This window comes from Oceanobacillus sp. AG (assembly GCF_009746545.1).
GTDB lineage: Bacteria > Bacillota > Bacilli > Bacillales > Amphibacillaceae > Oceanobacillus > Oceanobacillus indicireducens.
Genome location: NZ_WOWT01000012.1, coordinates 1 through 57,671 on the forward strand (window position 1 = coordinate 1; position 57,671 = coordinate 57,671).

Annotated in this window: 58 protein-coding genes, 3 pseudogenes and 3 riboswitches; of the genes and pseudogenes, 33 read left to right on the plus strand and 28 right to left on the minus strand. The window is 40.2% G+C overall.

The features are described 5' to 3' along the window. Positions 1-228 precede the first annotated feature (228 nt). The 9 genes and pseudogenes from GN217_RS07835 to GN217_RS07885 all read right to left on the minus strand — a co-directional run bounded on the left by GN217_RS07835 (position 229) and on the right by GN217_RS07885 (position 10,346). Complete coding sequence (locus GN217_RS07835) at positions 229-552, minus strand: PTS cellobiose transporter subunit IIB (RefSeq protein WP_156856129.1); 324 nt, start codon at positions 550-552, stop codon at positions 229-231. 92 nt (positions 553-644) lie between these two features. After that, entirely contained in the window at positions 645-2,084 is a 1,440-nt protein-coding gene (locus GN217_RS07840; RefSeq protein WP_156856130.1) for a glycoside hydrolase family 1 protein, read from the minus strand. An 80-nt stretch (positions 2,085-2,164) separates the two neighbouring features. Continuing rightward, the gene (locus GN217_RS07845) at positions 2,165-3,499 is read right to left on the minus strand and encodes a 6-phospho-beta-glucosidase (RefSeq protein ID WP_156856131.1); all 1,335 of its coding nucleotides are present in this window, start codon (positions 3,497-3,499) and stop codon (positions 2,165-2,167) included. Between the two features lie 17 nt (positions 3,500-3,516). After that, positions 3,517-3,822, minus strand: coding sequence for a PTS lactose/cellobiose transporter subunit IIA (locus GN217_RS07850; RefSeq protein ID WP_156856132.1), 306 nt, complete (start codon positions 3,820-3,822; stop codon positions 3,517-3,519). A 195-nt stretch (positions 3,823-4,017) separates the two neighbouring features. Continuing rightward, the gene (locus GN217_RS07855) at positions 4,018-6,195 is read right to left on the minus strand and encodes a BglG family transcription antiterminator (protein ID WP_156856133.1); all 2,178 of its coding nucleotides are present in this window, start codon (positions 6,193-6,195) and stop codon (positions 4,018-4,020) included. Positions 6,196-6,274: 79 nt separating this feature from the next. Next, positions 6,275-7,993, minus strand: coding sequence for a phosphoenolpyruvate--protein phosphotransferase (gene ptsP / locus GN217_RS07860; protein WP_156856134.1), 1,719 nt, complete (start codon positions 7,991-7,993; stop codon positions 6,275-6,277). Further along, positions 7,990-8,256: a phosphocarrier protein HPr gene (locus GN217_RS07865; RefSeq protein ID WP_156856135.1), complete on the minus strand. Its 267-nt coding sequence runs from the start codon at positions 8,254-8,256 to the stop codon at positions 7,990-7,992. The genes ptsP and GN217_RS07865 overlap by 4 nt, the downstream gene beginning before the upstream one ends. A 37-nt stretch (positions 8,257-8,293) precedes the next feature. Beyond that, a pseudogene (locus GN217_RS07880) lies at positions 8,294-9,095 on the minus strand (family 1 glycosylhydrolase); the annotation flags it as partial. Positions 9,096-9,641: 546 nt separating this feature from the next. After that, positions 9,642-10,346 (minus strand): phosphatase PAP2 family protein, encoded by a 705-nt coding sequence (locus GN217_RS07885; protein ID WP_156856139.1) that lies wholly within the window; start codon positions 10,344-10,346, stop codon positions 9,642-9,644. A 164-nt stretch (positions 10,347-10,510) separates the two neighbouring features. Between GN217_RS07885 and GN217_RS07890 the strand changes: the two genes are divergently transcribed. Then, positions 10,511-11,098, plus strand: a complete 588-nt coding sequence (locus GN217_RS07890; protein ID WP_198042613.1) for a MerR family transcriptional regulator — start codon at positions 10,511-10,513, stop codon at positions 11,096-11,098. A 54-nt stretch (positions 11,099-11,152) separates the two neighbouring features. On the opposite strand, the gene GN217_RS07895 is transcribed toward GN217_RS07890, so the two are convergent. From GN217_RS07895 to GN217_RS07910, 4 genes are all read right to left on the minus strand, one after another. Then, positions 11,153-12,154, minus strand: a complete 1,002-nt coding sequence (locus tag GN217_RS07895; RefSeq protein ID WP_156856141.1) for a LolA family protein — start codon at positions 12,152-12,154, stop codon at positions 11,153-11,155. A gap of 74 nt (positions 12,155-12,228) precedes the next feature. Next, on the minus strand, positions 12,229-13,692 hold the full coding sequence (locus tag GN217_RS07900; RefSeq protein WP_156856142.1) for a HAMP domain-containing sensor histidine kinase: 1,464 nt from the start codon (positions 13,690-13,692) through the stop codon (positions 12,229-12,231). Beyond that, positions 13,689-14,399 (minus strand): response regulator transcription factor, encoded by a 711-nt coding sequence (locus tag GN217_RS07905; protein ID WP_156856143.1) that lies wholly within the window; start codon positions 14,397-14,399, stop codon positions 13,689-13,691. Before GN217_RS07905 ends, GN217_RS07900 begins: the two co-directional genes overlap by 4 nt. Positions 14,400-14,660: 261 nt before the next feature. Then, on the minus strand, positions 14,661-15,260 hold the full coding sequence (locus GN217_RS07910) for an SAM-dependent methyltransferase (RefSeq protein ID WP_232334368.1): 600 nt from the start codon (positions 15,258-15,260) through the stop codon (positions 14,661-14,663). 409 nt (positions 15,261-15,669) lie between these two features. On the opposite strand from GN217_RS07910, the gene GN217_RS07915 reads away from it, so the two are divergent. Both GN217_RS07915 and GN217_RS07920 read left to right on the plus strand, forming a co-directional pair. Then, positions 15,670-16,857 carry a murein hydrolase activator EnvC family protein gene (locus GN217_RS07915; protein ID WP_198042614.1) on the plus strand — a complete coding sequence of 396 codons (1,188 nt, stop codon included), beginning with the start codon at positions 15,670-15,672 and terminating at the stop codon, positions 16,855-16,857. A 224-nt stretch (positions 16,858-17,081) separates the two neighbouring features. After that, positions 17,082-18,173, plus strand: coding sequence for a glycerol dehydrogenase (locus GN217_RS07920; protein WP_156856145.1), 1,092 nt, complete (start codon positions 17,082-17,084; stop codon positions 18,171-18,173). 69 nt (positions 18,174-18,242) lie between these two features. Here the strand turns inward: GN217_RS07920 and GN217_RS07925 are convergent, their stop codons facing one another. Continuing rightward, complete coding sequence (locus GN217_RS07925) at positions 18,243-19,406, minus strand: dicarboxylate/amino acid:cation symporter (protein ID WP_156856146.1); 1,164 nt, start codon at positions 19,404-19,406, stop codon at positions 18,243-18,245. Between the two features lie 373 nt (positions 19,407-19,779). Here GN217_RS07925 and GN217_RS07930 point away from each other — a divergent pair, with 373 nt between their 5' ends. After that, positions 19,780-21,009: a hemolysin family protein gene (locus tag GN217_RS07930; RefSeq protein ID WP_232334369.1), complete on the plus strand. Its 1,230-nt coding sequence runs from the start codon at positions 19,780-19,782 to the stop codon at positions 21,007-21,009. Positions 21,010-21,098: 89 nt separating this feature from the next. Next, a riboswitch (TPP riboswitch) is annotated at positions 21,099-21,208 on the plus strand. 170 nt (positions 21,209-21,378) lie between these two features. Further along, on the plus strand, positions 21,379-22,053 hold the full coding sequence (gene tenA / locus GN217_RS07935; protein WP_156856148.1) for a thiaminase II: 675 nt from the start codon (positions 21,379-21,381) through the stop codon (positions 22,051-22,053). 50 nt (positions 22,054-22,103) lie between these two features. Here tenA and GN217_RS07940 read toward each other — a convergent pair whose 3' ends face one another. Next, positions 22,104-22,298: a hypothetical protein gene (locus GN217_RS07940; protein ID WP_156856149.1), complete on the minus strand. Its 195-nt coding sequence runs from the start codon at positions 22,296-22,298 to the stop codon at positions 22,104-22,106. A 186-nt stretch (positions 22,299-22,484) separates the two neighbouring features. Continuing rightward, a riboswitch (cobalamin riboswitch) is annotated at positions 22,485-22,661 on the plus strand. Positions 22,662-22,845: 184 nt separating this feature from the next. On the opposite strand from GN217_RS07940, the gene GN217_RS07945 reads away from it, so the two are divergent. Then, the gene (locus GN217_RS07945) at positions 22,846-23,328 is read left to right on the plus strand and encodes an acyl-CoA thioesterase (RefSeq protein ID WP_156856150.1); all 483 of its coding nucleotides are present in this window, start codon (positions 22,846-22,848) and stop codon (positions 23,326-23,328) included. A 407-nt stretch (positions 23,329-23,735) separates the two neighbouring features. Here GN217_RS07945 and GN217_RS07950 read toward each other — a convergent pair whose 3' ends face one another. Beyond that, entirely contained in the window at positions 23,736-23,993 is a 258-nt protein-coding gene (locus GN217_RS07950) for a hypothetical protein (protein WP_156856151.1), read from the minus strand. 246 nt (positions 23,994-24,239) lie between these two features. Here GN217_RS07950 and GN217_RS07955 point away from each other — a divergent pair, with 246 nt between their 5' ends. Then, positions 24,240-25,406, plus strand: coding sequence for a DUF4367 domain-containing protein (locus GN217_RS07955; RefSeq protein ID WP_156856152.1), 1,167 nt, complete (start codon positions 24,240-24,242; stop codon positions 25,404-25,406). 79 nt (positions 25,407-25,485) lie between these two features. On the opposite strand, the pseudogene GN217_RS07960 reads toward GN217_RS07955, so the two are convergent. The 3 genes and pseudogenes from GN217_RS07960 to GN217_RS18930 all read right to left on the minus strand — a co-directional run. After that, a pseudogene (locus GN217_RS07960) lies at positions 25,486-25,578 on the minus strand (SDR family oxidoreductase); the annotation flags it as partial. A 22-nt stretch (positions 25,579-25,600) separates the two neighbouring features. After that, positions 25,601-25,882: an HXXEE domain-containing protein gene (locus tag GN217_RS18925; RefSeq protein WP_370459749.1), complete on the minus strand. Its 282-nt coding sequence runs from the start codon at positions 25,880-25,882 to the stop codon at positions 25,601-25,603. Then, positions 25,870-26,106, minus strand: coding sequence for an HXXEE domain-containing protein (locus tag GN217_RS18930; protein WP_232334370.1), 237 nt, complete (start codon positions 26,104-26,106; stop codon positions 25,870-25,872). Before GN217_RS18930 ends, GN217_RS18925 begins: the two co-directional genes overlap by 13 nt. A 232-nt stretch (positions 26,107-26,338) precedes the next feature. On the opposite strand from GN217_RS18930, the gene GN217_RS07970 reads away from it, so the two are divergent. The 8 genes from GN217_RS07970 to GN217_RS08005 all read left to right on the plus strand — a co-directional run bounded on the left by GN217_RS07970 (position 26,339) and on the right by GN217_RS08005 (position 30,553). Beyond that, the gene (locus GN217_RS07970; protein WP_156856153.1) at positions 26,339-26,521 is read left to right on the plus strand and encodes a hypothetical protein; all 183 of its coding nucleotides are present in this window, start codon (positions 26,339-26,341) and stop codon (positions 26,519-26,521) included. Positions 26,522-26,656: 135 nt separating this feature from the next. Beyond that, positions 26,657-26,866 carry a hypothetical protein gene (locus GN217_RS07975; RefSeq protein WP_156856154.1) on the plus strand — a complete coding sequence of 70 codons (210 nt, stop codon included), beginning with the start codon at positions 26,657-26,659 and terminating at the stop codon, positions 26,864-26,866. 111 nt (positions 26,867-26,977) lie between these two features. After that, a complete protein-coding gene (locus tag GN217_RS07980; protein WP_156856155.1) occupies positions 26,978-27,616 on the plus strand; it encodes a hypothetical protein in 639 nt (212 codons plus the stop codon). A 304-nt stretch (positions 27,617-27,920) separates the two neighbouring features. Further along, positions 27,921-28,229: a hypothetical protein gene (locus GN217_RS07985; RefSeq protein WP_156856156.1), complete on the plus strand. Its 309-nt coding sequence runs from the start codon at positions 27,921-27,923 to the stop codon at positions 28,227-28,229. Between the two features lie 84 nt (positions 28,230-28,313). Next, positions 28,314-28,415: riboswitch (TPP riboswitch) on the plus strand. Positions 28,416-28,522: 107 nt separating this feature from the next. Then, positions 28,523-29,302 (plus strand): hydroxyethylthiazole kinase, encoded by a 780-nt coding sequence (gene thiM / locus GN217_RS07990; protein WP_156856157.1) that lies wholly within the window; start codon positions 28,523-28,525, stop codon positions 29,300-29,302. A gap of 1 nt (position 29,303) precedes the next feature. Continuing rightward, positions 29,304-29,918: a cysteine hydrolase family protein gene (locus GN217_RS07995; RefSeq protein ID WP_156856158.1), complete on the plus strand. Its 615-nt coding sequence runs from the start codon at positions 29,304-29,306 to the stop codon at positions 29,916-29,918. Further along, a complete protein-coding gene (locus GN217_RS08000; RefSeq protein WP_156856159.1) occupies positions 29,919-30,278 on the plus strand; it encodes a Lin0512 family protein in 360 nt (119 codons plus the stop codon). It begins immediately after the preceding gene. Between the two features lie 38 nt (positions 30,279-30,316). After that, entirely contained in the window at positions 30,317-30,553 is a 237-nt protein-coding gene (locus tag GN217_RS08005) for a DMT family transporter (RefSeq protein ID WP_156856160.1), read from the plus strand. 11 nt (positions 30,554-30,564) lie between these two features. Here the strand turns inward: GN217_RS08005 and GN217_RS08010 are convergent, their stop codons facing one another. The 3 genes from GN217_RS08010 to GN217_RS08020 form a co-directional block, all read right to left on the minus strand. Continuing rightward, positions 30,565-30,891: a nucleoside triphosphate pyrophosphohydrolase gene (locus tag GN217_RS08010; protein ID WP_156856161.1), complete on the minus strand. Its 327-nt coding sequence runs from the start codon at positions 30,889-30,891 to the stop codon at positions 30,565-30,567. A 104-nt stretch (positions 30,892-30,995) separates the two neighbouring features. Then, positions 30,996-32,102, minus strand: coding sequence for an o-succinylbenzoate synthase (gene menC, locus GN217_RS08015; protein WP_156856162.1), 1,107 nt, complete (start codon positions 32,100-32,102; stop codon positions 30,996-30,998). Between the two features lie 49 nt (positions 32,103-32,151). Next, complete coding sequence (locus tag GN217_RS08020; protein WP_156856163.1) at positions 32,152-33,141, minus strand: aromatic acid exporter family protein; 990 nt, start codon at positions 33,139-33,141, stop codon at positions 32,152-32,154. Between the two features lie 149 nt (positions 33,142-33,290). On the opposite strand from GN217_RS08020, the gene GN217_RS08025 reads away from it, so the two are divergent. Both GN217_RS08025 and GN217_RS08030 read left to right on the plus strand, forming a co-directional pair. Continuing rightward, positions 33,291-34,133 (plus strand): aldo/keto reductase, encoded by an 843-nt coding sequence (locus tag GN217_RS08025; protein WP_156856164.1) that lies wholly within the window; start codon positions 33,291-33,293, stop codon positions 34,131-34,133. 27 nt (positions 34,134-34,160) lie between these two features. After that, positions 34,161-34,658: an LURP-one-related/scramblase family protein gene (locus tag GN217_RS08030; RefSeq protein WP_156856165.1), complete on the plus strand. Its 498-nt coding sequence runs from the start codon at positions 34,161-34,163 to the stop codon at positions 34,656-34,658. Positions 34,659-35,174: 516 nt separating this feature from the next. Here the strand turns inward: GN217_RS08030 and GN217_RS08035 are convergent. Next, positions 35,175-36,371 (minus strand): coenzyme F420-0:L-glutamate ligase, encoded by a 1,197-nt coding sequence (locus GN217_RS08035; RefSeq protein WP_156856166.1) that lies wholly within the window; start codon positions 36,369-36,371, stop codon positions 35,175-35,177. A 136-nt stretch (positions 36,372-36,507) separates the two neighbouring features. Between GN217_RS08035 and GN217_RS08040 the strand changes: the two genes are divergently transcribed. After that, positions 36,508-37,395: a LysR family transcriptional regulator gene (locus tag GN217_RS08040; RefSeq protein WP_156856167.1), complete on the plus strand. Its 888-nt coding sequence runs from the start codon at positions 36,508-36,510 to the stop codon at positions 37,393-37,395. A gap of 36 nt (positions 37,396-37,431) precedes the next feature. Here GN217_RS08040 and GN217_RS08045 read toward each other — a convergent pair whose 3' ends face one another. Together GN217_RS08045 and GN217_RS08050 are read right to left on the minus strand one after the other, a co-directional pair. Then, positions 37,432-38,010 (minus strand): hypothetical protein, encoded by a 579-nt coding sequence (locus tag GN217_RS08045; protein WP_156856168.1) that lies wholly within the window; start codon positions 38,008-38,010, stop codon positions 37,432-37,434. 8 nt (positions 38,011-38,018) lie between these two features. Then, positions 38,019-38,909, minus strand: a complete 891-nt coding sequence (locus GN217_RS08050) for a TetR/AcrR family transcriptional regulator (protein ID WP_188855900.1) — start codon at positions 38,907-38,909, stop codon at positions 38,019-38,021. 517 nt (positions 38,910-39,426) lie between these two features. On the opposite strand from GN217_RS08050, the pseudogene GN217_RS08055 reads away from it, so the two are divergent. Together GN217_RS08055 and nagE are read left to right on the plus strand one after the other, a co-directional pair. Then, a pseudogene (locus tag GN217_RS08055) lies at positions 39,427-39,732 on the plus strand (hypothetical protein); the annotation flags it as partial. Positions 39,733-39,934: 202 nt separating this feature from the next. Further along, the gene (gene nagE, locus GN217_RS08060; RefSeq protein WP_156856171.1) at positions 39,935-41,389 is read left to right on the plus strand and encodes an N-acetylglucosamine-specific PTS transporter subunit IIBC; all 1,455 of its coding nucleotides are present in this window, start codon (positions 39,935-39,937) and stop codon (positions 41,387-41,389) included. Between the two features lie 25 nt (positions 41,390-41,414). Here nagE and GN217_RS08065 read toward each other — a convergent pair whose 3' ends face one another. Continuing rightward, positions 41,415-42,149, minus strand: coding sequence for a GntR family transcriptional regulator (locus GN217_RS08065; RefSeq protein WP_156856172.1), 735 nt, complete (start codon positions 42,147-42,149; stop codon positions 41,415-41,417). Positions 42,150-42,280: 131 nt separating this feature from the next. Between GN217_RS08065 and nagA the strand changes: the two genes are divergently transcribed. From nagA to GN217_RS08105, 8 genes are all read left to right on the plus strand, one after another. Continuing rightward, a complete protein-coding gene (gene nagA / locus GN217_RS08070) occupies positions 42,281-43,444 on the plus strand; it encodes an N-acetylglucosamine-6-phosphate deacetylase (RefSeq protein ID WP_156856173.1) in 1,164 nt (387 codons plus the stop codon). Positions 43,445-43,575: 131 nt separating this feature from the next. After that, entirely contained in the window at positions 43,576-44,571 is a 996-nt protein-coding gene (dhaK, locus tag GN217_RS08075; protein ID WP_156856174.1) for a dihydroxyacetone kinase subunit DhaK, read from the plus strand. Positions 44,572-44,586: 15 nt separating this feature from the next. Further along, entirely contained in the window at positions 44,587-45,207 is a 621-nt protein-coding gene (gene dhaL, locus GN217_RS08080) for a dihydroxyacetone kinase subunit DhaL (protein ID WP_156856175.1), read from the plus strand. A 6-nt stretch (positions 45,208-45,213) separates the two neighbouring features. Beyond that, positions 45,214-45,591: a dihydroxyacetone kinase phosphoryl donor subunit DhaM gene (gene dhaM / locus GN217_RS08085; protein ID WP_156856176.1), complete on the plus strand. Its 378-nt coding sequence runs from the start codon at positions 45,214-45,216 to the stop codon at positions 45,589-45,591. 56 nt (positions 45,592-45,647) lie between these two features. Continuing rightward, entirely contained in the window at positions 45,648-46,193 is a 546-nt protein-coding gene (locus tag GN217_RS08090) for a glycerol-3-phosphate responsive antiterminator (RefSeq protein WP_156856177.1), read from the plus strand. A 261-nt stretch (positions 46,194-46,454) separates the two neighbouring features. Beyond that, positions 46,455-47,282 (plus strand): MIP/aquaporin family protein, encoded by an 828-nt coding sequence (locus GN217_RS08095; RefSeq protein WP_156856178.1) that lies wholly within the window; start codon positions 46,455-46,457, stop codon positions 47,280-47,282. A gap of 22 nt (positions 47,283-47,304) precedes the next feature. Beyond that, complete coding sequence (gene glpK / locus GN217_RS08100; RefSeq protein WP_156856179.1) at positions 47,305-48,798, plus strand: glycerol kinase GlpK; 1,494 nt, start codon at positions 47,305-47,307, stop codon at positions 48,796-48,798. Between the two features lie 312 nt (positions 48,799-49,110). Further along, positions 49,111-50,772 carry a glycerol-3-phosphate dehydrogenase/oxidase gene (locus GN217_RS08105; RefSeq protein WP_156856180.1) on the plus strand — a complete coding sequence of 554 codons (1,662 nt, stop codon included), beginning with the start codon at positions 49,111-49,113 and terminating at the stop codon, positions 50,770-50,772. 147 nt (positions 50,773-50,919) lie between these two features. Here the strand turns inward: GN217_RS08105 and GN217_RS08110 are convergent, their stop codons facing one another. Next, entirely contained in the window at positions 50,920-52,266 is a 1,347-nt protein-coding gene (locus tag GN217_RS08110) for a cyclic 2,3-diphosphoglycerate synthase (RefSeq protein ID WP_156856181.1), read from the minus strand. Positions 52,267-52,405: 139 nt separating this feature from the next. Beyond that, positions 52,406-53,179 (minus strand): ABC transporter substrate-binding protein, encoded by a 774-nt coding sequence (locus GN217_RS08115; protein ID WP_229782532.1) that lies wholly within the window; start codon positions 53,177-53,179, stop codon positions 52,406-52,408. 278 nt (positions 53,180-53,457) lie between these two features. Here GN217_RS08115 and GN217_RS08120 point away from each other — a divergent pair, with 278 nt between their 5' ends. From GN217_RS08120 to GN217_RS08140, 5 genes are all read left to right on the plus strand, one after another. Further along, complete coding sequence (locus tag GN217_RS08120) at positions 53,458-54,618, plus strand: betaine/proline/choline family ABC transporter ATP-binding protein (RefSeq protein WP_156856183.1); 1,161 nt, start codon at positions 53,458-53,460, stop codon at positions 54,616-54,618. A 16-nt stretch (positions 54,619-54,634) separates the two neighbouring features. Continuing rightward, positions 54,635-55,282, plus strand: a complete 648-nt coding sequence (locus tag GN217_RS08125) for an ABC transporter permease (protein WP_156856184.1) — start codon at positions 54,635-54,637, stop codon at positions 55,280-55,282. 41 nt (positions 55,283-55,323) lie between these two features. Continuing rightward, positions 55,324-56,214, plus strand: a complete 891-nt coding sequence (locus GN217_RS08130; protein WP_156856237.1) for an osmoprotectant ABC transporter substrate-binding protein — start codon at positions 55,324-55,326, stop codon at positions 56,212-56,214. Position 56,215: 1 nt separating this feature from the next. Beyond that, positions 56,216-56,878, plus strand: coding sequence for an ABC transporter permease (locus GN217_RS08135; protein ID WP_156856185.1), 663 nt, complete (start codon positions 56,216-56,218; stop codon positions 56,876-56,878). 161 nt (positions 56,879-57,039) lie between these two features. Continuing rightward, on the plus strand, positions 57,040-57,618 hold the full coding sequence (locus GN217_RS08140) for a GbsR/MarR family transcriptional regulator (RefSeq protein ID WP_156856186.1): 579 nt from the start codon (positions 57,040-57,042) through the stop codon (positions 57,616-57,618). The last annotated feature ends 53 nt before the right edge of the window (positions 57,619-57,671 follow it).

The following is a 57,671-nucleotide window of genomic DNA, read 5'->3' on the forward strand; positions in this document are numbered from 1 at the left end:
TATAATTCATGGTGAGTCCTCTCCTTGGTATGTTTTAATTTAGGGGTCAATGCGCATTGACACCCAGTACTATACCAGAGAGGCTCTTTTTTGTTCAAACCTCAAATTTCTTCATTACAGGAATGCTTCTATTAATCCAGCTCTCGCTACTAGCGTTTAGTAGCGGGGAAGCTGTTTATTAATAAGCGTGCCTTATTTCCACTCAATTGGACTTAATCTAAGAGCAGATCATTCATCCGGAAACTCTTGTAAAATCACATTCGCTAACTTTTCTATCCCCATAGGAATCGGAACATATGCCTGAGGTGGGATGTTTACAACTGGTTTGCCCGAACGATCCCCGGCATCTTTAAGCCTTTTATAGTACATTTTTGTTTGAGGACTTACCAAAAATAAATCAAAATCACCTTTTTCAATCAGTTTTTGACCTTCATTAGCTCCTGTTGCTTCTAATTCAATATCATGACCCTCCTTTTTAAGAAACTCTGTTGTTTTCTTAGCCATTAAAGAAGATGACATACCACCTGCACAAATAATTAACGCCTTTTTCATTTTACATCCCTCCATAGAATTATAATTTCGCTATTTAGAAGCTATCGTTAATCCAAGTACCGAGACATACTGGCGACAGCGTTTACAGTTCATTAAATATTTTCTCCATTATTATCAATGACTTCCTTGTACCAATAAAAGCTCTTCTTTTTGATACGTCGAAGGTCGTTTTTTCCGTCTTCATGCTGATTAACATATACAAAGCCATAGCGTTTCTGGAATCCATTTAACCAGCTGAGAAGATCAGTAAAGGACCACACACAATAACCAATCATGTCAACACCGTCTGTAATTGCTTCCTGAATAGCCTTTAAATGAGTGTGAATATACTCGATGCGGTAGTCATCATTTATCGTGCCATCTTCTTCAACGGTATCGTATTCACCAAGACCATTTTCGCTGATTAAGATTGGTAATCCGTAGCGGTTCGTTATTCGACGAAGACCAATCCGTAATCCTTGTGGGTCAATGTTCCAATCCCAGTTTGTTGTCTCTAGGTTTTCATTGGCAACAGTTTTAAAGAGTCCTTGTATACCAGTGGTCCCCGTGGTGCCTTTTTTACCTGTGGTGTTGAAGTGACCATCCAGTGTAGCGCCATCTAAGGGATTTTTTTCATAAGTAGTCGTTTGATAATAGTTCACTCCCATGAAGTCAGGCTTTCCTTCTTTCAATAGTGTGAAATCGCTCTCTTTTACTTGTGGAGCAATACCTCTACGCTTGAGATAATTCCAAGTTGCTTTTGGATACTCACCCCATGTGTAGACATCCATCCACCAGTGGTTTGTTAACTCTTCCGCGTTTTCCGCAGCTAATATGTCTGCTGGTTTTGATGTGGCAGCATAGGCTGGTGAGTATGCAAAACTTGGTCCAATTTTTCCATCAGGAACATAATTACGAAATTCTTTAATAGCAATCGCATTTGCTAAATTAGCATGGTGGTTCACTTGATAAAATTGTTTGTCATCTTTTACCCCAGGTGGGTGCATACCTGTTTGATAGCCCAGTCTAGTGAATATATTTTGTTCATTTAATGAAACCCAATATTTCACACGGTCTCCGAACTCCTTGAATAATGTAATACTATAATTTCTAAAGTCCTCGACAATTTGCCTTGATTCCCAGCCACCATACTCATCTTGAAGAGCTTGTGGTAAATCCCAATGATAAATGGTTAATATTGGCTCAATACCATGCTTGACCAACTCATCAATTAAACGATTGTAAAAATCTATACCTTTTTGATTTACTTCTCCTTTTCCATTTGGAAAGATACGTGTCCATGCTACAGAGAATCGATAGGTTTTCAATCCCATTTCAGCCATCAAAGCTATATCTTCTTTGTAGCGATGGTAATGATCAACAGCTACATCGCCGTTGGTATCTTTGAATGTTTTCCCAGGAATACGGACGAATTCGTCCCAATTGGACTTTCCTTTTCCATCTGTATCCCATGCACCCTCTACTTGATATGCAGCTGAAGCGGCTCCCCATAAGAAATCAGTCGGAAATGGTTTAAGTTTTTTGTGTAACACTGTACTAGTCCCTCCTTAATTATGAATCTAATAAATCCTCTTCCGGTTCCGGAAATGCTTTCTCCAGAACCATATTCGAATTAATTTACTGTTTCAGTTTGGAAAAATTGTGGTAAATATTTTTTATGCGCTTCCAACATTTCATCCACAATTTCCTTTGCAATCGTATCAGAAGGCGTAAGCGGGTTAATTGCTAATGCGAGAACTGCTTTATTATAATCTCCTGTCACAGCTGCTTCTGCCGCAATCCGTTCAAATGATTTAATTTGTTGAACTAGTCCACGTGCTGCTACAGGAATATCACCCATTGTTAATGGAATTGGACCGTCCTTTGTAATAATACTACTTACTTCCACAGCTGAATCTGCGGGAATACTTGCGATTGCGCCATTATTCCTTGTGTTAACTGGTTGAATATCATGCTTATCTGTATAGATGGAAGTGATCAAACGAACAGCTGCATCGGAATAATACGCTCCTCCACGTTCTTCGAGTTGTGGCGGCTTAATATTTAGATTTTCATCTTTATATAACTTAAATAACTCTTCTTCTAATTTCTGAACAACCTCTGCACGAGTTCCTTCTTTCTCAGCACTTTCTATTGCTTTATCTAACATCTCTTTTGATTTATAGTAGTACATATGATAGGGGCACGTAAGAGCATTTAAAGATTGAATAAACGCTGGTTCCCAACCCATACCATCTATGTTTTTGACAAAACTACTATTTGCCGGATCGGATAACTTCTCAATTACTTCATCTTTGACACTAACTCCATCAACATATACATCTAACCCATATACCATATGGTTTAGCCCGGCAAAATCAATACGAACTCGAGAATGTTCTACGTCTAGTAATTTAGCAATCCCCATCTCCATTCCAATAGGTACATTACATAGGCCGATAATTTTATCAATATTGGAGTAACGAAGAACTGCCTCTGTTACCATCCCAGCAGGATTTGTAAAGTTGATTAACCACGCATTTGGACAAAGTTCCTCCATGTCTTTGGCAATATCTAAGATGACTGGGATTGTACGTAAACCTTTAAATAATCCCCCTGGACCGTTCGTTTCTTGACCAAGTACACCATATTTAAGTGGAATACGTTCATCTTTTGCACGTGCATTGAGCAAACCGACACGGAATTGAGTTGTGACAAAGTCGGCATCTTTTAGTGCGGCTTTGCGATCAAGTGTTAAGTGAACATCAATCGGGAGACCTGCATTTTCAATCATTCGTTTAGCAAGGTTACCTACAATCTCAAGCTTCTCTTTACCCTCTTCAATATCAGCCAACCACAATTCGGTCAATGGAAATTCATCATACCGTTTTATAAAGCCCTCGACTAATTCTGGTGTATAACTTGAACCTCCACCAATTGTAGCCACTTTCAACTTATGATTAGACATAAAAATCCCCTTTCCAATTATTTAATTTTATTATGAAGTTCAATTACTTCTTCAGCTAAATCAACAACTGTCATTGCATTCATGAGATGGTCCTGTGCATGTATAAGTAACAAACGAATCTCTATTTTTTCTCCACGAGCCTCTCCTTGGATCAGATCCGTTTGGAACCGATGCGCTTTACTCATTTCTTCATTTGCTTCCTGGATTTTTTGATTAGCTGCTTTAAATTCTCCTACTTTAGCATGCTGGATTGCTTCCATTGCCAAGTTTCGAGCATTTCCGCCATGTAATATAATTTGAAAGCTTACTTCTTCTATATCCAATGCTGCTTTGCCCCCTTAAGCCAATACAATCTATTCGTTTGGTTCTGCTTACATATATATAATAATGTGAAACCGCTTTCGCTTGAATCCATACTTTTTCCTTAACGCTAAGGAAAAGATTACATGGAAATTAATCTATATTTACATAATAAAAAAGACCGGGTAATATCAACCCGGAATTTTCTATATACTGCTTTAATCAATATTGTTTAGTAACCCCAAAAATTCTTCCTTGTTCTCACAATTTATCAGCTGTTTGACCTTTTTTTCGTTATCAATCATTCCGATTAAATAATCATACATCCCCTCTATATTAGGAGTTTTATTCTTCCCTAGACTTAATAAACAAACGAATTGTACACGATTCCCTCCCCAATTAATAGGCTTTTTCAACGTGCATATTGCCCAAATTGTTTCATCTGTGTGCGGACTCATGGGGTGGGGGATGGCAACCAAGTTTCCAAAACTAGTTGGCGATAATCGTTCTCTCTCAAGTACTGATTTACCGAATGAGTCATCAACATAGCCTGCTGACTCTAGTTTATTCACTAAAAATTGAATAGTGCTTTCTTTTGTCTCGAGTTCTTGATGAAGAAAGATAAGCTCCTCTTTCACATAGACGACCTTATCTTTATCCCTATCTTGTAAACAATCTTCTATTTGTTCAATATCTTTTGTACCTAATATTGTATTTACGAATATTACTGGCACAGGTAACTTGCTTTCAATTGGGATAGTTGTAATAACAAAATCAATTTGTTCTAGAGTAGTTTCATTTAAACGATAATAATCGATTGTATCTACAACTATTAATTGATTAAAATACCTAGCTTGCAATTTATACTTAAGTAACATGGCGCTACCTGAGCCAGATGCACAAACGATAATACAACGCTTTACATCTTGATTAATTTGTTGTCTGTACATGGCGACCTTTATATGTAACGCAATATAGCCAATTTCGTGCTCATCAATTTCAATCTCTAATCTATTATTTAAAACTTTGCTTGCTAAAATCGCAGCATCAAATGCAAGTGGATATTTTGCTTTAATCTCATCAAGTAATGGGTTTCGCATATTCATTCTATAACGTAGACGATTTATTGCTGGTCTCAAATGCAATCCTAACGCGATAAACAGTTCTTTATCGTTTTTTAATTGTAATTTTAATCGTTCATCTATTTTCATAATAATCTCGTTGATTATATCTCTTAAATCACTATCTACAAATGTTTCAAACTCTTGTTGACTTAAATTAGTTGTTGCAATTTTATTCGTCCCTAAGAGATGAATTGCAATATATGCAATTTCCTGCTCAGGAAAACAAACGTCAAAAGCCGATTCAATTTTTTTTACTATTTTTTCCGCCACTTTGTATTCTTTTTTTGTGTATATTCCTTCAAAGTCCTCAGGTGGGAGAAGGATATAATTTTCATCATGAATTCGTTTACAAGCAATAGCGAAGTGAATACTTAAATTATTTAACTCAATATCAGATAGATAAATCTCATTCTTTTGAATTTCTCCCAAAATGATAGCTTGAATTTTATTAAGTTCTTTATTTGAAAATAGGGAGTCCGTGGGGGTTAGCATATTGAATGTAATACTTTCTCTATTCAATAAATACTCCGACAAGCAAAAGCGAAAATTCATTTCACTCCCTGTAACCTTCACACCATAATATGGTTTACTTTCTATCTCTAGTTTAAAACTTTTTATTATTTTTCTTACTTCAATTAAATCATTTTGTAGTGTTGATTTGCTTATATATAGTTCATCAGCAATGTCGTCTAATTTAATGTAACCATTTGCTAATAAAAGTTTTCGAATAATATAGTTGACACGCTCTTCTGGTGTATTTGGTGATTGATTAGCTAGAGTATTCGAGTTTTTAAACATCTTTTGCAAAAACAATTTGAATGTATCCGTGTCTTTTACTTCCAGCACATAGCCAATTCCTCTGGTTGACTTAATGCATCCACCACTATGTAATAGGATCTCATTAAGTTCCTTTATATCATTTCGAATCGTTCTTGATGTTACTTGAATAGTGTTAGCTAAATCATTACTGGTAATTGGAGTTTTAGTGGACATTAGCTCTTTTAATATCTGCATTATCCTATTAGTCGGCATCCCAATCACTCCTGAGGTAATTTTTATGAAGTCATCTGAGATTTCCACGAAATCTGTTACTTCTTTTACTTCTGCGTATGATCCTCTTACAATTTTTTTCTCTTCCGGGGATATGTCTTTTTGTATAGCTGCATAATCTCTTGTGCAGGCAATAATCGTGTGCCCTATGTCCATTTCTTCTAGATCTTCAATGATTTTAAGTCCCAATCTATTAGGGAGGAGTGATTCTAATTTAATCACTATCAAATCCTCCTTTCCGTGTAGGAAAAAGCAGCATCTTGAAACGGAATTAACCGCCTGAAGATGCTGCTCATTACATTTACTTCGCTTCCGTTACTCTCTTCACTTCTGCAACAACTTCTTCCGCGGTTCCCATTTCTAGAGCCTTCTCAGCAAGTTCCACCATATCCTGCTTACTCAATCCACGAATCTGTGACCTGGCTTGTAGGATCGATGTTGCACTCATTGAGAATTCGTCTAGTCCGAGTCCAAGCAGGAGTGGTATAGCTAGCTCATCGCCGGCCATTTCGCCGCACATGCCTGTCCATTTACCTTCACGGTGGGAGGCATCAATGACCATTTTTACAAGACGTAAAATGGCTGGATTGTACGGCTGGTATAGGTAAGAGACCTGTTCGTTCATGCGGTCGGCAGCCATTGTGTACTGAATCAAATCATTCGTTCCAATACTGAAGAAATCTACTTCTTTTGCGAATTGGTCTGCAAGTACGGCAGTGGAAGGGATCTCCACCATAATTCCGACTTCAATATCATCAGAAACGGCTGTACCTGCTGAAACTAATAATTCTTTTTCTTGTTCTAAAATTGCTTTTGCCCGTCGAAATTCCGCTAATGTCGCAATCATTGGGAACATTATTTTTAAGTTACCATAGACACTTGCGCGAAGAAGTGCACGTAGTTGAACACGGAATATATCCTGTTCCTCTAAACAAAGACGAATCGCACGGAATCCAAGGAATGGGTTCATCTCATTCGGTAGGTCCAGATAAGGAAGTTCCTTATCTCCTCCGATATCAAGCGTACGAACGACGACAGCTTTTCCGTCCATACCTTCTAGTACTGCTTTATATGCTTCAAATTGTTCTTCTTCTGTTGGCAATTGGTCGCGTCCCATGTAAAGGAATTCGGTACGGTAGAGTCCGACAGCTTCTCCGCCATTGTTTTTAACACCGGTCAAGTCGTCAGGTGTTCCAATATTGGCAGCTAATTCGACGTGTTCGCCGTCCGCTGTTACGGTCTTCTCATTCACAAGTTTTGCCCATTCTGCCTTTTGTTCTTCATAACGAATTTGTTCTTCTTTATAAAAAGCGATTTTTTCGTCTGTCGGGTTAATATGTACTTCACCTTTTAACCCGTCAACAATAAGAAAGTCGCCATCTTGAACTTCTTCTGTCACCGTTTTTGTTCCGACTACCGCAGGGATTTCCATGGAGCGGGCCATGATTGCCGAATGGGAAGTCCGGCCACCAATATCTGTTATAAAGCCTTTGACAAATTCACGGTTCAATTGAGCGGTATCTGATGGTGTTAAGTCTTCCGCCACAATGATCACTTCTTCAGAGATCATGCTTGGATTTACCATTTGCACTCCAAGTAGATGGGCAAGCACGCGTTTCGTTACATCACGAATATCTGCAGCGCGTTCTTTCATATAGTCATTATCCATTTGTTCAAACATTGTAATGAACATATCTGCCGTTTCCTTCAGAGCTTGTTCGGCATTTACTTGTTCGGTTTTCACCTTTTCCTCGATAGGAGAAATCAGTTCTGGGTCACTCAATACAAGTAAATGTGCCTCAAAGATGGCAGCTTTATCTTCACCAAGGTCAACTTTTGCCTTTTCACGAATTGCTTCAAGTTCATCTTTCGAGATAGCGAGTGCACGCTGGAAACGTTCGATTTCCTTTTCCGTATCTTCTACTTGTCTTTTTTCAAAGGAGAGATCAGGTTCGATTAACCGATACGCTTTCGCAAGCACGATACCACTTGAAGCTGCGATACCATGTAGCATACTCATTCTGCCAAACCTTCTTTATTCAATGTTTCCTCTAATTTGTCCAATGCTTCCTGCTCGTCATCGCCCTCTGTGCGAATCGTAATTTCAGCATCTTGACCAACTCCGAGTGACATAACTCCCATAATGGATTTCAAGTTAACAGATTTTCCGTTGTACTCTAACTGAACGTCTGATGTGAATTGCCCGGCAACCTGTACTAAGGCTGAAGCCGGACGTGCGTGTAATCCTACTTTATCAATGATTGTAAACTTTTTTTCTACCATTTATCTCATCTCCATTTTATATTTTATAAATGATGATTTATAGTTCTTCTCCATTGCTTTCTATGACTTTCTTATACCAGTAGAAGGAATCCTTTTTACTTCTTTCTAATGTGCCATTTCCTTCGTCGTCTTTGTCAACGTAGATCATGCCGTAGCGTTCGACATTTCACTCGTTGACATCGATACGAGGTCAATCGGTCCCCAAACGAGGTAACCCATTAAATCGACACCATCACCGATTGCTTCTTTCATTTGTTCGATATGTTTTTCATATAATCGATCCGGTAGTCATCATGGATGGAACCATCTTCTTCTACCTTATCATAAGCCCCTAAGCCATTTTCTACAAGGAAGAGCGGCAGTTGATAACGGTCATAAAGTTCGTTTAACACTACTCGTAAGCCAACCGGGTCGATTTGCCAGCCCCATTCGGATGCTTCTAGATAAGGGTTTTTCAATGTGTTCATAAGATTTCCCTCTGTACGCTCGCCTTCTGGAGAGTTGGAGGATACCATTGACATATAATAGCTGAATGAAATGTAGTCAACGGGGTATTGTTTTAAAATCTCATCATCGCCGGTTTCTTTCACAATTTCAATATCATTTTCTACGAAGAAACGATCTAGGTATTTTGGATATTCTCCGCGTGCATGAACATCTGCAAAGAAGAGGTTTTCCTGGTTATCTTGCTGTGCCTTGAGTACGTCTTCTGGATTTGGTGTGTTCGGATAATAGCTCATTCTAGCAAGCATACAACCCATTTTCCCATCTGGAATAATTTCATGAAGCTTTTTCGTTGCAAGGGAACTAGCTACGAATTGATGATGCAATCCTTGATATTTCGCTTGCATCGGATTTTCTTCTTTATCATTGGAAATTGTGATTTGAATGTAGCCATGCTATCTCTCCTTAATTTTATATTATTTATGATTAGCTGTCGCCTTGGAAAAACAACTATTTTACGACAGTTAATATGCTGTCTTCTAAACCAACATATCTTGATTTTTCAGGGATAATATCCAAATAATCAGCTGTATTTGTAATAATGACGGGGCTCGTCGTTTGTAATGCTCCTTATGTTATCTATATAAAAAAACCTGGAAAAGAACATAATTCGACATAAAATTAGTCTACTTATGTATCTTTCCCAGGTTTTGCCTGACTAACCAGTTACAATCCTAGAACTAATTCTATTATATTGTGCTTGCGATTACTAATGCAAGTGGCAGAGTTTTCCGTTGTGTTGATTTCATCCTGATTTTTCTTTCATAAATGATACGAGTAATAGAAAGAAATAATACCGCAAACTAGCAGTATTACGCTGATTAGGAGTAGCTTAGTTTTTATAAAAATAAAAAAACCTTCCAATAACAGGAAGGCTAGATTTAATAGCGTTGATATACTCTCGTTTTTGAACTGAATCTTTCCGTGAAGAATAAATAGCAAATCTGAAACCAGAAAATCGCAACAAATGCGGCTGCTAAGACGTCCGTGAAATAATGCATGCCAATTATGACTCTGCTTACACATACAAGCAAGGGAAGGGCGATGCATAAAATAACCGTAATTGTTTTCAACTTTTTCGATTTTATGAAATGAACAGCTAGAAAAATTAAAATGAGAGCCAAAAGAACGATGCGCATTGAATGACCACTTGGAAAACTATAGGAAGTTAAATCAAGTGAGTGGCCGAACACTTCCAGATCTCTTGATTCTCCAGGCCTGCCTCGTTGAATCGTCATTTTCAAAGCCAAATTGATGAAAATGCCGCCGAATGTCACGACAAGTGAAAAAAAGGCATAGCTCCACAACCGTTTGAACGCAAGGATAGCCGCGATAATGAAAGTGATAATTAAAATCATTTCACCAGAGCCAATTTCCGTAAGTCCTTCCATTATTGAAAAGATACCTGGTAATTCGTATGCTGTCAGCCATGAATAGATGGCTTCATCCATATGTATAAGTTGCTCTCTGAATATAGCAAGGAGCAAGAATAATACGAGACTGCTAACAATAATAACTTTTTGTTTTCCGGTAGAGAATTCCATATTATACCTACTTTCTAATCGTATAAAAAAGTAGTATACCATTTGTTAGAGTGTCTGCCAAATGAATCGTTGCTACACCTTTATGCATAATTTGTCGGATTTTTACGATGAAAAGATGGACAATTAAGGAGGAATTAACGATTGGAAAGTTGTATTGATATAAGTAACGGATTGAATTGAGAAGACATGAATGGGGGATGAACGGCATGCATGAAAATAATGAATGGTTTCCGGTTGCAAGTGTCTCCAAAGAAGTGAATATACCTCCAGAAACAGTTAGAAGATATGCGAGGCAGTATAGGGATTTTTTGAATATAAAAAGAGGCGAGAAGAAGGCGTATCTCATCCATGAAAGTTCGTTTGCTACGATTAGAAAGATCCGTTCATTGTTGGAACAAGGGCATCAGCATGGACAGGTGAAGCACCTATTGGATAATCCGACTGAATTTTTTATTCCAGCGAAAAGAGAGGATAAAGAAGGGGCTTTGGTCAATCAAGGTCCAATGTACAAGGAAATGATGGAAGAGCTACAGAACCTGACAGAACAGAATAAGCAGTTGTTGACGATGCTGCACCAAATGCATGAACGGATGGACGGGTATGAGGATCTATTATTACAGCAGCATAGTTTTCCAAGTGAACAAGTGGATGAACGGGAAAAAGAACAAAGGGACTATGAACGGAAGCGGGATGAGTATTTGATGAAAACGATGAATGATATGCAAGAAAGGAAAAAGGAAAGTGTTAGTACGAAAGAGAGGCCGTGGATTTTTACGAGGTTGTTTAAGAAGTAAGGGAAAGTGCCTGGCACTAAACTATGCCAGGCACCGCTTGTCATTATCATTCGGTTATTCTTCAGAGCTTAATACCATATTCTCAGTCCAATTTAAAATTTCTTCTTCATCTACACTAGGATCTTCAACGAGAAGCGAGTAGCGTAAACCATCTTCATCCCATGTATATCCATTAATAATTTCCTCGTACTCAGCAGGATTTCCGCGAATTTCTAAATTAGGTGCTTCAATTTCCATATCCTCTGGAGTAGGGAAAACGGATAGAGAGGCTAGAGGTGTGCCTTCTTTGGAACCGTAATTCATCACAATTTCATTCCGGTCTAACTCCCCGCCGGAGAAATCATACAGCTCCACACTTAATAATTCTGTATTGTCATGAGAAAACAGAAGGAAATCTTGGCCTAATGCTTCCTTAGCTTCTTCTAAAGTGACGCTTGTCTCTCCTAAATCTCCGTCCAATGTTTCGATTTCAACGTCATCTGGGATATCGATTGTAAACACATCTTCGGTAAATTTCGGTGAAAAGTCGAGCTCTGTATATGTTGATTCGGTTCGGCTATCTCCTGTTTCAGAGATAAGTTTTACGATAAACCATGTTTTTTTATCAATCCATACCTCCATGTCACCGATTAAACCACCGGATTCATTTGCCTCGATTTGAATGTGATACGTGTCAAACCCGAGAATTTTTTCTTCACCAACTAACTCATGCGTATGTGAGTCTTGGATTATATCCATCACGGTTGTGAATTGTTCTCTCGGACTAGTTGTTGTGAAACCTCCAAGCTCGGATAAATCCATTTCATGAGCTATTCCATTCTCTTTGTCATACATAAGCATCTTCTCACCATCGTTTAAAACTTCCGACTGATTCCCGAGCAATTTGTCATTAGAAATGATTTTTCTTTTTTGTCCTTCCACATTCTCTTCCATAGTGAAATGTTCGATTAATTCTTCTCCTTCAAATATTTTTGTTTCCGATACACCTGCATAATTTGTTATATCCTTATCCGATTCAATCGCATTGTGGATGATTTCTTCTGCAGAAACTTTCATGTTTTGGGAACAACCTCCTAGTACTAACGTTAATACACTTAAAAGAATAAGATATCTCTTCCATTTACGTTTCATTATGAACCCCTTTCCTTGAGCCAACAAGCTATTAATGTTCCTTTATCCTCTGTTGACCAAATTTTTATTTTTCCATCATGTTTTTCCATAATCATTTTTGCGATACTAAGGCCTAGTCCGGACGTGGATCCTTTACCACGGGAAGATTCATTTTGATAAAAAGGCTGGAACACATTAGCAAGCTGCCTCTGTTTCATGCCTTTCCCCTCATTTTGAATGAGGATGACGGTGCCATCATCCCGCCATGTATCCACTTCATTTCTAAACGCTGGGAATACCCATTCGGGGAGCGGATTTTTTGCAGATATTCCGGCTAACCAAATCTGTTTCTCGCTTGGTGTGTAACGAACCGCATTATCCATGAGATTATCAAGGAGCCGCACCATTTGCTTCGGGTCAAGCAAGTAACCGTTTTTAACAGCTATTTCTGTAGTAAGTGTAATCTGTTTACTAGAACAAGCTTCTTCATAACCAGTAAACAACATTTCGAAAAACTCATTTCCATTGACTGACACTTTATTCAATATGTTTTCCGCGGATTGTAGCGCGGTAAAGACAGACAAATCATTGATCATATCTTTCATGTGATCGAGCTTTTCATAAAGGATGTGGCGGTATTCTTTCTGTTCTTCTTCCGTTAAATGGTGATTTTCCAATGCTTCCGTATATGCGCGAACGGCGGTTAATGGTGTTTTTAAGTCATGAGAAAGGGAAGCGACCATATATTCTTTCTCCCGCTGTTGCTTAAGGAGCGCCTCGTTTGTTTCCATGATTTGAGCTTTCATCTGTTCAAAGTGATGAATAAGTATGCCAATTTCATCCTTTGGTTGGGCGAGTGGCTTCGTTGGTTTTTTCCCGTCTGCGAATGCTCTCATATGCTGTTGCAAATGATTCAAGGGCTGGTTCAATTTTCGGTTAATCGCTAGAAGCACGATAATATAAAGAATAAGGAAGAACCCGGCTAAAAGGATGAACATCATGTTGGTGCGTGTACTTGTTGCTTCCGCCCATTTATTTCGACTGAGTGTGATTTCGTATAGTCCGATTGGCTGATTTTGCTCATCAAAGACTAGTTGCTTCATCGTATAAGTACGTGGATTTTTCTGAAACTCATTTAAATTGCGAAATAAGTTTTCTTGAGGTGTCCACTGAAACTGCTCGGTACCTAATGTGTTCATCGAAGAAAATAAATGAAGGCCATCGGAACGATATAAATCAATTTTTAAATGATCATCGGTAAGACTTTTCAGATTCCGATAATTTTCTTTAGGCTGGCCTTGATACAGGGAAACATCCTTCAGCACACTTTCCAAGTCCGCAACGATTTCTTGAAAGTGTAGGAACTCCTGTAAATCTTGTTTTTGATCATAGTTGCTTAGACTGATATATAAAAGATAAACTGCTACGATTGGCAATACCATCACAACGAGATAACTAATCATTAACCAATATTTAATCTTCATCCTGATTGTTCTCCGATAAAGCGGTACCCGACGCCCCAGACAGTCTGGATGAATGTTGGATGTTTTCCGGTATCTTTCAGCTTCGTGCGGAGGCTTTTAATATGGACGGTAATCGTGTTATTGCCATCTACATTCATCATTTGCCAGACATGCTCATATATTTTTCCCTTTTCAAATGTGATAAAAGGATTCTTAGCAAGCAAAAATAAAATCTCTTGCTCTTTAGCCGTGAGTACAGCAACTTCTCCATTTATAAATACAGTCTCATTTAGAAAATCAATTGCTAAACCGTGTTTATAACGAATCATTTTCTCTTGCTGATGTTTTCCTGTATAACGATGGTATCTTCTTAGGTGGGAATGGACCCTGGCGGTCAGCTCTTTTAGGCTGAATGGCTTGGTTAAATAATCATCCGCTCCAAGATCAAGTCCAAGAACCTTACTGTCATCCTCCGTTTTCGCACTGACAATGAGGAGTGGTATATCACTTTCCAACCGAATCTGTTTACATAATTCAAATCCATCCATTTCCGGCATCATCAAATCAACAAGTACGAGGGAAAAATTACCTTCTTTAAATTCTTCCCAGCCCTCAACCCCGGTTGAAGCCCAAGTGACCTGGAATCCTTCTCTCACCAAATGATCACGCATAATCCGGGCAATTTCATAATCATCTTCAACAATGAGAATTTTAATTTCTTCTGTCATGGCTCTCCCTCTTCTCTGTCTACAGTATAATTCACAATATAATAACCCAATTAAAAGTTTATTTTTACTTAATAATAGCACAGCTGGTTCGCGGAGCTTGGCATACGTCGAATTTAAACTATCGAATAATTGGGGACCTGAGATTTTCGGTTGATGAGCAATGTCCCAGCGCGTTTTAGGATTTTTATAGTCTGATAGTTTTATCAAACAAAAAATGTCTAGTCTTCATTCCGCAATGAAAACCAGACACTAGATAACGAATTAATCTAAGCGATAGATCAGGAATTTCCCATGTTTCCCATGTTTTTTATACGCTTTCACTTTGTTAATTAATCGGAAAGGTGTTTCTTTTTTTAGGAACTTTTTAAATTCGGGTAGGGGATAATAGAAGATGATGTCTACAGACCGTCCATGTTCTTTCACGGATTGCAGAATGTTTTCTACGACTTGTTTGAATATCGTGACCGAAAATGGATTAAAAAAGTAAAATACATTTTGTTCAGGTCTGATTTCATATTGTTCGGCAAGGCCGAATTCAAAGCGGATTGGTGCTTTCAGATGTTTGTTTTTCCTTGTATATAATGCTTTATTTATCTGTGATTCCTCGAAAGTAAGCTCATTCATTTCCACACCTGTTACAGGCACATCGAAATGATGATGGAGGTAAAATGGCACCCTGCCCCTTCCACTGCCAAAATCGACTACATGATCAGTGGGTTTCAGTTTATACGAGCTGAACAATTGTTCAAGAGCAGCATAGGGTGTCGCCTCATACCGATTATAGTCATCCGTCTGTCCACGCCATTCCCTAAGCCCTTTTGTCTTTATTTGAAGCATTTCATCAAATTTTCTTTCCAGCAATCTTACAACTTCACTCCGTCTCTAAACATATTTATCAATCTATCAAGCATTCATTCTACTAAGAAGCCGGGTAAGTAGCAAGGGAAGCGTGTATGGCTTGGCAACTTGTCAGTTCTCAAGCCAAATTATTTCGTGAATAACGGAATATTGTGTCGATATTTGATATACAACTGTAATATTATATTAACTTTTATGAAATGGAGATGTGATAAAGTACCCATAGATTAGCAAAAGTAAACATATAAAGTATAAAGTGAAACTTCATTCAGTGGGGCTTTCCTCCTGTTTAGAAGTGGGGTATTACAGACCGTTAATGCGTGATAAACTTTCACGTTAGTGTTTTTATACATAGAGGACGTTAAATATAGCTTGTTTAGCAATAAATGCGAGGGAAATGGGGAACGAGAAATTGAAGAGAAAGATCGCAGCGATGGCCACTATGGCAGTGGTTGGTTTTGGTAGCGCTTTTTTCAGTACAACAGCATCTGCAGATTCATTAGAAGATCTAAAAAATAAAGAAACCGAACTGCAGCAAGACCGTAAAGACATAAAAGCTAACCTTTCTGAAGCGGAAGAGGAAATAGCTGATATTTTAATTGAATTAGAAGAAACTAATGTTAAAATTAGTCGGATTAAGAAAGCAGTCGATGAAAACAAAGCATCATTGAAGAAGAATGAAGAAGATATATCGAATACACAAGAAGAGATAGATACACTTGAAGTTGAAATTGCCAAGCTAGAACAAGCGATTGAGGAACGCTTTGACATTTTGAAAGAACGGGCTTCTGCTTACCAGAAAAGCGGTGGAGATATCTCCTACCTGGAAGTATTATTCGGATCTCAAAGCTTCGGTGATTTCATTAGCCGTATTAGTGCGATAAATAAGATTACAGACTCGGATGTAACGTTGATGGAACAAATTGAAGCGGATAAAGAAATTGTAGAAGAGAAGCGAGAAGAAGTCGTTGTTAAACTTGAAGAATTAAAAGATTTGAAACTAGAGTTAGAAGAAATGCAAGCATTGATTGAGGATCAGGAGAAAGAAGCGAAGGTCAAGCAAGCTAACATAGAAGAAAAAGAGGAAAAGCTTGTTGCTAAAGTAGAGGAACTAAAACTTGAAGATAATAAGCTAGCAGCACTTGAAAAAGATGTGAAAGAAAATATGACAGCATTAACGCAACCGGCGCCGGATACTCAAATTGCTTCAGATAGTGTTGGATCAAGTGGCGGTTATCTAGCATGGCCAGCGGTGGGAGGCTACATTTCCAGTTATGTTGGACCACGCTGGGGTAGAATGCATCAAGGTATTGATATAGCAAGACCAAGCAATTATAATATTTTGGCTGCTGCAGATGGGGTAGTAACGAAAGCAGGTTCTGCTGGTGGCTTAGGAAATAGAATAGAGATTGAACATAGTGATGGATTAAAAACAGTTTATGGACACCTATCGTCCATCAATGTATCGGTTGGCCAACAAGTAACTACTGGGACAGTAATTGGGATAATGGGTAACACTGGTAATTCAACGGGTATTCATTTACATTTTGAAGTATATAAGAATGGTGCCCTGCAGGATCCAATGAACTACGTAAATTAAATGCTCTTGACTGGCGAAATGATATACTGGGAATATACCGTAGAGAACCCTTATCCACGTTAAATTTTTCCGATAGCTATATTACTTACGCAAACAATACATGATCAGCTGGCTTCCTAGATTAGAGGTGCCAGCTTTTTATACTTTACCTCATATCCAATTGGAATCCATGCAAAAATATAGGGTATACTAAAGGTATAATCAAACATGAGGGAGCGAGTCATATGGCTGCGATTATTTTTCAATCACCGAGTAAGTACATTCAAGGAGTCCACGTATTAAATGAAATTGGTGAGCATGTAAAAAAATTAGGAAATAAACCGTTGATTTTGTCAGATGAAGTCGTGTGGGGAATCACGGGCGAACAGATTGAAGCAAGCTTTAAGGAAACGAGTTTGGATTATCATTTTGTTGAATTCAAAGGCGAGGCTTCTCTTAATGAAATCAATCGAGTTGTAGAAGAAGGTAAAAGTCAGACGGTCGATCTTGTTATAGGTGTAGGCGGCGGAAAAACGTTGGATGCTGCTAAAGCAAGTGCGGATGGCCTCGATGTTGGCGTTGTGATTGTCCCAACAACTGCTTCGACGGACGCACCGACAAGTGCCTTATCCGTTATTTATAGTGATGACGGCGTATTCGAGTCGTATAAATTTTATAATAAGAACCCGGATCTTGTATTGATTGACACGGCAGTAGTGGCAAAGGCTCCACCACGCTTTTTCGCCTCTGGGATTGCAGATGCGATGGCGACATGGGTAGAAGCAAGAGCAACGATCAAGAGCGACGGGGAGACGATGGCTGGCGGGAAGCCAAGTATTGCAGCACAAGCCATTGCAAAAACGTGTGAAGAAACGTTATTTAAATATGGGATCCCTGCTTATCATGCGGTAGAAAAGGGTCTCGTCACGAAACAAGTGGAAGCAGTTGTCGAAGCGAATACATTATTATCTGGTTTAGGATTCGAAACTGGAGGACTCGCAGCGGCGCACGCAATCCATAATGGGTTTACCGTTCTCGAAGGCGATATTCATAAGCTAACCCATGGTGAAAAAGTTGCTTATGGAACATTGGTTCAGTTAATGCTTGAATTGCATTCGGAAGCAGAATTAAGAAAATACATCCATTTCTATCGTGCATTAAACTTACCAACTACATTAAGAGAAATGCATTTAGATAGAGTGTCCTTTGAAGACTTGGTTAAAATAGGTGAAGCAGCGACACAAGCGGGAGAAACAATGAGGAATCTATCTCCAGACATTACCGCGGAGGATGTAGCACACGCGATTATAGCAGTTGACCAATTAAGCCGGAACTAGGGAGCAATCCTAATAGCTCGCATATGAAAGGAAAAGGTGCTGACAAAAAACTGTCTAGCACCTTTATTTTTATGCGGCTGGATCTTCTGATTTCGCTCCAATGATTTTATCGACCATCATCGCGATTGCGCCGTCACCAGTCACGTTTGTTGCAGTACCAAAGCTATCCTGCGCCATGTATAATGCAATCATCAATCCAAGTGCTGTTTCATCGAAGCCGAGCATGGTGCTAAGCAGTCCTAACGCTGCCATGACGGCACCGCCTGGAACTCCGGGAGCAGCAATCATAATAATCCCAAGCATTAAGATGAAGGGAATCATCATGCCAAATGTTGGTAATTCCATCTCATTGGAAAGCATCATAACTGCTACAGAGCACATAGTAAGTGTAATTGTACTTCCCGCTAAATGAATGGTCGCACATAATGGAACAGCTGAATCAGCCACTCCATCACTTACTCCATTATTTTTTGAAGAGCGAACCGTAACTGGAATAGTAGCCGCACTGGACATGGTTCCGAGTCCGGTAAAATAGGCTGGGAGCATTGTTTTTAATAAAGTAAATGGATTTTTCTTGGAAAGTGTACCCGCAACAGTATAAAGCACAACAAGCCATACCCAGTGAAGCACAATCGCCATGACAAGCACGAGTCCAAATGCTTGAAGCGTGTCAAATACCGTTCCATCTGCAGCAAGTTCGGCAAAAATACTTGCAATGTAAAACGGCAAAATTGGAATGATGACTTTCCAGATGAGTAGCTCAATAATTTCTTTTCCTTCGTCAAAAAAGGATCTCAACGTTGGACTTTCAACTCGTGTAATACCGATTCCGAAAACGAATGCAAGAACTAAAGCTGTCATCACACCTGTAATCGGATCAATTGTAAGTTCAAATATAGGCTCGAAGCCACTGGCTTCTTCCGCGGATGCTCCACCATTTCCAACGAGCTTTGGAATAACAAAAAGAGCAACGATAAATGCTAACGTGCCCGCCAAAATTGTGGATATATAAGCAAGCCCTCCGGTGATCCCAAGCATTTTCCCGGAATGCTTACCGAAGCTCGCAATCCCACTGGCAATATAAAAAATGATGATCAGCGGAATCGCAAATCCGAGGAATTGTCCGAACAGTTCTTTGAATGTCACGATAATCTTCACGATGAAATCTGGGATAACTAACCCGATAAGAATACCGGCAACAATACCCACTAGTAATTTTACGATTAATTTCATTCCTTCACTCCTTCCCGATTATGAGATTTCTTTAAATATACCACTGACCCTAGTCAAATTCAAGAAAATTCCCAGATTTCTCATAACGAAAGTTGTAGCTTCAAATTAATGAAAATATGTTGATTCCCAGTCAAATAAGGGAATACTAACAGTACCATTTCCCAGATTCTGTCGAATGGTTTTATCCCGGTGTAACCGTCCGTAAAACTCCCACCTCAAAACGTCAGGTCGTGTCGAGAAAGTTTAGGTGGTAGATAACGCGCTAACACCCAGATTCGTTCAACTAACAATCAGTGGGGATGAAGAAAAACCCCCCACTGAATGAGTTTCACTTTATCACGAGGAATTTTTGAAGCAAAGTAGGTGAATGCTTGTGACGGTTTTAATTATTGGTATCATTATCCTTTTTATCGCATCTAGTTATTTTTCAGGTAGTGAGACGGCACTTACGGCAACGAACGAGATGAAACTGCAATTAAAAGCGGCCAACGGGGATAAAAAGGCAGAGCGCTTACTCAAGCTCGTCAACAATCCGGATCTCTTTATCCCAGGTATTTTAATCGCTAATAATGTTCCGAATATCGTGCTTCCTTCCCTTGTAACAATTGTCGCGCTCGAGTACGGATGGAATATCGGAATTACGACGACGGTGCTGACTGTATTAATTATTATATTTGCTGAAGTCATGCCGAAATCGGTTGCTGCAGCTTTTCCTGAGCGAATTTCTTACCTCGTCTATTATCCGACGATGATTATTTTACACATTTTAAAGCCATTTATTTGGTTACTTAATCTGCTCACGAAAACAACAATTCGCTTACTTGGAAAAGAGGAGGACGAAGAGGTCACCATTTCGAAGGCAGAGATGCGAGCAATGGTTGATATCGCTCACACAGAAGGTACGTTTAAAAATAATGAGATGTACCGATTGAAATCGATGCTCGATTTCCAGACATTAAATGTTTCAGATGTATTGAAAACGCACCGGGTAGAGATGAAGGCCATCCCGACTGATATCGCTTTTGAGGAAGCAAAGGAGTTTTTATTGGAAAATCATCATACACGGTACCCGATTTACGAAGGGGATAGCGATAATATTGTAGGTGTCTTCCATTCGAAATTTATTTTATCTTGGTCCATTCAACCGGAAAAAGGGATTCGGGAGTTCTCTGATATGGATCCCTTATTTATTTACGAATTCAATTCGGTTGATGCAGTTTTCAAAAAGATGACGGACGCTAAGAAGCATATTGCTATCGTGCTCGATGAATATGGTGGAACAGAAGGGTTGATCACCCATGAAGATTTAATCGAGACCATGATTGGCGAGGATATTGAAGATGAGATGGATGAGGACGACGCACTCATCCATGAGCAAACGGAAACGTTCATTATTTGTGATGGACGGCTTTCGTTACACCGTCTTAATAATGTCTTCCAAATTGATATCCCGGAGGAAGCGGATAATGTGGCTGGTTTTATCTTGAATCGATACAGTTATTTGCCGGAAGAAGGGGAAGTATTCACTTTTAAGAACTTAGAATTTAAAATTTTAGAAGTAAGTGAACGAAGAGTGCACCTGGTTGAAATTAGGAAACTCTAGAACGACCTGCCGTGCGCTAAGGGAGGCTGAATGTCCATTCTCCTTGCTAACGGCCTTTAAATATGTAATAGTAGAATTAATAGAATATTTCTCACCACTAGGGGTGCATTATTTGCTGAGAGAGTCAGGTGGAAAACTGTCTCAACCCTTCGAACTTGATCTAGTTGATACTAGCGAAAGAAAGCGGTGTTTGATAGCGACAAATTAACATGTTACGCGCAGACCGCCTATTTCCATTATAAAAAGAGCGGTCTTTTTTAATGGGAAAGGTAAAAGTGTTTAATACACATGTAACGAAAGGCTTTCGGCAAATCGAGACATGCCCTTTGTGGTGTAGAGAGGTTCTATACCAAAAGGGAGGAATAAATCATGAATGAACAGTTTACAGATCGTCTGTGGAAAAAAGTCCAGCCAATTTGGGAAGCTTACTTGGAGCATCCGTTTGTAAAGGGAATCGGGGATGGGACGCTTGATAAAGAAAAGTTCAAGCATTATATGAAGCAGGACTATGTCTACTTAATCGAGTATTCGAGAATCTTTGCGATTGGAAGCTCAAAGTCACCAGATTTACATACGATGACGATGTTTGCGAATCTATTGCACGGGACATTGAACATGGAAATGGAATTACACAGGGAATATGCAGCCCGCTTTGGTATTACAAGTGAAGAACTCGAGGACACAGAGCCATCAGCTACGATGACTGCTTATACAAGCTATATGCTGAATGTCTCCCAGCTTGGCGGTGTAGAGAATGCGATTGCATCTGTGCTGGCGTGTGCATGGAGCTATAACTATATTGGAAAAGAATTAGCGAAAAACCCAGAGTCATTAGAGCATGAGTTTTACGGTAATTGGATTCAAATGTATTCATCGGTAGAATTCACCGAGCTCGCCGAAAACTGCCAGAAGTTAATTAACGATTACGCAGCAGGCAAATCTGAAAAAGAGTTACAAGCGCTTGAAGATATTGTTGTAAAAACAAGTAAATTTGAATACATGTTCTGGGAAATGGCAGAGAATATGGAGATGTGGCCGATCTAAGAGAGTAATGGGGGGAGTGCTTGTCGCTCCCCCTAATTTTGTTAAGCGGTTTATTCACTTTTTTTCTTATCTTTCTTTGAATCACTTGATGGCATTTTCAACCCTGTAAACGGATTGATTTCATATGACATATCCCGATCATGCTCTTTCTCTGTTTTACTTACATTTTTACTTAATGCAACAAAATACCAAACAAAGGGTACTGCGACAATGAGCAATATAAGTCTTGGAATCCAGTCGCTCAACAGATCACTCCTCTTTTAAAGTTAGCGAATATTGTAATGATTATTTCTAATTATTCATTATTACGTTCCACATTTGCTATATGTTTATGTTTCGTTTTTAATAAACTTCCATTAACATTGCTAATTTAAACAATCTATACTATGCTTGATACAATACTTAGCTTTTTATGGAAAATAACTACATACGATAAGACCCGTAATCATGGTGTCTAAGGAGACTTAATAGGGAATCTGGTGTGAAACCAGAACTGTACCCGCAACTGTAAATGCTGACGAAATAAGTAAATCCACTGTCTTGGACGGGAAGGAATTAGAGTAGGAGGAAGCATAAGTCAGGAGACCTGCCATTATTATGAAAGTTATCTTCTTCGGGAGCTGGGAAGGTATAATGAGGTTTATTCTGACTTTTAACGGTAAAAGATTACTGTTTTATTGAGGATGCTATCTTTATTATGCCCATCAGTTTTGATGGGTTTTTTCATTTCCTTAAAAACTCTCCCGAAGTCTCTTAAGCGGTCACTTCAAAGAACAGAGAAGAGGTTATGAAATGGAAGAAAAATTACCAGCGACAATTTCGAGAACAATTCAGACGAAGCTTGTTTTACCTCCGGATACAAACCATATGGGAACAATTTTTGGAGGAACTGTTTTAGCATCAATTGACGAAATAGCGGCGATTGCTGCTATGAAGCATAGCGGGAGTGTGGTGGTCACGGCATCGATCGATACGGTGAATTTTCTCTCAACTGCTAAGGCGGGTGACATATTAAAATTGGAGGCGGTCGTCGTCTCTACGGGCAGAACCTCGATGGAAGTGTATGTGAAAGTGGAATGCCAGCATTTGGATACAGGCGAAATAACAACGACGACTACTGCAATTCTGACGATGGTTGCAATTAATAGTGAAGGAATTCCAACCAAAGTGAGTGGCGTGATTCCGGAAACGGAGGAGGAGAAGCGTCTGTTTCAAAGTGCGCAAATAAGGAAAAGTCGACGGATGCAGATACGGGAGTATTCAGAGGGCAGGTAAGAAGGAATCCTGCCTCTTTCTCATTATACATGAAACTATAAAATAAAAATGCTGTGATAACTTAGGTATCCGGGGCTAGCCACGTCCGGCTCCAGTGCCCAGCGACTATCAAACTTCACACTCCTCCAATCGATAAAGAAGACTTGTCGAGCGGTCTTTGTGAGGCTTAGTCGCCCTTATACCCCTGTGGTGAAAGTCAACATCAACTCAAAACTAAAGGAGGGCCGTTTAAAAACGGGCTAAAGCCCAACTCACGTCTACCCCTAAAGGGGCATGTTTCCTTTATCTCATTCCGGAGTGCTCCAGTTTGTACGTTGCTACGACGCACAGGATGTGCTAGTGCAGGTGTTGCGACAGGACGTCGCGTTTTTAACCTGCAAGGGCGCTTGCGCCTTTGTTTTCATCATTTAACTATTTCCCTTCCTGCGCCCCGCAAACTTCACCAAGATCACATAAGCAACAGAAGCAGCAAGCGCAGCAGTAAGCAATGGTAGCCCAAATGAATTGCTGCCTGTAATAACGGTTTTCTGGGAGAGGCCAGCACTCATGCTCCAAGCTGAACTAATATCCGGAGTATATATCCATGTTAGGAACATGCCAGACAGTACCTGGAATACGATGAACATTACAATAAAACTAACGATAAAGACAAGATACTTTTTCATTAAATATCCTCCGATTTATACATTCATATCTTACATACGAGTGGCAAGTAATTAAGTTTCATTTTACTAAAAAATAAAATTCATATCCATCTAAATAACTATCCCCATTTACCAAGTATTGGGGTATAATATTCTTGAGTTTTACAAAAGGAATTTTCCTATACATGTTTACATGAGAGAGGAGTTAGGGGTCATTTTTTCGATTGTTATTTAGGTATAGCATAAGTAAAAGGGGGAAAAAGAGAGATGAGAAAAACCATTGCCTTATTGATAATTGCAAGCTTCTTACTGCTTGCTGCTTGTGGGGAAGATAAGGAACCGTTAACAGAAGGCCAAGTATTGGAGCAGGCAATTCAAGCGAATGCTGATTTAGAAAGTTATACGACAGAGATGAAGATCGATACAGAGATTATGGATATGAATGTATCGATTGAAGGTACGGCTGACGTCACACATGATCCGGACACACTTTATTTAGACATGACGATGGGGATGACTGGAATTTCTATGGATGTGGAGACATATATCGTTGGTGAAGAAGTGTATATGAACATGTTCGGTGAATGGTTCATTACGGATGAAGAAGAAATGGGACTAGAGAGCTTTGACCAATTAAATGAAGGTGAACTTGAAAAACTAGAGGCGTTTGCTGATCAATTTGAAATGACTGAGGAAGAGGATCAGTATATCCTTACGTTAACCGGTGAGGGAGAAGAATTTGAGGAATTAATCGAACCATATTTCGATACATCAATGGGAGATTTGACGATGGATATTGACTTGGAAGAAGACCTTTCCGACATTACGATCAACAGCTTTGAGACCGAAATGAAGGTTGATAAAGAGTCAATGTTGATCCAATCACAAACTGTTCAGGCGGAATTTGAAATGGACGGTGAATCTATTCAAGTTACAGCGGAAGCTACGGTGTCGAATGTGAATGAAGTTGAGCCAATTGAAGTTCCAGAAGAAGTAAAAGAAAATGCTGTAATGGAAGAGGAATGGGAAGAAGATTTTGCATTTCTCGAGGAAGAAATGTCACTTGAGGAAATTAAGGAAAATGTAGATTATACGATTCCCGATGTTACATTCGTACCGGAGGGCTATGAAATGACGGAATCCTATTATTCCTCGGATGATGAGTCAGAGATGGTCTATCTCATTTATGAGGATGAAGATTGGAATGGCTTCGTATTTAGCATCTATCCTTCACAAGAGGATTATGATGGAATGTTTGAAGGGGAAGAGACGGAGACAATCACTATTAATGGTAATGAAGGTAATCTGGCGGTTGATGATGATGGTTTCATGTGTCTCACTTGGGAACATGAAGATGTGTTTCTTGAATTAATTGGCGAAGAGTCTGAAATGCCGAAAGAATTGTTTCTGCAAATAGCAGAGGGGATTGAGTAAGAGCACATTTCGTCTAATAAAAAGCGACAGGGAATATTTTTAGATAATCTCTGTCGTTTTTTTTGATGTAAAAAGTTTATTACATTGCGGTAATTCCACCATCCACGATAAACTCAGAACAAGTGGAATAACTGGATTCGTCGGATGCTAAGTAAAGGACAAGATTTGCTACTGTTGAATTTTGTCTCGAGGAGTTAGTTCCATTTTTCTGCTGCTTTATGACTGAGAAGAAAAATAGGAATAAACAAGATTAGAATTACGACTGCACCTAATAAATTGTTGAATGTTAATAAACCAGTATTAGATATATGATAACAAAGAATAATATAATAAGGAATGATCAGTGATACAGAAGTCCAAAGACCTGGAGTATAGCTGCGTAAGTATAAGGATTGTAAGGGATGGGTGAAAATATTTAAAGCAAATAACAGATTTAACCCGAGAAATAGAAGATAATGCTCAGTTATTGTTGTAATTCAATCAGAATAGCTACTGGGATAGAAAGTAAAAATACAACGAAAGAAAATCTGGCTGCATTCATTGTCTCAAATTTCCTGAGTTCTTCTTCTATAAAAGCAGGGATTCTTTTGCGAATTCTTGGATACGTTTTGTTGAACCATTTTTCAATTGTCATGATTTCTTCTAGGTTGTGGAGCATGAAAATGATGGTGAAAATTAGGATGAATAGATGGATATCCATAACCTTTTAACTCCTTTCTTAGAAATGCTCTTTTATAAAACCTTTCTATAACAGTATTTTAACATGATTATTCCTATCTTTATACGAGTTTATAATTAATACTTTTCGCATGGCTGGAAGGCAATCGGCGGGTAGGTTATTATCTGAAGGCTGTCTTCCTTTAAAAAGAGTAAAATATTTTCTCCGCTTGAATACATTAAAGAAGGAAAAGATATTTGGAGGTGTACTCATTATGTCATCACCACAAGAATCAAAATCAACAAACTCATCAAATGAGATAATATCTTTAGAAGAACTTTCCTTTGTTTCAGCCATGTTCTTTGTTATCGGTGCAATGATTTCCTTTTATGTTGCTTATAAAAGACTTAAAGATTCGTCTTTAGGTGGACCGCCGATATTGCAACCCGTGCCATAAAGTGAAACTCATTCAGTGGGGATATCCTTACCTCTCCCACTGAATGTTAGTTGAACAGAATCAGGGATTTACGGACTGTATATCCCAACCTTCACATATTGGGTTTCCCTCGTGTTTAGAAGTGGGAATATAACCTTGGGAGTTAAACAAAGCGATCGATGTATCGCAGGACTATCGCATGATATTTTCCAGGAACGGATTAATACAGAGAACTTGACAATCGAAACCGTGGCAGAAAAGATTGCTTTGAAATCTGAAATCCAACTAATCACCGATAAACGGGGGAAATTCAAGAGAAAGCTAGACAGGTTAAAAATACAACTTAGTCATATCCGATGGTTTTAAGAGAATTTATAGGCGCAATCATTGAAACCAAACACTCACTTCCGCCGTAAAACTACAAGTGAGTGTTTTTCATATTAACCTAAACCAATTCCAAAAGGGGAGAGCCACCAAATGACCTTTCTAATCCAACATCAATGGGAAATTTTTATCGCTGCAGAAATACTGTCCTTTATCTCATTAATTCTATTCGGGGTCATCCGCTATTTTTTCAACAAACGGAATTTAAGTCTTATCTTTCTGCTGTCTTTTCTCGGCTTATTTATCGTTGAGGGAGTGCTTGCTCTCCTTATTTACCGGGAAACAGGCGAGATTTCGATGTTTCAAATTGTTATTTTGATTTTTATTTTGTATGCGTGCACTTTTGGCATCAATGATTTCCGGAAGTTGGACCGTTGGATGCGCTTGAAGATTGGTAATTTGCGCGGTATCGACTTACTTACTGAAAGGGATAAAGAAATCATCAGGAGACAAAAAGACCCGAAATATATTGCCAAAATCAATCGATACAGCTCCATTTTCCATTTACTTATATTCGCAGCCGTCCAGATTGTTTTCTGGAGCTATGGAATAAAGGATCTCAATCAGGCGATGAATTACCTGACTGATCTTTCGTGGATTGGTGATGACAATTACTTGGCATCACCTTATGCAAATGAAATGATGTATAACATTTCAATGGTTTGGGGGATTGTTTTTATTATTGATTTCATTTATTCGTGGTCTTACACCATTTTTCCGAGCAAGTCTTAAGCGGGAAGTGGGGTATTTAGGAATCTTAACATCCTGACGTTGATAGCTCCTCTTAGGCGAAATGAGCTGGTCAATAGGGATTGATAACCTTCTATATGTCCGGAATACTGTCATGTTGCTCACGGAATTTGTATTTTCGATATTCTGAATGCATAGTCACCTGAGAAAAAGGATTCATCTCGTTTTCCGACCCAAATTTCATGTCAAAAATAGGGATTTGTCTAGTGCGGTTTCCTGTACTCTGCCATAGGCTGTAGGGAAGGGAAAGAACAGGATAAAATTTTTCTTGAAAAGGAGCATATACATGCATGGATTTGTAAATCATGTACCGATGCATCATTCGCCATTACCATATCCAGAAATGCACCGGGCTCGTCCGCCGGGTCCGTTTGGGCCAGGTGGCGGTATTGATCCGCTTGCAGCTGGATTAATAGGAGCAGGACTAGGATTTTTAGGTGGCAGTTTAATCGCTGGAGGACCAGGTTTTGGCTTTGGACCGGGATACGGTCCTGGGTTCGGTCCAGGGGCCGGATTTGGTTACGGTCTTGGCTTCGGACCCGGCCCGGGATTTTGGCAGTACGGTCCCGGATTCGTGCCATATGGTGGTTTTTAATATAAAAGAAAGGGTTTGGGTGCACGCACGCAAACCCTTTCTTTTATATTAAAAATAAGATAGACTAGTCATAAAGAATAGATATTTTTCCACTAGGGGTGCCAGTCGGCTGAGATAAGACTTTTTCTTAATCCCTTTGAACCTGATCTAGTTCATACTAGCGTAGGAAAGTGGAGTTGGTATACATACTTAAATTGTATTAATAACCACTCCAATTCCCGGGGTGGTTTTTCTTTTTTAAAAACTACCTCGCCCTTAATCTATTTCAATTTACTAAAAAGGAGGAAGTTTACATGAACTATATTGCTAAAATTCGAGAAAAAAGTCCGTTTATCTATAACATCACGAATGAGGTTGCGACAAATTTTGCGGCAAATGGTTTAATTGCGATTGGTGCGTCTCCAGCCATGTCGAATACACCAAAAGAGGCGGAGGAGAATGCGAGTCATGCGGATGCTGTCGTATTGAATCTCGGAACTTTAACCGAGGATCGGGCCGAGGCGATGCTGCTTGCTGGCCTTAAAGCGAATGAAAAAGGAATTCCAGTCATTCTTGATCCCATCGCAGCAGGGGGAACAAAATTCCGTACGAAAGTGATTAATGAATTATTGGAAAAGGTGAAATTCGCTGCTATCCGAGCGAATGCTGGGGAAATTTCCGTACTTGGCGGAGCGCTTGATATTATGAAAAGCCCTGACTCTACGGTTGAATCGATTGATCCGAAAATTGCTCAAACAGTAGCGAAAGAATATGATACGGTTGTTATTGCAACAGGGAAAACAGACGTCATTACAGACGGAACGCGCATGAGTCTTTGTAATAATGGGCATACCATGCTACAAAATATTACGGCAAGCGGGTGCCTGCTTTCGTCTCTCGTTGGGCCTTATTTAAGTGTTGCCGAAGACTTGTATGAGGCAAGTGTGGAAGTGACTGCAGCTTACGGGATAACTGCGGAACTTGCGATGAAAAAGGCGGAAGGGCCGGGCACGTTCATCCCTGCTTTACTTGATCAGCTTTATCTGCTTGATCAGGAGACGGTGAATACGTATAAAAAGCTACAAGAGATTTAGAATGAATACAACAAACGGGAACATAGCTCTACTTCTAGTCGATTTACAAAATGATTTTTGCCATCCGGAAGGCACTGCAGGTAAACGCGGGAAAGATATTCATGCTTTTTATGAAAAAATGAAACAGATGAAGGATTTGCTAGAAGCAGCACGAGAATGTGAGATTCCAGTGATTCATGTGATCTCGGAACATAGTGCTTGGACGGAATCCCCTTCTGCAAATGAACGATTTGGCCGAAGCAATCAGAAAAGTAATTTATCCTACTGTGAACCTGGAAGCTGGGGAGCGGAAATTCATGAGTATTTCACTCCGCTTCCAGGAGAAAAAGTTGTCGTAAAACATCGGTATAGCGCGTTTGTCCATACAAATCTTGAGCTTTTATTACGCTCAAATGGTATAAGACACCTTACGATTATTGGAGCTTACACGAATGTGTGTATTGACACGACTGCTCGTGATGCTTCTATGAGAGATTTTTTCGTAACGGTTCCCTCTAATTGTGTCGTCTCGGATAATGAAAAACTACATCACGACGCATTAGAGTTACTCCAAGGAACATTTGCAGAAGTTGTTCACGCAGTGGAAGTAAAAAAACAATGGAAAGGGGAAATATAATTGAAAGAAATTCTATTTATCGAAGCAGGAATGGGAATTGATCTCCACGGCCAGGACATAAATGTAGCTGCCGAACGTGCGATTATGGATGCTATCCATTATAATTCCATGCCAGGAATAAGGAAAATGCTGCCAAGTCAAGACTTGAACAATATGCGGGTGAACGTTAAGCTCGCTGTGCCAAAAGACGAGGAAAAGCTTGACCATGAAAAAATTAAAAGTTTGCTTCCTTATGGAACGGTAACGGTAGAAACCGTTGCTGGAGGTATGGCGACAACGAGCGGTATTTTCCTTGAAGATCAACAGGATGAAAATGATTTAATGTATATTGTGAATGCAGTCGTTGAGGTTGGGTATTAATGAAATGACATTTAGTTTAGTTGGTAAATCAAATAAGTATGATGATGGGTGGGCTTTTAGTAGGCAGTCAATCGTCCGTCAACGCCTCACTGGGTCGGAGAATTGGGACGATTGAAGGTGCACTCATCTCTTTTCTGACTGGTACAGGTTTGCTTGCGATACTGGTGCTTTTCTTTGGACAGGGAAATTTATATATAAGGGGAATGTCCGGGCGAGGAAGCTCGAGCAGTCCGGAAAAAAGGCATGTTAAAATGAGGCACTTAGGGAAAGTCTAAGTACCTCATCGCTATTTCTCCTCTACATCAACCAAATAAATCTTCTCTTCAAACCCGCCATATTCCTCTGCCTTTTTGGCCCGACGTTTTTCTACCTCTTCCATCGTGGTGTCGTGGATACCGACAAGGGCCTGCATGACTTCGAGGATATCGGCAAGTTCCTCTAATGCATCTTCGTCATTTGCTGCATCTTGATATTCCATCACTTCTTCATTCAGTTTCTTTTTTAGCTCCATAATATAACGATCCTGGTTAAGGGTTTCGGTATTGAAGGCTTGACCGTTTTGTTCCAATATTGCCGGAATACCGTCGCGGACAAGTTTATTATACGTCGTCACTTAGGAAACACTCCTTTTTCATTGTTGTCGAATATATGGGGAACCGAAATTACCTATATTCAATCGTTCCCTAAATACCGACAAGAAAAACGTTCGCTCTCAATTTAACGATAATGTTTCTTACTGACCGTGAATGCATCAACTGCTTCCCGGTCGATTTCATAACCGATGCCAGCTTTCTTAGGAACTGTAATATAACCGTTATTCGCGATAACTTCTGGTGCGATAATATCTTTTTCCCAATAGCGGTCGGAGCCGGATGTGTCACCAGGCAAGGTGAAATTCGGCAGTGATGTTAGCGCAATATTATGGGCCCGGCCAATTCCAGATTCAAGCATCCCGCCGCACCAGACAGAGATACCTTTCTCCGCACAGTAATCATGGATTTTTTTCGCTTCAGATAATCCGCCAACACGGCCAATCTTCACGTTTATAACTTTCGTACTTCCGAGTTCCACCGCTTTTCGTGCATCTTCCAACGAATTGATGCTTTCATCTAAGCAAATCGGTGTTTCCAGCTCTTTTTGCAGCTTGGCATGGTCGATAATATCTTCAGAAGCGAGTGGTTGTTCAATCATCATGAGATTAAATTCATCAAGTTGTTTTAACGTATCAAGATCCTTTAATGAATAAGCTGAATTAGCATCTGCCATAATCGGCAAATCAGGGAAGTGTTCGCGTAACGCCCGGATTACTTCGACATCTTTACCAGGCTTGATTTTCACTTTCATACGCTTATAGCCTTCTTTCACATATCCATGAACCAATTGGATCAAGTCATCGGTAGTAGGCTGAATGCCAATACTGATGCCAACCTCAATCTGTTCACTCTTCCCGCCAAGTGCCGCTGCAAGAGATTGGTTCGTTTGCTGGGCATAGATATCCCAAACTGCACCTTCAATCGCGGATTTTGCCATATTATTTTTCCGGATGGGGGAAAAAGTGTCACGCACTTCATCCGGGTGCTGCAATTCTTTATTGAGGAGGAGTGGAATAAGAAAATCCTCAAGCATATGCCAGTTCGTCATCATCGTTTCTTCGGTGTACCAGGGGGCACGGAAGGCGACCGATTCTCCCCAACCAATCGTTCCACTTTCGTCTTTTGCCTCTAGCAGTAGAAAGTCACGATTTTCTAGCGTTCCGAAACTTGTTGCAAAAGGAGATTTTAATTTCATTTGTAAATGGCGGATGGTGATCTCTGTCAATTTCATGATTCATTTCCTCCAAATTCAATCTTGTTCTTTGTTTTTTACTTAGACTTTACACTCGTACACCTGCGCGATTAGAAAAAGGTTCGCGTTGCCGCATCACTTTCTTCTTCACTAGCAAATAATTCTTAATTTCAAAAAGCAAGTAAAAGAGATTGGCCCGCACTTCGAATTCTTCTCTTGTCTTTGGTAGTTCATTTTCACGGAAAATTTCTTCGTAAGACTCTAACTTTTCGAGAACAGGATCAATGTTCTTCGTGCGGACGTTTTCGCTAATGTTCAATAATAGGTCGGCAACCATTTCGCGTTGTTCCACATGGATCTCTGAGAGGGAAACGATGCCTATAATTGGCAGCATTTGTCGCAATATGGCGAGCTGTTCTTCGCGCAATCTGAAATAATGATAGTCTGTTCTTTTTTCTTGTAATAAATTGTTTTCAATATCTTGGATGGCCATCGATTTCGCTTGATTAATAATTTCTTCCGCTTCATTAATCTCTTGTCCGTCCCAATTCCGGTGATTATCTTTTAAGAAAGCATGGAATTCATAGAGGATTTTTGCATACTTTTCTTCAATTTCATATTTGAACCTATCAATGTCTTTTCTCATACTCGGCATAACACTGTTTACAATGAATGCAATTCCAATCCCGGTGAGAATGATAAATAGTTCATGGAAGAAAACTTCAAAACTTGCATTTCCAATCATATAAATATGGGAGAGGACAACCATGCTTGTGATAAATCCGTTTTGAATCCGCGCTTTCATTAAGATCGGTATAAACAGAAGAATGAAAATCGCAAATACAATCGGGTGATAACCTAATAATTCAAAGACCACCATACCGAGAACGAGTGAAAGAAGACAAGCGAAAAATTTATCCTTAATCGTGTAGATGGTTCGTTTTTTCGTCCGTTCAATACACATAATGACAAGAATCGCTGCAAAGGTTGCAAATTGAATGTCAACAAGACTTGCAAACCACATCGCAATACCTGCACCGACTGCTGTTTTAATCGTTCGGTATCCCATACCAACCATCCGAAACACCTCTCTTCCCTGATGACTTTCATTAGATCTATTATAGACTGTTGGAGAAGGAAGGAACAGAATTCCGGTCGGTGAGTGTGTTATACTAAATTTAATCACTCATTTAAATGGAGAAATCAATAGAAAAGGAGATGTTTTACATGATTAGATCGATTCCTGAAATTACATTAAATGATGGACTATCAATCCCGGCAATTGGACTAGGGACGTATAAAATGAATGGTAACGCTGGGGTCCGGTCGATTATAAGTGCGATAGACAATGGGTATCGTCTGCTTGATAGCGCTTATAACTATGAAAACGAAGGTACAGTTGGGGAAGCTGTCCGTAAAACTGGTGTACAGCGTCAAGATTTAATCGTCACGTCGAAGCTGCCAGGGAGATACCATCAATACGATTTGGCCGTGCAGACGATTCAAGAGTCCTTGTACCGGGCGAATCTCGATTATTATGATTTATACCTCATCCACTGGCCGAATCCGAAGCAGGACGTGTATGTCGAAGCTTGGCAGGCGTTAATTGATGCAAAAAGATGGGGCTTGGTTCGTTCAATTGGAACGAGTAATTTCCTGCCTGAACATATTGAACGGCTGGAAAAAGAAACCGGTGTGAAGCCAAGTGTGAACCAGATTGAATTGCACCCGTTCTTCAATCAGAAGGAGCAGCGGAAGTGGCATGAAGAAAATGATGTTCAGACACAATCCTGGAGTCCACTTGCACGTGTAAACAACGTGCTTGATAACGATATTCTAACGGCAATTGCGTCACGCCATAATAAGTCCGTATCTCAAGTTATTCTGCGCTGGCATTATCAGTTGGGATCGGTTGCTATTCCAAGATCGACTTCACCGGTTCGTCAGCGGGAGAATCTTGCTATCTTTGATTTTGAATTATCACAGGAAGAAATGAATAAGATCGGCGAATTGAGTCGTCCGGACGGGAGAATGAAAAACCAAGATCCAGCTGAGTATGAAGAATTTTAAACTGGCGAAGAAGTGTGAGGATACCTTATGAAGGAACTGTATATAAAGCAAAAAATACTTAGCTTAAGCGGCAGGTTTACGGTAAAAGATGCAGATGAACGGGATGTATATACCGTAGAGGGTAGCTTCATGAAAATCCCGAAAGTCTATACGATTAAGGATGAGAGAGAAGCGGAAGTCGCCCGAATTACGAAGCGAATGCTTACCTGGATGCCGAAGTTCACCATTGCTGTTGCCGGTGAAGAAGTCATTACGATAAAAAAGGAATTTTCTTTTTTTAAACCGCGCTATTCGATTGATGCGATTGGCTTAGAGGTGACAGGAGATTGGTGGGGCATGGATTTTGAAGTGTATCAGCACGGAGCGTTTATTGGAGAAGTGAAGAAAAAATGGTTTACTTGGGGCGATAGTTACCAAGTTAAAATAAGTGATGAATCCGAAGAAAACCTGATGATTGCCCTCGTTGTCGCGATTGATTGCGTGAAAGCAGATCAATCAGCAGCTGCCGCTTCGCCGGGAAGTTGAATAGAAACGGGTCCCCAAGTGAAAATTTTCCTTGGCGACCCGTTTTTTGTAATTGCTTTGGGAACTGTATGGTAATGATACTGTGGATGACTACATTTAGCCGAGTGAATAGGGGCGTTTTAATCTTTAATCGTCCGTTTGAATTAGGTTAGATTTCGTTCGGTCGATTAGAGATGTCTTAATTACTCGAATGAGTTAGACTTTCCTTCGTTCGGTCGATTATAAGGGTCCTAATCACCCGAACGAGCTAGAATAGCCTTCATTCAGTCGATTAGTAGTGCTCTAATTAATCGAATTGGCTAAATTCGATTTCGTTCGGATAAATAGGGATGTTTTTTTGATCACCCTTTTGCGCCTCCTGATTCCAGCTCGTTTGGTCAGAGAGATCTAATCAACACTTGAAAACAACTCTAATTCGAGCAGTGAAGCTGTCCGTTTATTATAGCCGTCAACAGTATTATTTAAAATCTTCTCCGTGCAGTGATAGGAAATTTGCCAGTGCAAAAGTTGAATTCATTACTTTCCATCGGTGTAGTTATCAAAATATCCTTGAATATAGACAAAAGGTGTTCCTTTGTCACCGCTGCCTGACGTGAGGTCAGATAGAGAGCCGATCAAGTCGGTTAGTTTTCGTGGAGTTGTTCCTTGTGCCTCCATAGATCCGACAAGGTCATCACCCTTTTTATTAATGAACGCGGCAACTGCTTCGTCTAATTCATCTCCGCGCAGGTGACTAAAGTTATTATCAGCTAAATATTTTAATTTGATTTCGTTCGGTGTACCTTCCAGACCTAACGTATAAGCTGGGGATACAACAGGGTCTGCTAGTTCCCATATTTTTCCAGCCGGATCCTTGAATGCACCATCGCCGTACACCATTACTTCAACTGTTTTTCCAGTAGCTTGTTTAACTTTTGCTTGAATCCCGTTTACTAATTCCTGACAATTATTCGGGAAGAGTTTCACACTTTCTTCGGTCGCTTTATTAGAACCGAGTAGTCCGTATGCTTCGTTATAACCACTGCCATTAATCGGTTCTGTTAAAATATCATCCAGTCCGTAAATCGTTTCCGCACCGTGTTTCTTTAGGATCCGTTTCGTCCGGTGACGGGAGTGGATATCACAAGTGAGGACATGCTTCGTGTACTCTAGGATTGATTTCGCGTTATTGGAAAAAATAATCTCGCATTCAATTCCTTCTGCTTCGATAATGCTCCTGTAATATTCAATATAATCGACGCCAGTGAATGGATGTTTGCAATTTCCGAATAACTCGCGGAATTCCTTTTCCGTTAGTACATCTGTCCACGGATTGACTCCTTTATCATCTAAGTCATCAATGCTGACTAAATGGTTGCCAACCTCATCTGCTGGATAGCTCAGCATGAGGACAATTCTTTTAACCCCGCGGGCAATCCCGCTTAAAATGCTGGAAAAACGATTCCGGCTGAGGATTGGGAAGACGACTCCGACCGTTTTATCGCCAAATTTTCGCTTGGTATCTTCAGCAATTGCTTCGATGCTCGCATAATTTCCTTGCGACCGGGCAACAATCGACTCGGTCAAGGAAACGATGTCACGATCCCGAATTTGGAATCCCTCGACTTCCGCTGCTTGTAAGACGGTTTCTACGACGATTTCCTCGAGGTCATCGCCTTCATTGATAATCGGTGCTCTGAGTCCACGTGCGGTTGTACCTACTACTCTTACCAATCTGATCTCTCCTAATCTTCATGAGAATATATGATGTACATATTTATTAATTTTTGATTTCCCTTCTTTACTATACCTGTAATTCGTGATATAAGTAAAATTAATAATTATTATACCTAGTATTAGGAGAATTTATATGATAGAGAACTTGGATTTATATCGAGTTTTTCAGATCGTCAGTCAAAATAAGAGCTTTTCCCAAGCGGCAAAAGAATTATTTATGACTCAATCTGCAGTGAGCCAAGCAATTTCCCGGCTGGAGAAGGGGCTCGAAGTCCAGCTGTTTTATCGGACTCCAAAAGGTGTTATGTTAACGACAGAGGGGAAAGTGTTGCAGGAGCATGTCAGCTCAGCCCTCGGGATTCTAGATGTTGCGGAAGATAAGATTCAAGCGTATAAGGGAATCCGGCGCGGTGAGTTGCGAATTGCGGTTGGAGATACAATTTCCCGTTATTTTTTATTACCTTATTTGGAAGAGTTTCATGCGCGATTTCCTGGTATTAAGCTGAAGGTATTAAATGGTACGACTCCGGAAATATTAGGTTTTTTGAAAGCTGGGGAAGCGGACGTCGGTGTATGTAATTTACCGATTGATGATGAGCAGTTTGAAGTTACGCCATGTATGGAAATCCATGATATTTTCGTTTGCGGAGATAAATATAAACGGATTTCGAAACATCGGATCAGCTATGATCATTTAATGGAACTACCGCTCATCTCTTTTGAAAAAAATACGGTCTCCCGTGATTATGTGGATGCGTTTTTTAAAGAAAGAGGATATGAACTGTCTCCGGTATTCGAACTTGGTTCATATGATCTTATTATGGATTTTGCGAAAGGGAACTTAGGCATATCTTGTGTTGTTCGCGAGTTTTCTCGTGAGTATTTAAACCGCGGTATTGTCCATGAAGTATTGCTGGAAGAGGAAATTCCGAGCCGGTATATCGGTATTGTCCATTTAAAAACAGTCCCACTCTCCCGCGCCGCAGCCAAGTTTGTCGAAAGCATTAAACCGAGGATTTAGAAATGGGACATAGAGCCTCTTTGTCCCATTAATATATTATTTTGCGACTTTTTTTCCTTCATTTCCCTTTTGTGTCGACTCTGTACCAAAGGTAATAAAGAATATACTAAATCCTAAATTTAATAGAAGCGTACAAACAATAGCTGATATAGGTAATTCTGATTGCGGTATCAAATATTTATTAACTAGCGTTAAAATTGAAACTGTCAACAAGATATGAATAGCAGATATAACTAAACGACCGAATAAATTGAATTTCTTATAAAGATAGAATAAGGAAAATAATGTTATAAAACAAAAGAACGATATAATCGTGTACCAGATTAAGTTCTCATCCTTAAGCTCACTACTTGTATTAATAAAGGAGTGAAAGATCTTGAATATAAACAAGTAAACCCCCATGTAAAACACGAAAATAATAATACTTGTAGCCATTCCTTCCATCATTAATTTTAATAAGTTGATTTTTCCTTTGGATTTGATAACTTCACTTACGATGTGGAGCAAACTTACAGCAATAAGTAAAAAAATGACCGTATAAACCAATGTAAGCGGTATTTCCCCTTTTACAATTTGTAAAATAATATTAAAGACTTCTATTAATTCACCTAACAAGAGATCACCTACTTCAGATAATTTTGTTGAATGATTGAAGTACAAACGTCCACAGTATACCTTAAATCTTTTATTTGCTGTATATTACGTAATAAACCTAGTATGATTATTAAATCACCACCCTGCGATTTTTCGAGCTCTTTACGTATTAACTTTACCGAGGTACTTACTTCTACGAACTCCTCTCTTGATAATTGAATATTTTTGATAATTAATTCTAAATCCTCCACTTTTCTTTTAAGGACAGAGCACACATCGATTTCATTTTCGTTTTCATTTTCTCTTTCTTCCGAGAAATCATAAGCCTCCAATAAGGGAACGATTTGATTCGAAGTAAAACCTTTATAAATACATGTAATAATCTGGCTAATATACTCAACAAGATCGTCCAATTCTAAATCTTTACGGTCATAAATGGCTACCGTACTGTACTCCTCAACTATACTATTTAAAATAATTACCATATCTAGTGAACAATAGTTTAATTCTTTTCCGCCTAGATATTGCAAGATTTCCACAAGTCTTTTGTAAATTTGATTTCTTTTCTCGATAACATAATTCGCCACTTCTGGGTCATTAATATTTTGTTCATTCATTTGCATAATTAAAAACTCTTCATGTTCAAATGGAACACTTAAATAGTTTCTTAATATCTTTTTAAAAATATGTAGTCTTTGTTCAAACTCACTATGTTCTATTAACTCTAGCTGTAAGCGTTCATATAAGCTATCTAGATAAAACTGATAAACGGAAATAAGGATATGTTTTTTTGACGTAAAATACGAGTATAACGTACTCCTAGATATTTCAGCACAATTAGCGATTTCCTGAACACTGGAAGCGTAATAGCCTTTTTGGGCAAATAATGTTAAAGCTGCTGTTAAAATTCTCTTCCTCAAAACCAATCACCCCTGTCATAATTTTGGAATTAACTTAAAAAACGTAATACGTACTAGTCAGCCCGGTATGTTTTTGCGAAACTTTGATTCGACTTCTGGTAGAAAATAGATTTGAGCCTATGACTTTCAGGAAAGAAAGAAGAATTTCGCAAAATCAAGTAACTATTTCAATAATACATTAATTAAGTTTATGTAAGAACAAAAAAGCAAAAACTATAAAATATTATGTTAATCGTAACATTTACGAAATACATGTAACATTTTTGATATATTATATCATTAATGGAAAACCTGTCTTTGTTATTCTTTCATATGCTAACGAACCTTTACAGCAATCCCTCTAATTCACTATTTGCTCGATGACATTGAGTTTAAATGTCCAACTTATGTATAGACAGGCAATATTGGGTGCTAAACTGTGATTGTAAATTTTTCACTTATAAAGTCGGAGGTGGAAAGAGTATGATATTGAAGAAACTCTTTAAGAAAGCGCAAGAGGAAATGATTTATGTACTGCGACCTTCATATCGACAATCATGTCCCGTTTGGAGATGCACTCTTGGAGCATGATAACGTTGCGGTTCCGTTTGCTCCAAGCTCGACGATTATAGGAGCAGCGATTATAAATAGTGTTATCGCACTAGCTATCGCCTCACTGGCAGAGAAAGGGATTACTCCGCATGTTTTCCTTAGTGGGAATGTGGATGGAGCTGATGAGCATAATGAGCAATTAATGAAAAAGCATAAAGAGCTGGCTGTTTTCTTAGGTATAATGACGGATCTGCATACGTATAGTTGTATAGACAACCATACTGTATTTTGATAAAATAAATATGAATAAATCTTTTTTTACGTGCTACCAATCAGTTTGAAGATGGAAGGGAGGGCAGTAGCAAAAGTTAAATTTTCCTTTTAAATGACAGCGCTATCATATTGCGTTTTTTATTAATCCAACATGAAAGATGAAAGGAAAATGACCAAGAACAAGCTTTATCATCATTAAATTCTAGAAGAGGATGATTATTATGATGAAGTATTTACAAAACCTTGGTAAATCGCTCATGCTCCCTGTAGCTGTACTGCCGGCTGCCGCGATCCTGATGGGGATCGGTTACGGGATTGACCCGGAAGGATGGGGTGAGGCGAATAAGGTAGCAGCTTTCCTCATTAGTGCCGGTAGTGCTATTTTAGATTTCCTCCCTGTTTTATTTGCAGTTGGTGTCGCAGTCGGTATGGCGAAGGAAAAGGATGGATCTGCAGCGCTTAGTGGTTTGGTAGGCTTTTTGATTGTTACTACAGTGCTTTCTGTTGATAATGTGGCTCTCCTTCAGGGGATTGAAGCGGAAAGTGTGAATGCGGCTTTTGCCAATATTGAGAACGTCTTTGTCGGTATTATTTCAGGTCTTATTGCTGCCGCAATGTATAATCGCTTTAGTAAGACGAAACTTCCTGATGCGCTCGCTTTCTTTAGTGGAAAACGGCTTGTTCCGATAATGACAGCTGGCACGATGCTTCTTTTGTCTTTACTCTTTTTGTTCATCTGGCCAATTGCTTATTCTGGATTAGTAGCATTCGGTACGGCAATTAGTAACTTAGGTTCTGTTGGTGCTGGGCTTTATGGCTTCTTTAATCGCCTATTAATTCCAACTGGACTGCATCATGCGCTAAACTCTGTATTCTGGTTTGACGTGGCTGGGATTAACGATATTGCTAATTTCTGGTCCAGTCAAGGGGAAAAAGGGATAACTGGAATGTATCAGGCCGGATTTTTCCCAATTATGATGTTTGGTTTGCCTGCAGCAACATTAGCAATGTATCATACGGCTAAAACGAGAAGAAGAAAACAAGTTGCTTCTCTACTGATGGCCGCGGCTTTTGCAGCTTTCCTGACAGGTGTAACCGAACCAATTGAATTTTCTTTCATGTTCTTAGCTCCATTCTTGTATGTTGTGCATGCAGCCTTAACAGGATTATCCTTATTTATTGCATCGGCCTTTGGCTGGACGGCAGGTTTTAGTTTCAGTGCCGGAGCAATCGACTTTTTCTGGAGTTCGCGGTTGCCGCTCGCCAATCAACCATGGATGCTTATTGTGCAGGGACTTGTGTTTGCGGTAATTTATTATTTCTTATTCCGCTTCTTAATCGTTAAGTTCGATATGAAAACGCCGGGCCGGGAAGATGATGATGAAGTTGTGGAAGCGGCGACTGAATCAGCCTCTGGTGCAGGTGATCGCTTTGCAGTGATGGCTCGTGAAATTTACGCAGGTCTTGGTGGGGATGAAAATGTTCTCTCCGTTGATAATTGTGCGACGCGGCTCAGGCTGGAAGTTAAAGACGCACAACAGGTAGATCAGCCAAGAATTAAAGCAACTGGTGTGCCGGGCGTCCAAATTGTTGGGAAAAACAATGTTCAGGTTATCGTTGGTACCCAGGTTCAAGCAGTGGCAGATGAGGTAAGGAGCATCCGAAATAAAAAATAGCGGAAAAAAATGAAACGGGGATACCTTAGGGTTCCCGTTTCATCTGTAAATGGAAGATATATTTATCTGCACGGTAAGCGGACTTCACGTATTCAACAGGGGTTTCTAAGTCTTCTTGTAAATAACTTGTCCGTTTCATGAGTAATATCGGATTCCCCTCTTTGATGCGTAAATGGTTGATTTCATTATCTGTGGCAAGTACAGCCTCGATGCTCTGGGTGCCGTACCCTATTTGCAATTGAAGCTTGTTCTCCAAATAGTGATAGAATGAGGTTGTGACATCTTGTTCCGTCATTTCCCCGACAAGTTTTTTGGGAGTATACACTGTCTCAAGGGCAACGGGTTCATCGTTTGCAAGGCGGATTCGTTTGATTTCGTAAATGGTATCCGCTGCATTTAATTTTAAAATGGAGGCAAGCTCGGTGTTTCCTGAAATAGTTTTAAAACTGATCAGTTTATTCGATGGGATGAGTCCGCGGCTTTTCATATCTTCACTGAAACTAGTTAAACCGGAAAGATCTTGTTCGAACTTATTCTCCGCGACAAAGGTGCCTTTTCCTTTTTGACGGTATAAAAGTCCTTCGCTTGCAAGATTGTTGATCGCTTGTCTTACAGTCATCCGACTAATATTATATTTCTCTGTGAACTCTCGCTCAGATGGCAATAAATCACCAGGTTTTAGCTCGTTCGTTTCAATTAATTGCCTGATTCGTACTTCTAATTGATAATAAATTGGGATTGGTGAATCTTTATCAATCATACTAAAAACCCCCCTACTTATCTTCACTAATTGTATCAAAAAGACGACAACATGTATAATTGTAAGGATGTATAGACCACTAGTATAGGAAGAACGGGACACTGGGGTCAGAGCAGGAAGGAGAGCTACAAATGATTGTTGTTAAGAATGCACAAGTGTATACGGAAAGTGAGATCATCCCTGAGGCGAGGGTAGTTATCCGGGATGGCTTGATTGAGCAGATTGTTGCAGAGGATGGGGTGGCTGAGGATATTCCGCCGCAAGCACAAGTTATTGATGCTAAGCATGAATATGTTATTCCGGGTTTCATCGATACTCATATTCACGGAGCAGCAGGGGCAGATGTGATGGACGCGATGCCTGATGCACTTCAGATAATGGCTGAATTTTTGCCTAAGGAGGGTACAACTGCTTTCCTTGCGACAACAATTACGCAAGCAACTGAAAAAATCGAGCAAGCACTTCGAAATATCGCAAATTTTAAAAGCAAACCAGGAAAATCGGAAGTAATCGGTGTGCATCTGGAAGGTCCTTTTGTAGAAAAAACGAAAGCTGGTGCTCAGCCGGTAGAATATATTCAGAAACCAAACATGGGACTTTTCAATAGATGGCAAGAGCTTGCGGGGAATAAGATTAAAATGATAACTCTTGCGCCTGAACATGATCCAGAGGGAAATTTCATTCGATATTTAAATGAAACAGGTGTTACGGTTTCAGCAGGACATACGGATGCAGGTTTTTCAGAGCTTAATAGAGCTGTCCGACAAGGGGTACGACAATTGACGCATTTATGTAATGCGATGAACGGAATTCATCATCGGGACATTGGAGCGGTCGGTGCAGCTTTATTACTGGAAGAATTACATGCGGAACTGATTGCGGATGGTATCCATGTTTCGGATGAAATGCTTCAATTGGTATACCATAATATGGGGAGCGGACGACTCACATTGATTACGGATGCGATGCGTGCGAAGGGGCTCCCCCCAGGCGATTATGAACTAGGTGGTCAGCCGGTAAAAGTGACTGAGGACCGTGCAGTGCTTGCGGATGGTACGCTAGCTGGGAGTATTCTTTCGATGCAAGAGGCAGTCAAGAAAATGTTTAAGCTTCTTGATGGGATTGGAATACGGGATATTATTCAAATGGCTTCCGTCAACCCTGCAAAACAAGCCGGTGTGTATGACCGTAAAGGAAGTATTACTGTGGGGAAAGATGCGGACTTATTGATTGTGGATGCTGAATTAAATATAAAATATACGATTTGCCGTGGGATTATTGCCCATATTGGGTAAAAGTTTTGTACTGGGACATTTACACTGACCCCGTGTCCCAACCCTATGTCCCAAGCTGGGACACTTGCTCTGACCCCATGTGCCGTTCTACAATGGGGTTAGTTATTATTTTTGAATAGGAGGTAGTGGTTGTGAAGAAGATAATTAATGATCCGAATTTGGTTGTTAGGGATATGTTGGATGGGTTTGTTGCTGCTTACCCAAGGGAAGTTAGATTATTGCCCGGGACAACAGTTATTGCAAGGGTTGATGCCCCGGCTGCAAATAAGGTTGGCTTAGTTAGTGGTGGCGGGAGCGGTCACGAGCCGGCCCATGCTGGTTACGTCGGTGAGGGGATGCTTGATGCTGCGGTTGCTGGGGAAGTGTTTACTTCACCTACCCCAGACCAAGTGCTTGAAGGAATCAAAGCAGTTGATGCCGGCGCCGGGGTGTTGCTCGTGATTAAAAACTATACGGGTGACGTGATGAACTTTGACATGGCAGCTGAACTGGCTGAAGCTGAAGGAATTCGTGTAGAGCAGGTTATTGTAAATGACGATGTTGCGGTAGAGGATAGTTCATTTACGACCGGTCGCAGAGGGATTGCCGGGACCGTTTTTGTCCATAAGTTAGCTGGTGCAAAGGCTGAAGCGGGCGGAACACTTGCTGAGGTGAAAGCAGTCGCTGAAAAAACGGTCAAAAATGTACGTTCCATCGGGATGGCGATTACGCCGTGTACCGTACCAGCTGCTGGAACACCGAGCTTTTCGCTAGAAGAAAATGAGATGGAAATTGGTATTGGTATTCATGGGGAACCAGGTATTGAACGGAAAGCTATTGCGAGTGCCGATGATATTGCTGCAGAACTTACGGAAAAGGTACTGGATGATCTTAAGCTTGAAACAGATTCAGAAGTTGCGGTTATGGTGAATGGCTTAGGAGGTACGCCAGAAATCGAACTGTACATCGTTAATAAAAAAGTGAATGAACTTTTAACGAGTAAGGGCATCCGTATTTATGACACATTCGTTGGGGAGTACATGACATCTTTAGAAATGGCGGGTGTTTCCGTAACTTTATTAAAGCTTGATGACGAACTAAAGGAACTGTTGGATGCTAAATCAAAGGCACCGGCATTCCGGCGCTGAAATGGGGGCGAAAAGATGGAATTGAATGTAGCAAATACAGTGAAGTGGATGACGTTAGCAAATGAAAAAATCCAGGAAAATAAAACGTATTTAACTGAATTGGATCAGGCAATTGGGGATGGTGACCATGGAATTAATATGGCACGTGGTTTTCAGGAAGTAGAGGCGAAAATTACTGCCACTGATTATGATAATGTTTCTGATCTATTGAAAGATGTCTCCATGACTTTGCTATCGAAAGTTGGTGGTGCGGCTGGTCCGCTATATGGTACAGCTTTTTTAAAGCTATCGATGGCAGTAAAAGGTAGTGAGACGCTAGATTTTCCGAAGTTCAAGAGCGGATTGGCAGAGGCACTTGCAGGAATAAAGCAGCGAGGTAAAGCAGAAAAGGGCGAGAAAACACTAGTCGATGTCTGGGAGCCGCTTGTCGATTACTTGAATGGACAAAATAGCTTCAATGCAGCAGGCTTTGAATCAGTAGCGAAAGAAGCAATGGAAGCGACAAAAGACTTTGAGGCGAAGAAAGGTAGAGCGGCCTACTTGCGGGAACGCTCCATTGGTCATTTGGACCCTGGCTCGGTTTCATCGTTCTATATTTTCTCAAGCCTTGCTGAAGTGTTGAAGGAAGGTGACTAATAAAAATTGGCAAATGTAAGTATTGTGCTCGTTTCCCACAGTTCGAAAGTAGCGGAAGGGATTCGAGATATCATCACGCAAATGGTGCCAGCTGTTTCGATTGGAGTAGCAGGCGGAACGGAAGAAGGAGAAATTGGTACGAACATTGATAAAATAAAGCAGGCGATAGAAGAGGTTCAGGGAGAAAAGGGAGTTCTCCTATTTTACGACATCGGCAGTGCTAAGATGAATGCCGAGTTAGCAGTGGAAATGAACGAATATAAAAATGTCCATGTCGTAGAAGCCCCAATTCTTGAAGGTGCTTTCGTGGCAGCTGTAGAAGCGGGCATGGGTAAGTCACTAGAAGAAGTGCAAGCGGCTGCTGAAAAAAATTATCGGGATTAGGAAGCTTATTTAGGGGATAAGAAAAAACAAATAAAAATCGATCCAGAGGGGTTTTCATGTTGTTTAAAGACAAAGTTATACCAGCAATTCGAAAGATCAAAGATTTTGAAAAAGTCCTAGAGAGCGGCCACGAGACTATTATTTTATTAGAAAGTCGTGTCTCCCAATTGCAAAATTTAGTTAAATATGCTCATCAATATGGAAAAAAGATATATGTGCATGCGGATCTGATTAGTGGATTAAAAGCAGATAAATATGGGATAGAATTTTTAACGAATAATGTAAAAGTAGATGGAATCATTTCGACAAGAGGAGAAGTAATTTCCCTTGTCAAAAAGCAACGTATTGTTGCTATTCAACGTTTATTTGCTTTAGATAGTCATGCACTTGATCACAATTTGCAAATATGTAAGCGGGTGAATCCTGATTATATTGAAATATTACCGGCAATTCTACCCGGAATCATTAAAGAAGTACAAGAAGAAACGGGCATACCCATTATTGCCGGGGGATTAATCAGAACAGAGCAGGATGTTAAGGAAACTATTAAAAATGGTGCCGTAGCTGTAACAACCTCGAGTAACCTACTTTGGGAGCTTTAGCAGTTAGAAACTAAGACCACATCTTTGCTTGTTGCCTTCAAGCTGAAAGACGCAAATAAAAACCTGAAATATTTTTGTTGACAACGCTTTCACGATGATGTAGAATGCTAGTTACAAGTTAAGCGAAGTGCTGGAGATGAGAGAATCACACTGCACCCCATATTTCTTTGAACGGGAAATATTATGGGGTGAGGTGTGATTTTTTTTAAAGGCTTGTCATAACTTGTTGTAAGGGGTTTAATATTTAAAGGGGGTTAAGGGATGTCAGCGTTTCTAGCAGAGGTCATTGGTACGATGGTTCTCATTATTTTTGGCGGCGGTGTGGTAGCAAGCAATATTTTGAACAAGTCAAAAGGTGTTGGCGGTGGCTGGGTGCTAATAACACTCGGATGGGGACTTGCGGTAACTTTAGGGGTGTACGCCGCAGGAAACTTTTCTGGAGCCCATCTGAATCCAGCTGTTACTTTAGGGTTTGCTGCTATTGGAGAATTTCCTTGGGAAAATGTATTAACGTATATTTCAGGACAAATGGTTGGTGCTATAATTGGAGCCACCATCGTTTTCTTTGCTTATTTACCTCATTGGAGAGAGACAAGGGAGACGGACCTGAAGTTAGCCGTATTCGCAACAGGACCGGCAATCCGGAGTCCATTATCAAACCTTGTTACTGAAATGATTGGTACGTTCGCTCTGCTTCTAGGTCTACTCTTTATTGGTGCCAATCAATTTACGGAAGGGTTAAACCCGCTTGTTGTGGGTGCGTTAATTGTTGCGATCGGTATGTCTTTAGGAGGACCTACAGGTTACGCGATTAACCCGGCACGTGATTTAGGACCAAGGATTGCACATGCCCTGCTTCCAATACCCGGTAAAGGAAGCTCTGATTGGGGATACGCGTGGGTTCCGGTGATTGGTCCTATTATCGGCGGGGTTTATGGGGCCTTGTTTTATCAAGCTTTCTTTACAGGTGCTTATACCACGATGTTTTGGATAGCGAGTGTGGTGGTAGCTATCATATTTGTGGCCGCTGCAAGCATCGAATTAAAAAAAGCACCGAATAGACCGATAGCTAATAAAAAAGTATCTTAAGCAAAATGGGAGGGGAAAACAGATGAAAAAATTTATTTTATCTATTGATCAAGGAACAACCAGCTCACGGGCTATATTATTTAACGAAAAGGGAGAAGTTGTGGAAGTATCACAACGGGAATTTGAGCAATTTTTCCCGCATCCCGGTTGGGTTGAGCATGATGCCAATGAAATTTGGACATCTGTTTTAGCTTGTATTGCGGATGTGTTAAGAAAGGCTGATATCGGTCCGGAACAAGTGGAAGGCATCGGAATTTCCAACCAAAGGGAAACGACTGTTGTGTGGGATAGAGAAACCGGAAAGCCGATTTATAAAGCGATCGTCTGGCAATCAAGGCAAACGGAAGAAATTGTTCAAACCTTGCGTGAAAAGGGCTATAACGACTTGTTTAAAGAAAAGACTGGCTTGCTGCTCGATCCGTATTTCTCAGGTACAAAGGTAAAATGGATTTTAGATAATGTGGACGGAGCCAGGGAAAAAGCGGAAAACGGTGAACTGCAATTCGGTACGATTGACAGCTGGCTTGTGTATAAATTATCTGGTCATAAAGTCCATGTCACAGACTATTCCAATGCTTCCAGGACCCTGATGTACAATATTTACGATTTAAAATGGGATGACGAGCTACTGGAAATATTAACAATACCAAAGAGCATGCTTCCAGAAGTTAAACAATCCTCTGAAGTATATGCCCATACTATAAGTTACCATTTCTTCGGTGAAGAAGTTCCGATTGCCGGGATTGCAGGTGACCAACAAGCAGCTCTATTTGGTCAAGCGTGTTTTGACAAAGGAATGGTTAAAAATACGTATGGTACAGGCGGATTCTTATTGATGAACACGGGAGAAAAAGGTGTTCAATCGGAAAATGGTTTACTAACGACAATTGCTTGGGGAGTAGACGGAAAGGTTGAATATGCTCTTGAAGGTAGCGTCTTTGTGTCAGGATCTGCTATTCAATGGCTTCGTGATGGATTGGGATTATTGGAAAGCGCCCCAGAAAGTGAGAATTTGGCTAAGAATGTAGTATCTACGGACGGTGTGTATGTTGTTCCTGCATTCGTTGGCTTAGGTACACCATATTGGGATAGTGAAGCGCGGGGAGCGGTGTTCGGGTTGACACGCGGTACGACAAAAGAACACCTTGTTAGAGCTACACTGGAATCGATTGCCTATCAGTCAAAAGACGTTGTAGATATAATGGCTGCTGACTCTGGTATTGGAGTGAAATCATTACGTGTCGACGGTGGAGCGGTTAAAAATAACTTCCTTATGCAGTTCCAGAGTGATCTATTGAATGTTCAAGTAGACAGGCCTATGATTAACGAGACAACCGCTTTAGGAGCAGCGTATTTGGCTGGTTTAGCAATTGGTTACTGGAAGGACAAAGAAGAAATAGCAAAACAATGGCAAATTGAACGCAGCTTTACGCCTGACTTTGCAGATGAAAAACGCCAGGAGCTTTATAATGGTTGGAAGAAAGCTGTGGAAGCAACGAGAGTATTCAAGATTTAAGCTTGCTTCAGGAAAATTTACGATTATTATCACCATCCTGAATAAATTCCTGTTACGGAGGCAAAGTACTTTACCAGGAAACAGAATAGGTGCTATACTTTAAAATAAGTTAATACATTGGACGGAGATTCTCGAGAGACCACATAGCCTCTATACTTATAGAGTGTTTTGTGGTCTCTTTTTATTTATGCGAAAAACGGGGAATCTTTATGAATGGGGCAATCATTTGATTACGAAATAGCTTCTTAACATAAATCCGTCAGGTTGTAGATTGCCAATATATAGTAATAATTAATAAAGGAGCGGATTCACATGTTTTCAAGTTTACATCGCGAAGAAATAAAAACGAACATGCTGGAAAATCTTGATCTACTTGTAATAGGCGGCGGGATCACAGGAGCTGGGATTGCTCTAGATGCGGCAACGAGAGGTATGAAGGTCGCCGTATTAGAAATGCAGGATTTTTCAGCAGGTACTTCCAGTCGCTCAACGAAGCTAATCCATGGTGGACTGCGATATTTGAAGCAGTTTGAAATTGGCGTGGTTACTGAAACCGGTAGGGAGCGGGCAATTGTTTATGAAAATGGTCCCCATGTGACCACGCCGGAGTGGATGATGCTGCCGTTTTATAAAGGAGGTACGTTTGGACCGTTCACAACGAATATTGGCTTGCGAGTCTATGATACTCTTGCCGGAGTGGAAAAAGATGAAAGAAGAAAGATGTTTAAACCGGAAGAGGCGTTAAGACGTGAACCATTGTTAAATGCAACAGGTCTAAAAGGAGCTGGTTATTATGTGGAGTATAAGACAGATGACGCTCGTTTAACAATTGAGGTGATGAAAAAGGCTGTAGAAAAGGGTGCGCATGCTTTAAATTATATGAAAATCACTAACTTAATTTATGAAAATAATAAAGTAATTGGTGTTGAAGCCGAGGATCAAATAGATGGAACAACCCAAAAATATTATGCAAAAAAGGTTGTAAATGCTGCTGGTCCATGGGTAGATACGTTACGTGAATTAGACAACTCGAAAAAAGGAAAACACTTGAGATTGACGAAAGGGATTCACCTCGTATTTGACGGTGAACGATTCCCGTTAAAACAGGCAATTTATTTTGATACTCCAGATGGAAGAATGGTATTCGCTATTCCGCGAGAGGGTAAAACATATGTAGGTACGACAGATACCGTATACGAAGGCGATATTGCTAATCCGAAAATGACCATCGCAGACCGTGATTATGTGTTAAAGGCAATTGATTATATGTTCCCTCAAGTCGGTATTAAACCAGAAGATGTGGAGTCGAGTTGGGCCGGCTTACGTCCGCTTATCCATGAAGAGGGGAAGGACCCATCAGAGGTTTCCCGAAAAGATGAAATTTTTGTCTCTGATTCAGGCTTTATTTCTATAGCTGGCGGTAAGCTAACCGGCTACCGTAAAATGGCAGAAAGCATTGTAGATTTAGTCGGAAAACAATTAGCTGAAGAAGAAGGCCGGACATTTCCTAGTACACAAACGAAAGAATTACGTATCTCTGGAGGCTCTGTAGGAGGGTCAGCAGGTTTCCCTGATTTTATAAAAGAAAAGGTAGAGCTCGGATTAAAGATTGGCTTAAAAGAAGAGGTAACGAAAAAGCTTGTGCAAAGGTACGGCTCCAATATAGAAATTTTATACGATATTTATCAGCGTGAATCCCAAGCACAAGATGAAACGATAGATCCGGTAGTACTCACGATGCTGCGTTATGCCATTGATTATGAATCAACCTATAAACCAACAGACTTTTTTATAAGACGTACAGGGGCATTATTTTTCAATATTTCATGGGTGCACGAACATAAAAATGAAGTGGTTCAATATATGGCAAAAGCTCTCGACTGGACTAACGAACAGAAACTAGAATATGAAAAAGAATTGGAACAAGCCCTACATGACGCAACCCACCCACTAGAGCAAGATCATGATAATTGAATTGGGACAGGGGGTCAGAGCATCTGTCCCACAAAAGGCGGGACATTGGGGGCGGAGGCATTGTCCCGCAAAAGTTGGGACATTGGGGTCAGAGGCATTGTCCCGAAAAAAATCGGGACAACGGCTCTGACCCCGTGTCCCGATTTGTTAAGCTAATTGCAGTTGATGTTTTTTGATAAAGTTTTCGAGGATGTTGTCTAAGTTTGGTCCTTCCACTTCGTCTAAGTCATAGAAGACTCGGGTGGTCGGTTTGTTGATGTTGATAACGCGAGTCAAATCGATTGGCGTTCCGATAATAACTGCATCACAATCTGTATTATTAATTGTTTCTTCTAAATCCTTCAGCTGTTTTTCACCATATCCCATCGCGGGAAGTACATTTTCCAGATGTGGATAAGCTGCAAATGTTTCTTTTAATGTTCCTACTAAATATGGGGTAGGATCAATTACTTCGGTTGCCCCGTTACGCTCTACTGCAACTGTACCCGCGCCAATCTTCATTTCCCCATGGGTAAGTGTCGGTCCGTCTTCCACAACTAAAACGCGTTTTCCTTTAATGAGCTCCGGTTTATCCACAGAAATAGTAGATTCCGCTTTGATAATCTCACTAACAGGACTTGCTGCTTTGATATTGTTTTCCACAATGTCAATTGCTTCTTGCGGTGCACTGTCTACTTTGTTGATAATCGCGACATCCGTAGTTCTTAAACAAACCTCACCAGGATAATATTTTAGCTCGTGACCTGGACGATGCGGGTCAAGAACAGTAATCGCTAGATCTGGCTCGTAGAAGGAAAAGTCATTATTTCCACCGTCCCAAAGAATCACATCACAGCCATCGGGGTCATTTTCTGCAGCCTCTAAAATATCTGCATAATCCACTCCAGCATAGACAATATTTCCTCTTGTTACGTGTGGCTCGTATTCTTCCATTTCCTCAATGGTACAGTCATGCTTTTTTAAGTCATCAACAGTTGCGAAACGCTGTACTCGCTGTGCGGTTAGGTCACCGTAAGGCATCGGGTGACGAACAGCAACAACTTTCAAGCCTTTCTTTAGCAGGGATTCGATGATTTTACGAGAAGTTTGACTTTTCCCTGTCCCCGTACGTACTGCCGTCACGGAAATGACCGGCTTCTTACTTTTCAGCATTGTGCTGTTCGGGCCAAGCAATTTAAAGTCGGCGCCAGCAGCGTTCACAACCGCGCTGATTCCCATGACATCTTCATAGCTTAAATCACTGAAGGCAAAAACGCATTCATCGACTTCAAGTTCCTTAATTAATTTCGGTAATTCATCTTGGGAATAAATCGGAATTCCCTCCGGATATAGCTTACCCGCAAGCTCCCACGGATATTTTCGTCCATCAATATCAGGAATTTGCGCTGCAGTAAATGCAACTACTTTATATGAATCATTATTACGATAATACGTATTGAAATTATGAAAGTCTCTTCCAGCAGCACCAATTATAATTACATTTTTAGTTTCCATAGCATTCGCTCCTATATGTCTAAAGAATTGATTATAATTATACTCGTCAATGTATATTTATGCAATAGGTTAAATAAAAAAAGTGGATTAATCAGAAAAAAGTTTGATTAATCCGCTATTTAAGCTATAAAGGAATCTATCATTCTTCTCTGATAGTCTTGAAATACGCTGCAGCTTCGACCATTTTCGCACCATACCAGAACATTTCCCCATCTACAATTCTTACTTTCGTATGAGGAAGCATCTCTTGGAATACGTCAAGATGTTTTTCTCGGAAAGGAAAAGGCTCCGTCGCTAGAAAAAGTTCATCGAGTTCCGCTTGCTTGAAATCTTCTTCTGTCACCATTGGATAGCGTCCTTCTACTTCTGTAAAAGGGTTAATAAACCCCATTTCTTCAAGCAGTGAATTGATATACGTATCTTTCCCTACAACCATATACGGCCTCTGCCAAATAACATAGGCTACTCGCTTATTCCCACCATGGGGAAGAGTTTGAAATGCAGTTTTGATTTGGTGCACGAGTTTACTTCCGGCCTCTTCTTTTTCTGTTAGACGGCCGATATCTTCAATCATCGGGAAGACATCTTTGAAATGCTGTACTTCAAAGACGAAAACGGGATAGTGTTTTTCTAACGTCTCCACGATTTCCTTCGTATTTTCTTCTTTTTCGGCAATAATAAGATCTGGTTTCAATTCATGAATACGATCCAGTTTTATATCTTTCGTGCCGCCAATATTAATGACATTCTGTACTTTAACTTCCGGAAACTTGCAAAATCTCGTCCGCCCTACGATTTCCTTATCCAATCCTAAATGATACATCGTCTCCGTTATCGCAGGAACAAGGGAAATAATCCGCTCTGGTCTACCGTCAATCGGAACTAGCCGACCAAGATGATCACGAACACCCACAAATAAAACCTCCTTCACGGATGGGACAGGGGGTCAGAGCAAAGTGTCCCACTGGGACATTTGCTCTGACCCCACTGTCCCACGCTTTCCATAACATTATACTAGATTTACGGCGATTTATGGAGGAATTGTACGAAAAGTGCGGTTATAAAGTTTATAAAGTAAATATTGTATGAATTAATCATACTGTATGACGTTTAAATCGGTTTTAGTTATTTATTTAGTTTCGATATAATGAAGTAGTCGATTCATTCTGAAAAATTTGGAGGTGTTTCGTTTTGTTAGAATTTAAAAATGTAACAAAACGCTACAGTAATTATGGAAAGCCTGCTGTAAATAATTTGAATTTAAAAGTAGATAAAGGAGAATTTGTCTGTTTTATTGGACCAAGTGGTTGCGGGAAAACGACAACGATGAAGATGATCAACCGGCTCATCGATATTACAGACGGAAGTATTTTACTAAATGACAAAGACATCACGAAACAGAACCCCGTTGAGCTCCGTCGTTCCATTGGCTATGTCATTCAGCAAGTCGGTCTCATGCCACATATGACGATTAAAGAAAATATCGTCCTTGTTGGAACGCTTCTCAAGTGGTCGAAGGAGAAGAAAGATGCCCGGGCTCGCGAACTGATTAAGTTAGTTGATCTGCCGGAAGATTATCTTGATAAATATCCGCATGAGCTAAGTGGCGGACAACAACAGCGAATCGGTGTCCTACGCGCATTAGCAGCGAACCCACCCTTAATATTGATGGATGAGCCATTTGGTGCACTCGACCCGATTACGAGGGATTCCTTACAGGATGAATTTAAAAAACTGCAACGTGAATTAGATAAAACAATCGTATTTGTCACCCATGATATGGATGAAGCAATAAAGCTCGCTGATCGCATCGTAATTATGCGTGACGGGGAAATTGTCCAGGCAGATACGCCTGAAGAAATTTTAAGAAATCCAGCAAATGATTTTGTAGAGGAATTCCTTGGAAAAGAACGTCTCATTCAAGGTCGCCCGGATGTTGTGACAGTTGGACAAATAACAGGAGGCTCGCCGATAACAATTGAACCTCAAGCTACATTGAAAAACGCACTTGCTACAATGAGGGATAAAAAAGTAGACTCTTTGCTCGTTGTAGATTCTAACCATGTTTTACAAGGGTTTATTGATATTGAAATGGTGAATTTGAATTATAGAAAAGCGACAACAGTGGAGAAAGTAATGGAAACGGAACTTTTCACTGTAACGGAAGATAGCTTACTTCGTGATACGGTTCACAAAATTTTACGCCGTGGAATGAAATATGTTCCAGTCGTTGATAACGATAATCGTTTAACAGGGATCGTCACAAGAGCAGCCCTTGCCAATCTACTTTACGATACGATTTGGGGCAATGGAATGGAATTGGAAGATTCTGAACCTGAAATTCAAGCATAATAGGAGGTGTATATAAATGATGGAATTTTTTTCAACCCATGGAAGTGAATTGCTATTTAAAACGTGGGAACATCTCTATATTTCTCTCGCAGCAATTGTACTAGGAATTGTCGTAGCTGTACCGCTCGGAATTTTACTATCCAGGGCACCAAAGTTTGCTGATCGCTTTATTTCTTTCATTGGGGTGCTACAAACGATTCCAAGCTTGGCTATACTTGCCTTTTTTATTCCCTTTTTGGGAGTTGGAAAATTGCCGGCAATCGTCGCATTATTTTTCTATTCCTTGCTGCCTATTTTACGGAATACGTATGTCGGTGTCCAGGGAGTCGATCAGTCTGTTGTTGAAGCAGGGAAAGGTATGGGAATGAGCACATGGCAGTCTATTTTAAAAATGGAATTTCCTCTTGCTTTACCGGTGATTATGGCAGGAATACGTTTGTCCACCGTTTATCTCATCGGTTGGGCAACCTTAGCTGCATTTATCGGCGGGGGAGGGCTTGGTGACTTTATTTTCGATGGCCTAAACCTTTATCGTCCGGATTTAATTTTAGCTGGAACCATTCCGGCAACGATTCTTGCTGTCATTGCTGATCGGTCCCTTGCTGGTCTAGAAACTAGAATGATGCCAAAAGGATTAAGAGAATCATATAAAGCAGCAGGATAATTTTGGAGGTGGATTACTTGAGAAAAGGAATTATAGGACTCATGTTACTTCTGACGCTAACTGGCTGCTCCTTACCAGGACTTACTGGTTCGGCCGCTAATACGATTAAAATCGGGGCAATAGCAACGTCAGAATCTCATATATTAGCAGAAATGTTGTCGCTTATGATAGAAAGAGAGACTGGTGCAAATACAGAACTCGTGACACATCTTGGTTCTTCCATCGTTCAGCATCAAGGAATGGTGCGAGGTGATCTGGATATCACGGCTTCAAGATACACAGGGACGGATTTATCCGGGGCACTCGGTATGGAACCTGTGAGAGATCCCGATGCGGCATTGGAAATTGTGGAACGGGAATTTGAAGGGCGATTCAACCAACTATGGGGGCCAACCTATGGTTTTGAAAACACGTATGCAATTGCGATTACCTCTGACTTTGCCGAAGAAAATAATATCGAAACCGTTTCCGATTTGGAACCTTTTGCAGATGATTTGCGCTTTGGCGTGGATAACTCATGGGTCAACCGGAAAGGGGACGGGTATGATGGATTTCAAGAAATGTATTTTTCCTTTGGAGAAGTATATCCGATGAACATTGGGCTCGTTTATCAAGCCGCGGCATCAGGTAGTATGGATGTTGTGCTTGCCTATTCTTCAGATGGTAGAATTAAAGAATTTAATTTAAAAGTGCTTGAAGACGACCGCCGCTTTTTCCCGCCATACGATGCGTCACCTGTCGTTGCGAATGAAACGTTAGAGCAATATCCGGAAATGGTTCAGATGCTTGAACGGTTGCACGGGCAAATTTCTACAGAACAGATGCAGGAATTGAATTATCAGGCAGATGTTTTGCTGATTAATCCTCGGCAAGTAGCGAAGGATTTCCTCGAGGAAAACAATTATTTTGAAGACGTAAAGGGGGAAGAGTGAGATGGAAATACTGCAAGAGTTCTTCACCTATGTCAGTATGAATGCGGGTTATATTTGGGTAGAATTTTACAGACATTTCTTGATGGCCGCTTATGGTGTATTATTTGCAGCTATTATCGCAATTCCGCTCGGTATCCTTATTGCTAAATACGGTAAATTGAGTGGATGGGTATTGTCCCTCGGAAGTATTATTCAGACGATTCCCGCGTTAGGTGCTATGGCGATTATTATGATGGTCTTTGGACTCGGTGTAAATACGGCTGTATTCACCTTGGCGCTTTATTCCATCTTGCCGATTACGCAAAATACGTATGTTGGCATGAAAGGTGTAGATGAAAATGTTGTGGAAGCGGCTTATGCATCTGGCATGACGCGCTTTCAAGTACTGCGAATGGTAGAGTTGCCGTTAGCGATCAGTGTTATAATGGCTGGGCTTCGGACTGCTATTGTCATTGGCATCGGGATTGCGGCGATCGGTGCGTTCGTCGGTGCAGGCGGTCTTGGCGCTATTATTATTACTGGCACGAATGCAACGGACGGGACAGCAATTATTTTAGCTGGGGCAATCCCGACAGCCTTTATGGCGATTATTGCAGACTTGGCGATGGGCTGGATTGAACGGAAACTTCACCCGGTAAAACCGTCCAAGCCGCAAGCCTCCTAGAATGGGACATGGGGTCAGAGCATTTGTCCCAATCATTGGGTACTTTTCTTGGAATTTCGATTGAAAATACTTTTTTTATTCGCCTTAAACATATTATAGTAATAACGGCAAAGAGTTTACGTACTACTATAGTTTGGCTAGCGACTGAAGGAAGGAGAACGATGACAATTCATAGAGAGAATATTAATGAGATACGAACACAATTTATTGATCGAATTTCCGATATCATGAGCACATTCGGGGTCTCTACGACTGTCGGACGTATACTGGGGATTATTTATTTGAATCGTGAGCCGATGACACTCGATGAGTTATCCGCCGAAACTGGAATGAGTAAAACACGGATGAGTCAAGTGGTTCGCGAAATGCTTGATATGGATATGCTAGTCCGGGTTTTCAAAAAAGGTGTGCGGAAAGATTTATATCAACTTGAAAAAGATCATTATGAAACCTTTATTACCTTATTCAATTCCTCTTGGCAAAAAGCGATTATGCGTAACAGAAGCTTTGAGCCAAGGCTTAAAAATAGATTAAAACAAATAAAGGAATCCCCGGAATTATCGATAGAGGAAGAAAAGCAGGTTGACGACCTACTTGAAGAGTTACAGGAGTGGATGGATTACCACGATTGGATTCGCAGAGTTGCCGAGTTCTTTGAAAGTGGTGAAATCTTCAACCACGTTCCAATAAATCGCACCAATGAAACGAAACATCAGGACATTCCACTTCTTGATGATTAGGAGAGGGACAGTGGGGTCAGAGGATTTGTCCCAGTGGGACATTTACTCTGACC

What these genes read in the sequence shown, in the direction of transcription:
- menC (WP_156856162.1), bottom strand. Translation starts at nt 32,102, where the DNA reads ATGAAATTGACAGAGATCACCATCCGCCATTTACAAATGAAATTAAAA.
- GN217_RS07890 (WP_198042613.1), top strand. Translation starts at nt 10,511, where the DNA reads ATGCATGAAAATAATGAATGGTTTCCGGTTGCAAGTGTCTCCAAAGAA.
- GN217_RS07970 (WP_156856153.1), top strand. Translation starts at nt 26,339, where the DNA reads ATGTCATCACCACAAGAATCAAAATCAACAAACTCATCAAATGAGATA.
- GN217_RS07955 (WP_156856152.1), top strand. Translation starts at nt 24,240, where the DNA reads ATGAGAAAAACCATTGCCTTATTGATAATTGCAAGCTTCTTACTGCTT.
- GN217_RS08030 (WP_156856165.1), top strand. Translation starts at nt 34,161, where the DNA reads ATGAAGGAACTGTATATAAAGCAAAAAATACTTAGCTTAAGCGGCAGG.
- glpK (WP_156856179.1), top strand. Translation starts at nt 47,305, where the DNA reads ATGAAAAAATTTATTTTATCTATTGATCAAGGAACAACCAGCTCACGG.
- GN217_RS07980 (WP_156856155.1), top strand. Translation starts at nt 26,978, where the DNA reads ATGACCTTTCTAATCCAACATCAATGGGAAATTTTTATCGCTGCAGAA.
- GN217_RS07950 (WP_156856151.1), bottom strand. Translation starts at nt 23,993, where the DNA reads ATGAAAAAGTATCTTGTCTTTATCGTTAGTTTTATTGTAATGTTCATC.
- GN217_RS07895 (WP_156856141.1), bottom strand. Translation starts at nt 12,154, where the DNA reads ATGAAAGTTTCTGCAGAAGAAATCATCCACAATGCGATTGAATCGGAT.
- GN217_RS08135 (WP_156856185.1), top strand. Translation starts at nt 56,216, where the DNA reads ATGGAAATACTGCAAGAGTTCTTCACCTATGTCAGTATGAATGCGGGT.
- GN217_RS08140 (WP_156856186.1), top strand. Translation starts at nt 57,040, where the DNA reads ATGACAATTCATAGAGAGAATATTAATGAGATACGAACACAATTTATT.
- GN217_RS07995 (WP_156856158.1), top strand. Translation starts at nt 29,304, where the DNA reads ATGAATACAACAAACGGGAACATAGCTCTACTTCTAGTCGATTTACAA.
- thiM (WP_156856157.1), top strand. Translation starts at nt 28,523, where the DNA reads ATGAACTATATTGCTAAAATTCGAGAAAAAAGTCCGTTTATCTATAAC.
- GN217_RS07845 (WP_156856131.1), bottom strand. Translation starts at nt 3,499, where the DNA reads ATGTCTAATCATAAGTTGAAAGTGGCTACAATTGGTGGAGGTTCAAGT.
- GN217_RS08095 (WP_156856178.1), top strand. Translation starts at nt 46,455, where the DNA reads ATGTCAGCGTTTCTAGCAGAGGTCATTGGTACGATGGTTCTCATTATT.
- GN217_RS07885 (WP_156856139.1), bottom strand. Translation starts at nt 10,346, where the DNA reads ATGGTATACTACTTTTTTATACGATTAGAAAGTAGGTATAATATGGAA.
- GN217_RS18930 (WP_232334370.1), bottom strand. Translation starts at nt 26,106, where the DNA reads ATGGATATCCATCTATTCATCCTAATTTTCACCATCATTTTCATGCTC.
- GN217_RS07925 (WP_156856146.1), bottom strand. Translation starts at nt 19,406, where the DNA reads ATGAAATTAATCGTAAAATTACTAGTGGGTATTGTTGCCGGTATTCTT.
- GN217_RS08040 (WP_156856167.1), top strand. Translation starts at nt 36,508, where the DNA reads ATGATAGAGAACTTGGATTTATATCGAGTTTTTCAGATCGTCAGTCAA.
- GN217_RS08065 (WP_156856172.1), bottom strand. Translation starts at nt 42,149, where the DNA reads ATGATTGATAAAGATTCACCAATCCCAATTTATTATCAATTAGAAGTA.
- GN217_RS07865 (WP_156856135.1), bottom strand. Translation starts at nt 8,256, where the DNA reads ATGGTAGAAAAAAAGTTTACAATCATTGATAAAGTAGGATTACACGCA.
- GN217_RS07835 (WP_156856129.1), bottom strand. Translation starts at nt 552, where the DNA reads ATGAAAAAGGCGTTAATTATTTGTGCAGGTGGTATGTCATCTTCTTTA.
- GN217_RS08090 (WP_156856177.1), top strand. Translation starts at nt 45,648, where the DNA reads ATGTTGTTTAAAGACAAAGTTATACCAGCAATTCGAAAGATCAAAGAT.
- dhaL (WP_156856175.1), top strand. Translation starts at nt 44,587, where the DNA reads ATGGAATTGAATGTAGCAAATACAGTGAAGTGGATGACGTTAGCAAAT.
- GN217_RS08130 (WP_156856237.1), top strand. Translation starts at nt 55,324, where the DNA reads ATGTTACTTCTGACGCTAACTGGCTGCTCCTTACCAGGACTTACTGGT.
- nagE (WP_156856171.1), top strand. Translation starts at nt 39,935, where the DNA reads ATGATGAAGTATTTACAAAACCTTGGTAAATCGCTCATGCTCCCTGTA.
- GN217_RS07905 (WP_156856143.1), bottom strand. Translation starts at nt 14,399, where the DNA reads ATGACAGAAGAAATTAAAATTCTCATTGTTGAAGATGATTATGAAATT.
- GN217_RS07945 (WP_156856150.1), top strand. Translation starts at nt 22,846, where the DNA reads ATGGAAGAAAAATTACCAGCGACAATTTCGAGAACAATTCAGACGAAG.
- GN217_RS08025 (WP_156856164.1), top strand. Translation starts at nt 33,291, where the DNA reads ATGATTAGATCGATTCCTGAAATTACATTAAATGATGGACTATCAATC.
- GN217_RS07985 (WP_156856156.1), top strand. Translation starts at nt 27,921, where the DNA reads ATGCATGGATTTGTAAATCATGTACCGATGCATCATTCGCCATTACCA.
- GN217_RS07920 (WP_156856145.1), top strand. Translation starts at nt 17,082, where the DNA reads ATGGCTGCGATTATTTTTCAATCACCGAGTAAGTACATTCAAGGAGTC.
- tenA (WP_156856148.1), top strand. Translation starts at nt 21,379, where the DNA reads ATGAATGAACAGTTTACAGATCGTCTGTGGAAAAAAGTCCAGCCAATT.
- GN217_RS08125 (WP_156856184.1), top strand. Translation starts at nt 54,635, where the DNA reads ATGATGGAATTTTTTTCAACCCATGGAAGTGAATTGCTATTTAAAACG.
- GN217_RS08110 (WP_156856181.1), bottom strand. Translation starts at nt 52,266, where the DNA reads ATGGAAACTAAAAATGTAATTATAATTGGTGCTGCTGGAAGAGACTTT.
- GN217_RS08005 (WP_156856160.1), top strand. Translation starts at nt 30,317, where the DNA reads ATGATGATGGGTGGGCTTTTAGTAGGCAGTCAATCGTCCGTCAACGCC.
- ptsP (WP_156856134.1), bottom strand. Translation starts at nt 7,993, where the DNA reads ATGAGTATGCTACATGGTATCGCAGCTTCAAGTGGTATCGTGCTTGCG.
- nagA (WP_156856173.1), top strand. Translation starts at nt 42,281, where the DNA reads ATGATTGTTGTTAAGAATGCACAAGTGTATACGGAAAGTGAGATCATC.
- GN217_RS07900 (WP_156856142.1), bottom strand. Translation starts at nt 13,692, where the DNA reads ATGAAGATTAAATATTGGTTAATGATTAGTTATCTCGTTGTGATGGTA.
- GN217_RS08105 (WP_156856180.1), top strand. Translation starts at nt 49,111, where the DNA reads ATGTTTTCAAGTTTACATCGCGAAGAAATAAAAACGAACATGCTGGAA.
- GN217_RS08020 (WP_156856163.1), bottom strand. Translation starts at nt 33,141, where the DNA reads ATGGTTGGTATGGGATACCGAACGATTAAAACAGCAGTCGGTGCAGGT.